At 70.8% G+C, this 57,047-nt stretch carries 54 protein-coding genes (2 of these 54 running past the window's edge); 4 read left to right on the forward strand and 50 right to left on the reverse strand.

Features of this window, described 5'->3' with window-relative positions; all coding sequences use genetic code 11:
* The 29 genes from gltB to efp form a co-directional block, all read right to left on the reverse strand.
* Positions 1-2,772, reverse strand: the 5' portion of a protein-coding gene (gene gltB / locus AC3B5L_RS08655) for a glutamate synthase large subunit (protein WP_490096400.1). It extends 1,752 nt beyond the left edge of the window; the window shows 2,772 of its 4,524 coding nt (coding positions 1-2,772); its start codon is at positions 2,770-2,772; its stop codon lies beyond the left edge, outside the window.
* Positions 2,773-2,914: 142 nt separating this feature from the next.
* Positions 2,915-3,940 carry a prolipoprotein diacylglyceryl transferase gene (gene lgt / locus AC3B5L_RS08660; RefSeq protein WP_259954846.1) on the reverse strand — a complete coding sequence of 342 codons (1,026 nt, stop codon included), beginning with the start codon at positions 3,938-3,940 and terminating at the stop codon, positions 2,915-2,917.
* 10 nt (positions 3,941-3,950) lie between these two features.
* Entirely contained in the window at positions 3,951-4,754 is an 804-nt protein-coding gene (gene trpA / locus AC3B5L_RS08665; RefSeq protein ID WP_083370860.1) for a tryptophan synthase subunit alpha, read from the reverse strand.
* Positions 4,751-6,019 carry a tryptophan synthase subunit beta gene (gene trpB / locus AC3B5L_RS08670; RefSeq protein ID WP_259954843.1) on the reverse strand — a complete coding sequence of 423 codons (1,269 nt, stop codon included), beginning with the start codon at positions 6,017-6,019 and terminating at the stop codon, positions 4,751-4,753. The genes trpA and trpB overlap by 4 nt, the downstream gene beginning before the upstream one ends.
* The gene (gene trpC, locus AC3B5L_RS08675) at positions 6,016-6,792 is read right to left on the reverse strand and encodes an indole-3-glycerol phosphate synthase TrpC (protein WP_259954841.1); all 777 of its coding nucleotides are present in this window, start codon (positions 6,790-6,792) and stop codon (positions 6,016-6,018) included. Before trpC ends, trpB begins: the two co-directional genes overlap by 4 nt.
* Positions 6,792-7,022: an HGxxPAAW family protein gene (locus tag AC3B5L_RS08680; protein ID WP_071328620.1), complete on the reverse strand. Its 231-nt coding sequence runs from the start codon at positions 7,020-7,022 to the stop codon at positions 6,792-6,794. The genes trpC and AC3B5L_RS08680 overlap by 1 nt, the downstream gene beginning before the upstream one ends.
* Before the next feature lie 47 nt (positions 7,023-7,069).
* Positions 7,070-7,660, reverse strand: coding sequence for a Trp biosynthesis-associated membrane protein (locus AC3B5L_RS08685; protein ID WP_490095642.1), 591 nt, complete (start codon positions 7,658-7,660; stop codon positions 7,070-7,072).
* On the reverse strand, positions 7,657-8,040 hold the full coding sequence (hisI, locus tag AC3B5L_RS08690; protein WP_259954836.1) for a phosphoribosyl-AMP cyclohydrolase: 384 nt from the start codon (positions 8,038-8,040) through the stop codon (positions 7,657-7,659). The genes AC3B5L_RS08685 and hisI overlap by 4 nt, the downstream gene beginning before the upstream one ends.
* On the reverse strand, positions 8,037-8,798 hold the full coding sequence (hisF, locus tag AC3B5L_RS08695) for an imidazole glycerol phosphate synthase subunit HisF (protein ID WP_259954835.1): 762 nt from the start codon (positions 8,796-8,798) through the stop codon (positions 8,037-8,039). The genes hisI and hisF overlap by 4 nt, the downstream gene beginning before the upstream one ends.
* Entirely contained in the window at positions 8,798-9,637 is an 840-nt protein-coding gene (hisG, locus tag AC3B5L_RS08700; protein WP_187661494.1) for an ATP phosphoribosyltransferase, read from the reverse strand. Before hisG ends, hisF begins: the two co-directional genes overlap by 1 nt.
* Positions 9,638-9,675: 38 nt before the next feature.
* Positions 9,676-9,939, reverse strand: a complete 264-nt coding sequence (locus AC3B5L_RS08705) for a phosphoribosyl-ATP diphosphatase (protein ID WP_025103484.1) — start codon at positions 9,937-9,939, stop codon at positions 9,676-9,678.
* A complete protein-coding gene (gene rpe, locus AC3B5L_RS08710) occupies positions 9,936-10,616 on the reverse strand; it encodes a ribulose-phosphate 3-epimerase (protein WP_259954830.1) in 681 nt (226 codons plus the stop codon). Before rpe ends, AC3B5L_RS08705 begins: the two co-directional genes overlap by 4 nt.
* Before the next feature lie 4 nt (positions 10,617-10,620).
* Positions 10,621-11,988 carry an RsmB/NOP family class I SAM-dependent RNA methyltransferase gene (locus AC3B5L_RS08715; protein WP_490096401.1) on the reverse strand — a complete coding sequence of 456 codons (1,368 nt, stop codon included), beginning with the start codon at positions 11,986-11,988 and terminating at the stop codon, positions 10,621-10,623.
* Positions 11,989-12,080: 92 nt separating this feature from the next.
* Positions 12,081-13,001, reverse strand: coding sequence for a methionyl-tRNA formyltransferase (gene fmt, locus AC3B5L_RS08720; RefSeq protein ID WP_490095643.1), 921 nt, complete (start codon positions 12,999-13,001; stop codon positions 12,081-12,083).
* A gap of 18 nt (positions 13,002-13,019) precedes the next feature.
* Positions 13,020-14,978: a primosomal protein N' family DNA-binding protein gene (locus tag AC3B5L_RS08725; protein ID WP_259954531.1), complete on the reverse strand. Its 1,959-nt coding sequence runs from the start codon at positions 14,976-14,978 to the stop codon at positions 13,020-13,022.
* 16 nt (positions 14,979-14,994) lie between these two features.
* On the reverse strand, positions 14,995-16,188 hold the full coding sequence (metK, locus tag AC3B5L_RS08730) for a methionine adenosyltransferase (RefSeq protein WP_071328627.1): 1,194 nt from the start codon (positions 16,186-16,188) through the stop codon (positions 14,995-14,997).
* An 88-nt stretch (positions 16,189-16,276) separates the two neighbouring features.
* Positions 16,277-16,531, reverse strand: a complete 255-nt coding sequence (rpoZ, locus tag AC3B5L_RS08735; RefSeq protein WP_025103490.1) for a DNA-directed RNA polymerase subunit omega — start codon at positions 16,529-16,531, stop codon at positions 16,277-16,279.
* Positions 16,532-16,640: 109 nt separating this feature from the next.
* Entirely contained in the window at positions 16,641-17,552 is a 912-nt protein-coding gene (gene gmk / locus AC3B5L_RS08740) for a guanylate kinase (protein WP_259954489.1), read from the reverse strand.
* Entirely contained in the window at positions 17,545-18,390 is an 846-nt protein-coding gene (pyrF, locus tag AC3B5L_RS08745; RefSeq protein WP_259954490.1) for an orotidine-5'-phosphate decarboxylase, read from the reverse strand. The genes gmk and pyrF overlap by 8 nt, the downstream gene beginning before the upstream one ends.
* A complete protein-coding gene (gene carB, locus AC3B5L_RS08750; RefSeq protein ID WP_259954491.1) occupies positions 18,387-21,674 on the reverse strand; it encodes a carbamoyl-phosphate synthase large subunit in 3,288 nt (1,095 codons plus the stop codon). The genes pyrF and carB overlap by 4 nt, the downstream gene beginning before the upstream one ends.
* Positions 21,674-22,876, reverse strand: coding sequence for a glutamine-hydrolyzing carbamoyl-phosphate synthase small subunit (carA, locus tag AC3B5L_RS08755; protein ID WP_187661501.1), 1,203 nt, complete (start codon positions 22,874-22,876; stop codon positions 21,674-21,676). Before carA ends, carB begins: the two co-directional genes overlap by 1 nt.
* Complete coding sequence (locus AC3B5L_RS08760; protein ID WP_187661502.1) at positions 22,873-23,385, reverse strand: PH-like domain-containing protein; 513 nt, start codon at positions 23,383-23,385, stop codon at positions 22,873-22,875. Before AC3B5L_RS08760 ends, carA begins: the two co-directional genes overlap by 4 nt.
* Complete coding sequence (locus tag AC3B5L_RS08765; protein WP_259954494.1) at positions 23,382-24,686, reverse strand: dihydroorotase; 1,305 nt, start codon at positions 24,684-24,686, stop codon at positions 23,382-23,384. The genes AC3B5L_RS08760 and AC3B5L_RS08765 overlap by 4 nt, the downstream gene beginning before the upstream one ends.
* On the reverse strand, positions 24,683-25,648 hold the full coding sequence (locus AC3B5L_RS08770) for an aspartate carbamoyltransferase catalytic subunit (protein WP_060922161.1): 966 nt from the start codon (positions 25,646-25,648) through the stop codon (positions 24,683-24,685). The genes AC3B5L_RS08765 and AC3B5L_RS08770 overlap by 4 nt, the downstream gene beginning before the upstream one ends.
* Positions 25,645-26,175 carry a bifunctional pyr operon transcriptional regulator/uracil phosphoribosyltransferase PyrR gene (pyrR, locus tag AC3B5L_RS08775; RefSeq protein ID WP_259954496.1) on the reverse strand — a complete coding sequence of 177 codons (531 nt, stop codon included), beginning with the start codon at positions 26,173-26,175 and terminating at the stop codon, positions 25,645-25,647. The genes AC3B5L_RS08770 and pyrR overlap by 4 nt, the downstream gene beginning before the upstream one ends.
* A gap of 84 nt (positions 26,176-26,259) precedes the next feature.
* On the reverse strand, positions 26,260-27,837 hold the full coding sequence (locus AC3B5L_RS08780; RefSeq protein ID WP_259954498.1) for a Rieske 2Fe-2S domain-containing protein: 1,578 nt from the start codon (positions 27,835-27,837) through the stop codon (positions 26,260-26,262).
* 80 nt (positions 27,838-27,917) lie between these two features.
* Positions 27,918-30,878 (reverse strand): DEAD/DEAH box helicase, encoded by a 2,961-nt coding sequence (locus AC3B5L_RS08785; protein ID WP_259954500.1) that lies wholly within the window; start codon positions 30,876-30,878, stop codon positions 27,918-27,920.
* 43 nt (positions 30,879-30,921) lie between these two features.
* The gene (nusB, locus tag AC3B5L_RS08790; protein WP_101845674.1) at positions 30,922-31,332 is read right to left on the reverse strand and encodes a transcription antitermination factor NusB; all 411 of its coding nucleotides are present in this window, start codon (positions 31,330-31,332) and stop codon (positions 30,922-30,924) included.
* Positions 31,333-31,335: 3 nt separating this feature from the next.
* Positions 31,336-31,896 (reverse strand): elongation factor P, encoded by a 561-nt coding sequence (gene efp / locus AC3B5L_RS08795; protein WP_025103502.1) that lies wholly within the window; start codon positions 31,894-31,896, stop codon positions 31,336-31,338.
* Between the two features lie 177 nt (positions 31,897-32,073).
* Between efp and AC3B5L_RS08800 the strand changes: the two genes are divergently transcribed.
* Positions 32,074-32,412 (forward strand): hypothetical protein, encoded by a 339-nt coding sequence (locus AC3B5L_RS08800; RefSeq protein ID WP_187661505.1) that lies wholly within the window; start codon positions 32,074-32,076, stop codon positions 32,410-32,412.
* Between the two features lie 10 nt (positions 32,413-32,422).
* On the opposite strand, the gene aroQ is transcribed toward AC3B5L_RS08800, so the two are convergent.
* The 12 genes from aroQ to AC3B5L_RS08860 all read right to left on the reverse strand — a co-directional run bounded on the left by aroQ (position 32,423) and on the right by AC3B5L_RS08860 (position 44,270).
* Positions 32,423-32,863, reverse strand: a complete 441-nt coding sequence (gene aroQ, locus AC3B5L_RS08805) for a type II 3-dehydroquinate dehydratase (RefSeq protein WP_259954502.1) — start codon at positions 32,861-32,863, stop codon at positions 32,423-32,425.
* Entirely contained in the window at positions 32,860-33,384 is a 525-nt protein-coding gene (locus AC3B5L_RS08810) for a GNAT family N-acetyltransferase (protein WP_187661507.1), read from the reverse strand. The genes aroQ and AC3B5L_RS08810 overlap by 4 nt, the downstream gene beginning before the upstream one ends.
* Positions 33,381-34,469 (reverse strand): 3-dehydroquinate synthase, encoded by a 1,089-nt coding sequence (aroB, locus tag AC3B5L_RS08815; protein ID WP_280570118.1) that lies wholly within the window; start codon positions 34,467-34,469, stop codon positions 33,381-33,383. Before aroB ends, AC3B5L_RS08810 begins: the two co-directional genes overlap by 4 nt.
* Positions 34,466-34,984, reverse strand: coding sequence for a shikimate kinase (locus tag AC3B5L_RS08820; RefSeq protein ID WP_259954503.1), 519 nt, complete (start codon positions 34,982-34,984; stop codon positions 34,466-34,468). Before AC3B5L_RS08820 ends, aroB begins: the two co-directional genes overlap by 4 nt.
* Positions 34,968-36,197 (reverse strand): chorismate synthase, encoded by a 1,230-nt coding sequence (aroC, locus tag AC3B5L_RS08825; protein WP_187661509.1) that lies wholly within the window; start codon positions 36,195-36,197, stop codon positions 34,968-34,970. Before aroC ends, AC3B5L_RS08820 begins: the two co-directional genes overlap by 17 nt.
* 57 nt (positions 36,198-36,254) lie before the next feature.
* Positions 36,255-37,067 (reverse strand): shikimate dehydrogenase family protein, encoded by an 813-nt coding sequence (locus AC3B5L_RS08830; protein WP_490095644.1) that lies wholly within the window; start codon positions 37,065-37,067, stop codon positions 36,255-36,257.
* Positions 37,068-37,071: 4 nt separating this feature from the next.
* Entirely contained in the window at positions 37,072-38,613 is a 1,542-nt protein-coding gene (mltG, locus tag AC3B5L_RS08835; RefSeq protein WP_313366732.1) for an endolytic transglycosylase MltG, read from the reverse strand.
* A 2-nt stretch (positions 38,614-38,615) separates the two neighbouring features.
* Complete coding sequence (ruvX, locus tag AC3B5L_RS08840) at positions 38,616-39,089, reverse strand: Holliday junction resolvase RuvX (RefSeq protein WP_490095645.1); 474 nt, start codon at positions 39,087-39,089, stop codon at positions 38,616-38,618.
* Positions 39,086-41,746: an alanine--tRNA ligase gene (gene alaS, locus AC3B5L_RS08845; protein ID WP_490095646.1), complete on the reverse strand. Its 2,661-nt coding sequence runs from the start codon at positions 41,744-41,746 to the stop codon at positions 39,086-39,088. The genes ruvX and alaS overlap by 4 nt, the downstream gene beginning before the upstream one ends.
* Positions 41,747-41,801: 55 nt before the next feature.
* The gene (locus AC3B5L_RS08850) at positions 41,802-41,990 is read right to left on the reverse strand and encodes a hypothetical protein (protein WP_490095647.1); all 189 of its coding nucleotides are present in this window, start codon (positions 41,988-41,990) and stop codon (positions 41,802-41,804) included.
* Between the two features lie 110 nt (positions 41,991-42,100).
* Positions 42,101-42,730, reverse strand: coding sequence for a 30S ribosomal protein S4 (gene rpsD / locus AC3B5L_RS08855; RefSeq protein WP_187661514.1), 630 nt, complete (start codon positions 42,728-42,730; stop codon positions 42,101-42,103).
* A gap of 181 nt (positions 42,731-42,911) precedes the next feature.
* Complete coding sequence (locus AC3B5L_RS08860) at positions 42,912-44,270, reverse strand: replication-associated recombination protein A (RefSeq protein WP_259954509.1); 1,359 nt, start codon at positions 44,268-44,270, stop codon at positions 42,912-42,914.
* A gap of 100 nt (positions 44,271-44,370) precedes the next feature.
* Between AC3B5L_RS08860 and AC3B5L_RS08865 the strand changes: the two genes are divergently transcribed.
* The gene (locus AC3B5L_RS08865; RefSeq protein ID WP_187661516.1) at positions 44,371-44,673 is read left to right on the forward strand and encodes a hypothetical protein; all 303 of its coding nucleotides are present in this window, start codon (positions 44,371-44,373) and stop codon (positions 44,671-44,673) included.
* Between the two features lie 15 nt (positions 44,674-44,688).
* Here AC3B5L_RS08865 and AC3B5L_RS08870 read toward each other — a convergent pair whose 3' ends face one another.
* Together AC3B5L_RS08870 and AC3B5L_RS08875 are read right to left on the reverse strand one after the other, a co-directional pair.
* Entirely contained in the window at positions 44,689-45,438 is a 750-nt protein-coding gene (locus AC3B5L_RS08870) for a winged helix-turn-helix domain-containing protein (RefSeq protein ID WP_259954510.1), read from the reverse strand.
* Positions 45,435-47,246: an NAD(P)/FAD-dependent oxidoreductase gene (locus AC3B5L_RS08875; protein ID WP_490095648.1), complete on the reverse strand. Its 1,812-nt coding sequence runs from the start codon at positions 47,244-47,246 to the stop codon at positions 45,435-45,437. Before AC3B5L_RS08875 ends, AC3B5L_RS08870 begins: the two co-directional genes overlap by 4 nt.
* A gap of 279 nt (positions 47,247-47,525) precedes the next feature.
* Between AC3B5L_RS08875 and AC3B5L_RS08880 the strand changes: the two genes are divergently transcribed.
* Positions 47,526-48,878 (forward strand): DUF349 domain-containing protein, encoded by a 1,353-nt coding sequence (locus AC3B5L_RS08880; protein WP_268776289.1) that lies wholly within the window; start codon positions 47,526-47,528, stop codon positions 48,876-48,878.
* 59 nt (positions 48,879-48,937) lie between these two features.
* On the forward strand, positions 48,938-49,486 hold the full coding sequence (locus AC3B5L_RS08885) for a type IV toxin-antitoxin system AbiEi family antitoxin (RefSeq protein ID WP_490095649.1): 549 nt from the start codon (positions 48,938-48,940) through the stop codon (positions 49,484-49,486).
* Here AC3B5L_RS08885 and AC3B5L_RS08890 read toward each other — a convergent pair.
* From AC3B5L_RS08890 to ruvC, 7 genes are all read right to left on the reverse strand, one after another.
* Positions 49,473-51,725 (reverse strand): RelA/SpoT family protein, encoded by a 2,253-nt coding sequence (locus AC3B5L_RS08890; RefSeq protein WP_187661521.1) that lies wholly within the window; start codon positions 51,723-51,725, stop codon positions 49,473-49,475. The two genes, AC3B5L_RS08885 and AC3B5L_RS08890, sit on opposite strands and share 14 nt — an antisense overlap.
* A 64-nt stretch (positions 51,726-51,789) precedes the next feature.
* Positions 51,790-52,779, reverse strand: coding sequence for a protein translocase subunit SecF (gene secF / locus AC3B5L_RS08895; protein ID WP_187661522.1), 990 nt, complete (start codon positions 52,777-52,779; stop codon positions 51,790-51,792).
* Positions 52,779-54,509 carry a protein translocase subunit SecD gene (secD, locus tag AC3B5L_RS08900; RefSeq protein ID WP_187661523.1) on the reverse strand — a complete coding sequence of 577 codons (1,731 nt, stop codon included), beginning with the start codon at positions 54,507-54,509 and terminating at the stop codon, positions 52,779-52,781. Before secD ends, secF begins: the two co-directional genes overlap by 1 nt.
* A gap of 55 nt (positions 54,510-54,564) precedes the next feature.
* Positions 54,565-54,966, reverse strand: a complete 402-nt coding sequence (locus tag AC3B5L_RS08905) for a preprotein translocase subunit YajC (RefSeq protein ID WP_327036709.1) — start codon at positions 54,964-54,966, stop codon at positions 54,565-54,567.
* A gap of 72 nt (positions 54,967-55,038) precedes the next feature.
* Complete coding sequence (gene ruvB / locus AC3B5L_RS08910) at positions 55,039-56,064, reverse strand: Holliday junction branch migration DNA helicase RuvB (protein WP_259954516.1); 1,026 nt, start codon at positions 56,062-56,064, stop codon at positions 55,039-55,041.
* A complete protein-coding gene (gene ruvA, locus AC3B5L_RS08915; RefSeq protein ID WP_259954517.1) occupies positions 56,057-56,677 on the reverse strand; it encodes a Holliday junction branch migration protein RuvA in 621 nt (206 codons plus the stop codon). The genes ruvB and ruvA overlap by 8 nt, the downstream gene beginning before the upstream one ends.
* A 9-nt stretch (positions 56,678-56,686) precedes the next feature.
* A protein-coding gene (ruvC, locus tag AC3B5L_RS08920; protein WP_187661526.1) for a crossover junction endodeoxyribonuclease RuvC crosses the window boundary here: on the reverse strand, positions 56,687-57,047 show its 3' portion. Its footprint extends 224 nt past the window's final position; only the last 361 of its 585 coding nucleotides appear in the window; the start codon falls outside the window, past its right edge — the gene reads right to left on this strand; it ends in the stop codon at positions 56,687-56,689.

The following is a 57,047-nucleotide window of genomic DNA, read 5'->3' on the forward strand; positions in this document are numbered from 1 at the left end:
CCGACCGGATGCCACCTGCTTGATGGCGCTGCGCCGTTCGGGATCGACGAGCCGGTCAGGGTCCTCCCCGCCCTCGCCCGTGTTCGACTTGCCGCCGATGCGGTTCATCGCGACGGCGAGGGTCTCGTGCGCCTCCTTGGAGATGGAGCCGTAGCTCATCGCGCCGGTGGAGAAGCGCTTGACGATGGCGGAGACGGGCTCGACCTCGTCCAGCGGCACGGGCTTGCGCGTCCCGGTCCGCAGCGAGAAGAGGCCGCGCAGGGTCTTCAGCTCGGCCGCCTGGTCGTCGACGAGCTTGGTGTACTCGCGGAAGATGTCGTAGCGGCGGGTCCGCGTGGAGTGCTGCAGCTTGAACACCGTCTCCGGGTTGAAGAGGTGCGGAGAGCCGTCGCGACGCCACTGGTACTCGCCTCCGGTCCACAGTCGCTCGTGGGCGCGTGCCGCGGCGTCCTCCGGGTAGGCGTAGTCGTGGCGGGCCTGGTTCTCGGCGAAGATCTCCTCGATCCCGATACCGCCCAGCTTCGACTCGGTGCGCGTGAAGTAGGCGTCGATGAACTCCGGGCTGAGGCCCACGGCCTCGAACACCTGCGCGCCCGCGTAGGACGACACCGTGGAGATGCCCATCTTCGACATGATCTTCAGCACGCCCTTGCCGAGCGCGTAGATGAGGTTCTTGACCGCCTTCTCCGGGGAGATGCCCGTGATGTAGCCGGTGCGCACGAGGTGCTCGACCGTCTCCATGGCGAGGTACGGGTTGATCGCGGAGGCACCGTAGCCGATGAGGGTCGCGACGTGGTGCACCTCGCGCACATCGCCGGCCTCGACGATCAGACCGACCTTCATCCGGTTCTCGCGCCGGATGAGGTGGTGATGGATCGCCGACACCATGAGCAGCGAGGGGATCGGGACGAGGTCCTTGTTCGAGTCCCGGTCGGACAGGATGATGAACTCCGCGCCGTCCTCGATGGCCTGATCCACCTCGGCGCACATCTCGGTGAGACGCTCCGCGAGGGTGTGGGGTCCGGCGTCGAAGTGGTAGAGGCCGCGGATGGTGGCACTCGAGCGCCCGGGCAGGGCCTTGTCGATGTGACGGATCTTCGCGAGCTCGTCGTTGTCGATGACCGGGAAGTCGAGCGACACCGTGCGGGTGTGCTCGGGCCCCCAGGTCAGGAGGTTGACCTCGGGACCGAGGCCGAGCTTGAGGCTCGTGACGACCTCTTCGCGGATCGAGTCCAGCGGCGGGTTGGTCACCTGCGCGAACTGCTGCGTGAAGTAGTCGAAGAGCAGGCGCGGGCGCTTGCTGAGGACGGCGATCGGCGTGTCCGACCCCATGGCACCCAGCGGCTCGACCCCCGTCTGGCCCATCGGGGTGAGGAGGATGCGGACCTCCTCCTCCGTGTATCCGAAGGTGCGCTGTCGCCGGGTGATGGAGGCCGGCGGGTGCACGATGTGCTCGCGTTCCGGAAGGTCGGCCAGGCGGACGGAACCGGCGTCGAGCCACTCCTGCCAGGGGTGCATCGTCGCGAGGTCGTGCTTGATCTCCTCGTCTTCGACGATCCGGCGCTGGGCGGTGTCGACGAGGAACATCTTGCCGGGCTGGAGCCGGCCGCGGCGCTTGATGCGCTCGGGTTCGAAGTGCAGGACACCGGTCTCGGATCCGATGACGACGAGGCCGTCGGTGGTCTCCGTCCAGCGTCCGGGGCGCAGGCCGTTGCGGTCCAGGGTCGCACCGACCAGGGTGCCGTCGGTGAAGATGAGGGCGGCCGGGCCGTCCCACGGCTCCATCTGGTTGGAGTGGTACTCGTAGAACGCGCGCAGCTCCGGCGAGATGTCGGCCTGCTTCTCGTACGCCTCCGGCACCATCATCATGATCGCGTGCGGCAGGCTGCGGCCGGTGAGGGTGAGCAGCTCCAGCACCTCGTCGAATGAGGCGGAGTCGCTGGCGCCGTCCGTGCAGATGGGCAGCAGGGGCGAGATGTCGCCGAGGAGCTCGGACTCGAGCTGCGACTGGCGGGCGCGCATCCAGTTGCGGTTGCCGCCGACGGTGTTGATCTCGCCGTTGTGGGCCAGCATCCGCAGCGGCTGCGCGAGCGGCCACGACGGGAACGTGTTCGTCGAGTACCGCGAATGCACGACGGCGAGCTCGGAGGCGAAGCGCTCGTCCTGCAGATCCGGGTAGAACGGCTCGAGCTGGAGCGTGGTGACCATGCCCTTGTAGCCGAGCGTGCGGCTGGACAGGGAGACGAAGTAGGCGCCGAGCTCGTGGCCCGCGCGCTTGCGCAGACGGTAGGCGACGCGGTCGAGCGCGATGCCGGTCAGCGGCGCATCGGCGAGGGTGGCGCCGCCTGCGCTCACGAAGAGCTGCTCGAAGGCGGGACGGGCCTCGTCGGCGAGCTTGCCGAGGTTCTCGTTGGCGGTGGGGACCTCGCGCCAGCCGAGGACGCGGAGCCCCTCCGCGCGGGCGATCTTCTCGATCCCGGCCTTCTGCTGGCGGCGCTCGCTCGAATCGCGAGGCAGGAAGGCCAGCCCGGCCGCGTACTCCCCCACGGGCGGCAGTTCGAAGCCGGTGACCGCGCGGAGGAAGGCGTCCGGCATCTGGGTGAGGATGCCGGCTCCGTCCCCGGTGCCCGCGTCGGACCCGATGGCCCCGCGGTGCTCCAGGTTGCGCAGGGCCTCGAGGGCCAGCGCGATGATGTCGTGCCCGGCTTCGCCGCGCAGCGTTGCGACCATGGCCAGGCCGCAGGCGTCCTTCTCGAACGCCGGGTTGTACATGCCCTGCTTCGGGGGGTATGCGCCGGAGGCGCCGTAAGGGGGCTGGAAGTACACCAGTTACCGTCCTCAGATCTTCAGTGAAACCCGGGGACGTCGTCGGCCCGCTCGTTCAGTGCAATGGTTCTCCCGCCGCGAGTCGGCGTTATCGGGAGCCGTCCCCGCTCGAGGGAGCAGCGCTTGTGGCAGTGGCTCCGGCGGCGACTTCTTCGGCCGGAGGCTCGCTCACGTCCACGAAATCAGAGGGATTGTCCTGCGATTGTACATCAGCGTCCACGTCCTTCCGTCCGCGGCCCGGCTGGTACGGCGAGGGCTCGAGACCGGGGTGACGGCGGGTCTGCACGACCAGGATGACGAGTCCGACGACGACGCCGATGATGGCGGCCCAGACGTTGCTGCGCAGGCCGAGGATGATCTCGCTCGGGTCGATCCGGATCGACTCCCACAGGATGCGTCCGGCGCTGTACCAGATCAGGTAGATCGCGAAGAGGCGACCCCACTGGAAGAACAGCTTGCGACCGAGCCACAGGAGCACGAGGACGCCGAGCCCGTTCCAGATGACCTCGTAGAGGAACGTCGGGTGGAACAGGGTGCCCTCGGGAAGCCCGGGAGGGAAGGCCGAGTTCGTCGACTCGATCTCCAGGCCCCACGGCAGCGAGGTGGGCAGGCCGAAGAGCTCGTGGTTGAACCAGTTGCCGAACCGGCCCATCGCCTGGGCGAGCAGCAGGCCGGGAGCCAGCGCGTCCGCGAACGTCCAGAAGCGGATGCCGGTCCACCGGCAGCCGAGGTACGCCCCGACGGCGCCGCCGATGAGCGCGCCGAAGATGGCGATGCCGCCCTCCCAGATCGCCCAGACGGAACCGGGCTCGAAGGGGTTCCAGGTGTTCTTGCCTTCGCCGAAGTAGAAATTCGGGTGGGTGAGCACGTGGAAGATGCGCGCGCCGATGATCGCGAGCGGCACCGCCAGGATCGCGATGTCGATGACCACCCACGGCTCCGCCCCGCGCTTGGTGAGGCGGTGGTTCGTCATCAGCACAGCGACGATGATGCCGGCGATGATGCAGAGCGCGTAGAAGTGGATCCGGAGCGGGCCGAGATCGAAGTACGACACGGGCGGGCTCGGGATGCTGGCGAGCACGCCGGCGGCGGTGCTGTGGAGCGCGGAGGACATGAGTGCGATCCTACTTCTCTGAGACGAAGCGCGCCGACGCGGTGCCGGCGGCCAGGGTTCGGGTGACTTCGGCGAGGGCGGGGACACCGCCGTCGCGGAGGGCGCGGACAAGGGCGGTGCCGACGATGGCGCCGTCGGCGTACTCGGAGACGCCGGCGATCTGCTCCGGGGTCGAGATGCCGATGCCCACGCAGGCGCGGCGGGCGCCGTGGTCGCGCAGTCGCGACACGAGGGTACGGGCTGCGCGGTCGAGCTCGGCCCGCTCCCCCGTGATGCCCATGGTGGAGACGGTGTAGACGAAGCCCGTCGAGGACCGCACGACGAGATCGAGCCGCTCGTCCGACGAGGTCGGAGCCGCGAGGAAGACCCGGTCGAGACCGAGGCGCTCGCTGGCCGCGATCCACTCGCCGGCCGCTTCCGGGGTGATGTCCGGAGTGATGAGGCCGGCGCCGCCCGCGGCGAGCAGGTCCTCGGCATAGCGGTCCACCCCGTACTGCAGCACCGGGTTCCAGTAGGTCATCACGAGGACCGGGACGTCGGTCGCGGCGGTGATCGCGCGGATGGCGGTGAAGAGGTCCTTCATCCGGAAGCCCGCGGCGAGGGCCTTGGTCGTCGCCTCCTGGATGATCGCGCCGTCCATGACGGGATCGCTGTAGGGAGGCCCGAGCTCGATGATGTCCACGCCGTTCTCGGCGAGGGCGATCGCCGCCTGGATGCTCGTCTCCAGGTCGGGGAAACCGACGGGCAGGTAGCCGACGAAGGCGCTGCGGCCGGCGTCGTGCGCGCGCTGGATGGCCTGTTCGACGCGGCTCACAGCTGCGGCTCTCCCTTCGAGGCCGCGTCCTCGGCGGCGCTCTCCTCGGACACGTCGTGCGCGAGGGCTTCCTCGTCGTAGAGCTCGAAGTACCGGGCGGCGGTGTCCATGTCCTTGTCGCCACGGCCCGAGAGGCAGATCGCGATCAGGCCGTCGGGGCCGAGCTCGCGGCCGATCCGCAGCGCACCGGCGAGGGCATGCGCCGACTCGATCGCGGGGATGATCCCCTCGGTCCGGCTCAGCAGCCGCAGAGCCTGCATCGCCTCGTCGTCCGTCGCCGGGATGTACTCGGCCCGACCGATGTCGGCCAGCCAGGAGTGCTCTGGACCCACGCCGGGGTAGTCGAGACCGGCGGAGATGGAGTGCGATTCGACGGTCTGGCCGTCCTCGTCCTGCAGCACGTACGTCTTCGCGCCGTGCAGCACGCCGGGGCGGCCGCGCTCGATCGACGCCGCGTGCTTGTCGGTGTCGACACCGTCGCCGGCAGCCTCCACGCCGTACAGCCGCACGCCCTCGTCGTCCAGGAACGCGTCGAACATGCCGATCGCGTTGGACCCGCCGCCGACGCAGGCGACGACGGCATCAGGGAGCCGGCCGACCTCGTCGAGGATCTGGGCACGGGCCTCTTCGCCGATGATCTTCTGGAAGTCGCGCACCATCGCCGGGAACGGATGCGGTCCCGCAGCCGTGCCGAAGATGTAGTTGGTCGTCTCGACCGAGGCGACCCAGTCGCGGTAGGCGTCGTTGATCGCGTCCTTCAACGTGCGCGACCCCGAGGTCACCGCGACGACCTCGGCGCCCAGCAGGCGCATCCGGGCGACGTTGAGCGCCTGACGCTCGGTGTCGACCTCGCCCATGTAGATGGTGCAGTCGAGCCCGAACAGGGCGGCGGCCGTCGCCGTCGCGACGCCGTGCTGCCCGGCCCCGGTCTCGGCGATGACCCGTGTCTTGCCGAGGCGCTTGGTGAGCAGGGCCTGGCCCAGCACGTTGTTGATCTTGTGCGAACCCGTGTGGTTGAGGTCCTCGCGCTTGAGGAAGACCCGCGCGCCGCCCGCGTGCTCGGCGAACCGCGGCACCTCGGTGAGCGCGGAGGGGCGCCCGGCGTAGGAGGACAGCAGATGGGCCAGCTCGGCTCGGAACTCCGGGTCGGCGATGGCCTCCTCGTAGGCGACCGTCAGCTCGTCGATCGCGGCGACCAGGGATTCCGGCATGTACCGCCCGCCGAAATCGCCGAAGAACGGACCGTGCTGGTCGCGCAGACTCACTTCGCCTCCAGGAAGCTCTTGAGAGTGGCCACCGGGTCTCCGGTCACCAGGGCCTCGCCGATCAGCACGACGTCGGCGCCGGCCGAACGGTAGTGCGCGACGTCGGCGGGCGTGAGCACCGCAGACTCCGCGATCTTGATCGCCGAATCCGGGATGCGGTCCACGAGCCGACCGAACAGATCGCGATCGAGTTCGAGGGTCTTCAGGTTGCGGGCGTTCACGCCGATCAGGTCGGCGCCGAGGTCGATCGCGGCCTCCAGCTCCTCCGCCGAGTGGGACTCGACGAGCGGAGTCATGCCGAGCTCGAGGATGAACCCGTACAGGTCGCGCAGGATGTCCGGCTCCAGGCCGGCGACGATGAGCAGGACGAGATCGGCGCCGGCGGCGCGGGCCTCCAGCACCTGGTAACGGGTGGCGATGAAGTCCTTGCGCAGCACGGGAAGCGAGACCCGGGCGGTGACCGCCTCCAGATCGGCGAGGCTGCCTCCGAAACGACGTTCCTCGGTGAGGACGCTGATCGCGGAGGCACCGCCGGTCTCGTAGAGCGCGGCCTGGTGCGCGGGATCCGGGATCTCGGCGAGGGGGCCGCGGGACGGGCTCGCCCGCTTCACCTCGGCGATGATCTTCACCCGGTCGGCGGGAGCGAGGAACGACAGTGCGTCCTTCGCCGCGGGGCGCGAAAGAGCGTCACGCTCGACGACCGCGAGCGGGCGGGACTCAGAACGACGCTCGGCGTCTGCGACAGCGCCGGCCGTCAGGTCGGCGAGGACCACTAGTGCGCCTTCGGAGCGTACTTGGGACCCTTCACGCCGTAGCCCGCCTTCGCGAGCACCCAGCCGACGATCGCCCCGATCGGGATCAGCGCGGCGGAGATCCACACCAGGGTCGGCTGCTCGAAGCAGAACGCGACGGTCGCGGCGGCGAAGCCGACGAGCATGATCACGACGGCGGTCCAGGCCGCAGGCGAGTGTCCGTGGCCGGGGTCAGCGATCGGGTTGGTCATGTTCTCCTCCGGGGACGACGTGGGGATCTGGGTTCAGTCTATCGGGGTCAGCGCGTCGGGTCGGACCCCCGGGACAGCTCGTCCCAGGAATCGACCGCGTCGACGGGGCCGTCGTGCGGCGCATCGGTCGGCGCGTCGGTGCGGTAGCGACGGCCGCCGACCTTCCAGCGCCGCCAGGTGGTCAGCACGAGGACGGCGGCGGCGAGCAGGATCGCCCAGCCGCCGAGGGCGAGGTACGGCCAGACGGACGGGATGATGCTCGCCGCGACCTCGTGGACCGCTCCGCTTCCGGCGAGTCCCGTCGTCTCGGTGACGGTCGCGGCCACCGCGCCGTACGCGTCGCCGAGGAGGACCTGCAGCGTGGACCAGCCCAGGAACACGGCGGCCGCGGCGGCGAGCACCCCGAAGACGAGACGCACGGCCCGGCCGGCGATCGCGAGAGCCGCACCCAGCGCGAGCACGGCGAGGCTCAGCGGCGCGAGCAGCACGAGAGCGGAGGCGCCGGGGACGAGGATGTCCTCCCCCGCGTCCGCCCGCTGCACGGTGAACCAGGTCTGCGTGGAGGAGATGATCCCGATGGCGCCGGCCAGCAGGAAGCCCGTCACGGAGAGGGACCGGCCGCGCTGCGCGATGCTCACGAGGCCGCCGCCCCGTCGACGGCGTCCAGGTCGGTGGAGTCGAAGCACGTCCGCGTTCCGGTGTGGCACGCGGGGCCGGTCTGGTCGACGAGGAGCAGGAGCGCGTCACCGTCGCAGTCGAGGCGGGCCTCCCGCACGACCTGGATATGCCCGGAGGTGTCACCCTTGCGCCAGTACTCCTGGCGGGAGCGGGACCAGTAGGTCGCGCGGCCCGAGGTGAGCGTGCGGCGCAGGGCCTCGGCGTCCACCCAGGCGAGCATGAGCACCTCGCGCGAATCCCACTGCTGCACGATGATCGGGGCGAGCCCGTCCGCGTTGAACGCGACCTGGGCGATGCGGTCGTCGATGGAGACCTCGTCCTGCTTCGGCGTGTCGGTCATCGGACGAGCACTCCTTCCGCGCGCAGCGCATCCTTCACGTCACCGACGGTCAGGGCTCCGGTGTGGAACACGCTGGCCGCGAGCACAGCGTCCGCCCCCGCCTTGATGGCCGGCGCGAAGTCGGTCGCCCGCCCCGCACCGCCGGAGGCGATCACCGGGATCGGCGCGACTTCACGCATGAGGCGGACGAGCTCGAGATCGAAGCCGTCGCGGGTCCCGTCTGCGTCGATCGAGTTCACGAGCAGCTCCCCCGCGCCGCGCTCGGACGCCTCGCGCGCCCAGTCGAGCGCGTCCAGCGTGGTCTGCGTACGGCCGCCGTGCGTGGTGACGACGAAGCCGGATCGCGTCGTGTCGGCGCGCTTGACGTCGAGCGAGAGCACGAGCACCTGGGCGCCGAAGCGATCCGCGATCTCGCCGATGAGCTCGGGACGGGCGATCGCCGCGGAGTTCACGCCGACCTTGTCCGCACCGACCGAGAGGAGCCGCGCGACGTCGTCGACGCTGCGCACGCCGCCGCCCACCGTCAGCGGAACGAAGACCTGCTCTGCGGTGCGCTGCACGACGTCGTAGGTCGTCGCCCGCGCATCCACCGTCGCGGTGACGTCGAGGAACGTGATCTCGTCGGCGCCCTGGGCCGCGTAGTGACGGGCGAGCTCCACCGGATCACCCATGTCGCGGAGGTTCTCGAAGTTGACGCCCTTGACGACGCGGCCGTCGGCGACGTCCAGGCACGGGATGACGCGACTCGCGAGGGTCATCAGAGCCTCGCCGCGTGGATCGCCGTGACGAGGATGGCCCGGGCACCGAGGGCGTAGAGATCGTCCATCACCTGATTGACGCGGCGCCGCGGGATCATCACGCGGACGGCCACCCAGGACGGGTCGCGGAGCGGCGAGATGGTCGCGGACTCCCGACCGGGTGCGATGGCCACGGCCTGATCGACCAGCTCGGTGGGGAGGTCGTAGTCGAGGAGCACGTAACGGCGCGCGACCATAACGCCGCGGAGCCGGCGTAGCAGCGTGTCCACGCCGTCGGCCTCGCCGGGACGGCTGATCAGCACGGCCTCGGACTCCAGGATCACGGGGCCGAAGATCTCCAGCCCCGCCTGCCGCAGGGTGGTGCCGGTGGACACGACGTCGGCGACCGCATCGGCGACGCCGAGGCGCACCGCGGACTCGACCGCGCCGTCGAGCTGCACGAGCTCGGCGTTCACACCCTGGTCGCGGAGGAAGGAGCCCACCAGACCCGGGTAGGCGGAGGCGACGCGGACGCCGTCGAGGTCCTGGACCGAGGTGAAGCGTCCGGGAGGACCGGCGAAGCGGAACGTGGACGCCCCGAATCCGAGCTGCTCGATCTCGCGCGCCGGCTGCTGCACATCCAGGAGGAGGTCGCGACCGGTGATGCCGACATCGAGGGCACCGGAGGCCACGTACGTGGCGATGTCACGGGGGCGGAGGAAGAAGAACTCGACGTCGTTCTCGGCGTCGATGACATGCAGGGTCTTGGGGTCGCGGCGGCCGGCGTAGCCCGCCTCCGCGAGCATCTCGGCGGCGGTCTCGGAGAGCGAGCCCTTGTTGGGAACGGCGATGCGCAGCATGAACGGCTTTCAGTTCGAAGGAGTGGGACCGGAGCGCATCACAGATGTCGATAGACGTCCTGCAGCGTGAGGCCCTTCGCGAGCATCATCACCTGCAGGTGGTAGAGGAGCTGCGAGATCTCCTCGGCTGCGGCGGCGTCCGACTCGTACTCCGCCGCCATCCAGACCTCGGCGGCCTCTTCGACGATCTTCTTGCCGATCGCATGCACGCCGCCGTCGAGCTCCGCGACGGTGCCCGATCCCTCGGGGCGGGTCTCGGCCTTGACGCTGAGCTCGGCGAACAGCTCGTCGAAAGTCTTCACCCCTCCAGGCTACCGGCTCGCGCGAGGTCCCTGAGCCGGGTGACAGCCGCCTCCACGTCGTCCGCACCGTAGACCGCGGAGCCGGCGACGAAGGTGTCCGCCCCCGCTTCGGCAGCCTGGGCGATCGTCGCGTCGGAGATCCCGCCGTCGACCTGGAGCCAGACGGACGAACCGCGCCGCCGGGCCTCCGCGGACAGCGCCTGCAGCTTCGGAATGGTCTCCGGCATGAATCCCTGGCCTCCGAAGCCGGGCTCCACGGTCATCACGAGGATCTGGTCGAACTCGTCCAGCAGCTCGAAGAGTCCCTCGACGGGCGTCGCGGGCTTGACCGCCACCCCCGCACGGGCGCCGATGTCACGCAGCCGACGCGCGAGCGCCACCGGCTCCCCCGCCGCCTCCAGGTGGAAGGTCACGCTCGCGGCACCGAGTTCGGCGTAGCCGGGGGCCCAGCGATCCGGATCCGTGATCATGAGATGCACGTCCAGCGGGACCGGGCTGGTCTCCTGGATGCGCTGGACCATCTGCGGACCGAACGTGAGGTTCGGGACGAAGTGGTTGTCCATGACATCGACGTGCGCGAAGTCGGCCGTCGCGATGCGCGCGAGTTCCGCCTGCATGTTGACGAAGTCCGCGGCGAGGATGCTGGGGTTGATGCGCGGGGCGCGGGGCAGGTCCATGGTCTCAACCTTCCTTCGGGGCTTCTGTCGCATCGCCGGGGCGCTGCAGGAGTGCGAGGAACATCGCGTCGGTGCCGTGGCGATGCGGCCAGAGCTGTGCGCTGCCGGTCTGCGAGCGGCCGTCGTCGGCGAGGTCGATCGGCGACTGGGCCACGCCGCGCAGCACGGCGCGGGCGTCGAGTTCGACGAGCTCAGGACGCAGGCGCCGCACCTCCTCGACCACCGCCGTCGTCTCCGCGAGGTGGGGCGAGCAGGTGACGTACGCGACGATGCCTCCGGGAGCCAGAGCCTCCACGGCCGCCGTCAGCAGACCGACCTGCAGCGGCACGAGCTCGGCGACGTCCGCCGGGGACTTGCGCCACCGGGCCTCCGGGCGCCGACGGAGGGCGCCGAGGCCGGTGCAGGGGGCGTCGACCAGGATCCGGTCGAACGCGCCGGGTCGCTCGGCGGCCAGCTCCCGGCCGTCGCGCTCGTGGACGGTGACGTCGCCCGGGACGGCTCGCAGGGCGTTGCGCACGAGTCGGGCCCTGGTGGGCACGACCTCGTTGGCCTCCAGTACCGCGTCGTTCTCCCGGGCGACGGCGGCGAGCAGAGCGGTCTTCCCGCCGGGGCCCGCGCACAGGTCGAGCCACCGTTCCCCCTGACGGACCGGGGTCGCCGCGGTCAGCGCGAGCGCGACGAGCTGCGACCCTTCGTCCTGCACGCGGACCGCGCCCTCGGAGGCGGTCAGCGCGAGACGCGGATCGCCCCCCGGAGACGCGAATGCCGTGGCGGCGTAGGGCCGACGAGGCTCCTGCGGCTCCGCGAGCCCGGGGAGGGCGACGAGCGTCACCTCGGGCGAGACGTTGTCGGCCTCCAGCAGGGCGTCCAGTTCCTCGACACGCCCTTCGGCGGCGAGGGCGCGACTCAGCGCCCGGATGATCCACACCGGGTGCGCAGCACGGAGCGCCAGCCGTTCGTCGTCCGACCGTGCCGCCGCCTCGATGCGCGCGAGCCACTCCTGGGGCGACTCCCGGGCGATCCGCCGGAGCACCGCGTTCGCGAAGCTGGACGCCCCGCGACCGGCGTCGAGCGCGACGAGGTTCACCGACTCGTTCACGGCCGCGTGCGGGGCCACCCGCGTCGCGAGGAGCTGGTGCACGGCGAGCCGGAGCGCGTCGAGCACCGCGGGGTCGATCGCGTCGGCCGGGCGATCCGCGGCCGCGGCGATGATCGCGTCGTACGTGCCGCGGCGACGGAGTGTGCCGTAGGTCAGTTCCGTCGCCAAGGCCGCGTCCTGCGGGTCCAGCCCGGCCTCGGCGATCGCGGTCGGCAGCAGCAGGTTCGCGTAGGCGTCGGAGTCCGACACCGCCCTGATCACGTCGTACGCCACGCGGCGTGCCGGCTGGACCGTCCGGTCGGGGCCGCGGCCGTTCCGCGTCCGGTCCTCGCGCTGCGGGCCGCTGCCGGGGCGTCGCCGGTCGTTCACGAGCCGGCCACCGGGGTCGTGCCCTGCAGGCCCCGCCACCAGTCGGCGGCGTTCATGGGTCCCTTACCCGCGGGTTGCAGCCGGGTGACGGCGAGCGGTGAGGTGGCCGTCCCGATCAGGACCTGCGCTCGCGTTCCGACCATGGCGCCCGGTGGCAGGTCCTCCGCCCCGGCATCGGCGGGCCGGGCCTCGAGGATCTTGAGCCGCTGGCCGTCGATCGTCGTGTGCGCCCCCGGCTCCGGAGTGACCCCGCGGAACCGGGCGTACACGACGTCGAACGGCTCGCGGAAGTCGAGGAGACCGTCCTCGAGCGTCAGCTTGGCGGCGAACGTCGGCTCGCCCTCCTGCGGCACCGCGTGGGCAGTCCCGTCCGCGATCGCCGCGACCACGTCCGCGGTGAGAGCCGCGCCGTCGAGGGCCAGGGCCTCCAGTGCCTCCCCCGCCGTCGATGTGCCCGGCAGTTCGACGGCGCGCGTCGCGAACACGTCGCCGGCATCGAGCTCCGGGACGAGCTGGAAGACGCTCGCGCCGAGGACCGGATCTCCGGCGATCAGGGCGCGCTGCACCGGCGCGGCGCCGCGCCAGGCCGGCAGGAGCGAGAAGTGCAGGTTGATCCACCCGGCCTCCGGCGTGGACAGCAGAGGCTCGCGGACGAGCCCGCCGTACGCGACGATCACGCCGAGCTCGGGGCGCAGGGCAGCGATCTCCTCCGTCACCGCCTCGTCGAGGCGCGCGGCGTGGATGACGGGCAGGCCGAGTTCGGCCGCGGCCTGGGCGACGGGCGAGGGAGTGAGCACACGCTTGCGCCCGAGGGGAGCGTCGGGGCGCGTCACGACGGCGGCGATGTCGTGCTCGGCGGCGAGGCGACGCAGAGTGGGGACCGCGGCGGCGGGAGTGCCGGCGAAGACGAGGCGCATGAAGGTTCTCCGGAAGGGTCAGAGTTCTGGATCGAGGATATCGAGGCGGACCGAGAGCGTGCTGCGGGCGGCCTTGGTCCGACCGCGGCGACCGCTCACCGCCTCGGCCACGACGGCCGCACGGAGGGTGGTCGCGACGCGGCTTCCCGCGCCGTAGTCGAAGCGTACGAGAGCCCGGACCCGCGGGGGGACGTCGTCCGATTCGACGGGGACGGGACCGAGGACCGCGTCCCCGGGCAGCGAGAGCTCGGAGAGCGCCTCCAGAGCACGGGCGACCGCGGCGGCGGATCCCTCCACGAGCGCGACGCGGGCGGTCGGCGGCATGTGCAGCGGCGCTCGCTGCTCCAGCTCGGTGCGCGCGTAGGCAGCGTGGTTCCAGGTCGCCAGGGCCTTGGCGACGGCGCCGTCCACACCGACGAGGTGGACGGGAGCGCCGGGAGCGGCCAGAGCGGCCGCGTTCGACCACCACCGCAGGCAGGCTTCGCCGATGCGCAGATCCGGCGCCTGCAGCATGCGCGGCCCGTCGAGCAGGACGACGGCACGGTAGCCGCCCTCCGCGAGCGGCTCGGCGCCGCGGGTGGCCACCACCAGCGCCGGACGCGCGTCGACGCGCTCGACGGGGTGGCTGCCGTCCGCGACGATGACGCGGACGCCGGGGAACGCGCGGCCCAGCTCATCGGCGGTCCGTTCGCTTCCCGACGAGGCGAGCCGGAGACGGGTCGAGGAACACGCCGGGCACGTCCATGCCCTGGCACCGCGCCCGCACCACCCGCATACCGGGACCGCGCCGCGATGGCGGGCGCCGAGGGGGCCGCCGCAGTGCGGGCATCGGGCGGGGGCTCGGCAGTCGGCGCAGACGAGGGACGGCGCGAAGCCGGGCCGCGAGACCTGGATGAGCACGGGTCCCTCCGCGGCCGCGTTCCGGGCGGCGAGGAAGGCCGACGACGGCATGCGCTGCGGCGTCGGCTGCTCCATCTCCTGGGGCGTGCTGAGCACCACACGCGGCAGCACGCGCCGGGCCGCGCGGATGTCCTGCAGCCAGCCGCGCGCCACGAGCCGCTCCACCTCGGTCGTCCGCGTATGACCGGCGAAGAGCAGTGCCGATCCCTCCGCCTCCTGCCGCAGCAGCGCCGCATCCCGGGCGTGGACGTAGGGAGCGAGCGGCTCGCCCAGCAGGCTGTCGCCGTCGTCCCACACCGCCACGAGACCGGCGACGACGGGGGCGTACACCGCGGACCTGTTCCCGACGACGATGCAGGGCGCGTCCTCGAGCGTGCGGAGGAAGGAGCGGTAGCGGTCCGGGTTGGTCTGTCGGGAGTCGTGCCGCGCGATCGCCTCCGGGGGGACGAACCCGTCGAGGGCCGCCAGGAGCCGATCGAGGTCGCGGTGGTCCGGGACGACGAGGATGCTCGACTTCCCGGCCGCGAGCGTCGTCGCAGCGGCGGCGGCGAGCATCCGTGCCCAGCCCGGTGCGTCATCGGTGAGCTGCGGGATGGCCTCGACCGCCGCACGACCGCTCTCGTCGAGCACCGCCTGCACTCCGTCGTACAGTCCGACCACGGACGCGGCCGCGTCGCGCGCCTCGGGTCCGAGGAGCGGCGTCGGAGAATCGGCGGTCCAGGCCTTCTCGACGCGCACCTGCCGCTTCGGGATGACCAGCCGCAGCACGTCGGACGCCGACCCCGCCGCGCGATCGGCGACCCGCCGAGCCAGTCGGTACAGACGATCCGGCAGCACGGGGACGCTCGACACGATGCTCTCGACCTCGGAGAGCGGCCGATCGGCGTCGCCCTCCACGTCCAGTTCCACCACGAACCCGTCGACCACGCGGCCGGCGGTCCGCAGGGGGACACGCACCCGGACCCCGGGCTCGACGTCACCGAGCTCGGGAGGAAGGGCGTAGTCGAACAGGCGGTCGAGCTGCGGCAGCGGGGATTCCAGGAGCACCCGGGCGATGCGCCGGCTCTCCGGAGAGATCAGCACCGCGGCCTCGTCAGAGCCCGGCAGCGCGCCGCAGCTCCTCGGCCCGGTCCGTCCGCTCCCAGGTGAAGTCCGGCAGCTCCCGACCGAAGTGCCCGTAGGCCGCCGTCTGGGCGTAGATCGGCCGCAGCAGGTCGAGCTGCTCGATGATGGCCTGCGGCCGCAGATCGAACACCTCGTCGATGGCCCGCGTGATGACCTCGTCGGACACGCGCCCCGTGCCGAAGGTCTCCACGTACAGACCGACGGGGCGCGCGACACCGATCGCGTAGGCGACCTGCACCTCGAGGCGGTCGGCCAGACCAGCGGCGACCGCGTTCTTGGCGACCCAGCGGGTCGCGTACGCGCCCGACCGGTCGACCTTCGACGGGTCCTTGCCGCTGAAGGCGCCGCCGCCGTGCCGTGCGGCTCCCCCGTAGGTGTCGATGATGATCTTGCGTCCGGTGAGCCCGGCATCCCCCTTCGGGCCGCCCGTGACGAAGGGCCCCGCGGGGTTGATGTAGTAGGTGACGTCGTCGAGGTCGAGGCCGGTCGTGGCGAGGACCGGATCGATGACGTGCTCGCGGATCTGCGCCTTCAGGTCGTCCTGGGCGATGTCCGGGTTGTGCTGCGTGGACAGCACGACGGCGTCGACGGTCTTCGGGGTGAAGCCGTCATAGCCGAGGGTGACCTGCGTCTTGCCGTCGGGGCGCAGGAAGGGCAGCAGCCCGCTGCGGCGCACCTCCGTCAGCCGTTCGGCGATGCGGTGCGCGGTCCATGCGGCCATCGGCATGAGCTGCGGGGTCTCGTTGGTGGCGAACCCGAACATGATGCCCTGGTCGCCAGCGCCGAGACCGTCGAGCGGATCCACGGACGAGCCGTCGCGGTGCTCCTGGGCGTTGTCGACACCGTGGGCGATGTCGGTGGACTGCTCCCCCACCGAGACGCTGACGCCGCACGAGTCACCGTCGAAGCCGGTGTCGGAGGACGTGTAGCCGATGCCGTTTACGACCTGGCGGACGATCGTCGGGATGTCGACGTAGGCGTCCGTGCGGATCTCCCCCGCCACGTGGACGAGGCCGGTCGTGACGAGCGTCTCGACCGCGACCCGGGAGCCCGGGTCCTTCGCGAGCAGTCCATCGAGGATGCTGTCCGAGATCTGGTCGCAGATCTTGTCCGGATGCCCTTCGGTGACGGACTCGGACGTGAACAGACGCAGCGCGCTCATCGATGCTCCAGAACGGGGACGGACGGTGGGAGGGTGTGGCACCCATTCTGGACCGCGCCACCGACGTCGCGGCGGCGCGGTCGTCGAGTCACTCCGCGTGACGCAGGCGGAGCTTGTCCTCGTTGATCTCGTGCAGGGCGATGGTGAGCGGCTTGTCCTCGACCGAGGAGTCGACGAGCGGGCCCACGTTGTCGAAGAGGTTGCCCTCGTGCAGGTCGGAGTAGTAGTCGTTGATCTGACGGGCGCGCTTGGCGGCGTAGATGACGAGCTCGTACTTGGAGTCGACGCGCTCCAGCAGGTTGTCGATGGGGGGATCGATGATGCCGTTGTTGCGTCCGGCCATGGGTGGACCTCCTGATCAGGCGACGGGATTCGCCGCGAAGACGATGCTGCGGGCGCGCGACCCTTCGACGAGCTCAGGGACCGGCGTGGTGCTCGACCCTGGAATCAGGTCAGCGCGCAGAGCTTGTAGACAAGTCTACGACCTCGCGGGCGGCGGTGGCGACGTCCTCGTTCACGATGAGGTGGTCGAACTCGTTCTGCGCCGCCAACTCGACCTTCGCGGTGCGCAGCCGCCGGGCGCGTTCCTCGGCGTCCTCGGTGCCGCGGCCGACCAGCCTGTGGACCAGCTCGTCCCAGCTCGGCGGCAGGAGGAAGATCAGCGTCGCGGACGGCTCCGCATCGCGCACCTGGCGCGCGCCCTGCAGGTCGATCTCCAGCAGGACGGTCTTCCCCTCCGCCAGTGCGGCGTCGATCGGGGCGCGCGGGGTGCCGTAGCGCGAGCGGTTGTGGACCACCGCATACTCCAGCAGCTCGCCGTCGGCGACCAGGCGGTCGAACTCGGCGTCGTCCACGAAGTAGTAGTGCACACCGTCGATCTCGCCCGGGCGCGGCGGCCGGGTGGTGGCCGAGACGGACAGGTGGATCTCCGGGTTGTTCTCGCGGATGTGCGCGGCGACGGTCCCCTTACCCACCGCCGTCGGGCCGGCGAGGACGAGGAGCCGGCTGCGCGCCCCACGGGGGGTCGGAACGGGGAAGCGCTCGTCGAGCCACTCCTCCAGCACTCGGCGTTGACGCGCGCCGAGTCCGCCGAGGCGCTTGACCGGCGAGATGTGGAGCTGCTCCAGCACCCGGTCGCGCTTGCCCGCACCGATCGCGGGGAGGGCCAGGAGGAAGTCGGTGATGCGCATGGACCCCTCGACCGAGTCGGGGTCCTCCGTCGCGCGATGCAGCACGGCCTGCGGGGTGACGACGCGCATGGTGAGGTCGCGCTTGAGCGAGGCCCTGGCGCGTCGCCGCTCGACCGCTCGACGTGCGGCGGCGGCCCTGTCGACCTCGGGGACGGTCCGGCGTTCCTCAGCCACGGCTGACCTCTCGATACTGGGCGGCACGGTCGGCGATCGTCTCGGCGAGGGCCGCCGGGCCCGCGGAGAGGAGGCTGCGGCTCTCGCTCGCGATCACCGAGGCGGCCTGGGGGCCGAAGCGGCGGACGAGATCCGCGGGAGTGGCGCCCTGTGCGCCGAAGCCGGGGGCGAGGATCGGGGCGACGGGCGCGAACGGAGTCAGCCCCGCTTCCACCGCGTCCACTGTGGCACCGATGACGAAGCCGAAGCTCCCCCACTCCCCCTCGGGCGTCCCGGTGGCGTTCCGGCGCGATACCTCGGCGATCACGGCCGCGGACACGGTCTCGCCGTCCGCGGTCGTCGCGCGCTGCAGCACGGTCGCCTCGGGGTTGCTGGTCGCGGCGAGGACGAAGAGCCCCTTGCCGTGCTCCTCCGCGAGGGCGAACGCACCCTCCAGCGCACCGACGCCGAGGTACGGGTTCACCGTCAGGGCATCCGCCTCCAGCGGCGCGCCCGCGGGGAGCCAGGCCTGAGCGTAATCCGCCATCGTCGACCCGATGTCGCCGCGCTTGGCGTCGGCGATCACCAGCAGTCCGGCCGCGCGCGCGGCCGCCAGCACCTCCTCGAGGGCGGCGAACCCGGCCGCGCCGTACCGCTCGAAGAACGACACCTGCGGCTTCACGAGACCGGCGCGACCGGCGGCCGCCTCGACGGTACGGAGCCCGAACTCCCGGACTCCGGCAGCATCGGCGGTCAGCCCCCACGCCGCCAGCAGAGCGGCGTGGGGGTCGATGCCGACACAGAGCGGACCGTGCGCCTCCAGGGCGGCGCGGGCCCGCTCGCCGAAGCGTTCCGTCATACCGCGGCCATCCGGTCCTGCGCGTACTCCTGCAGGCTCTTGACCTGGAAGCCCTCGTGCGCCGCGTCCATCCCGCTCACCGCCGCACCGAGCACGGCGATGGTCGTGAAGAGCGCCTTGTCCGCAGCCACCGCGGCGGCGCGGATCTCGTAGCCGTCCGCGCGAGCGGCACCACCCGACGGGGTGTTCACGACGATGTCGATCTCCCCGTCGTTGATGAGGTCGACGATGTTCCGGGCTCCGGACTCCTGCGTCTCGCTGTACTTCTCGACCACCGTGACGGCGATGCCGTTGCGCGACAGGATCTCCGCCGTGCCCTCGGTCGCCACGATCGTGAAGCCGAGCTGCTGGAGGCGGTGCGCCGGGAGGATCACCGCACGCTTGTCGGAGTCGGCGACCGAGATGAACACGGTTCCCGACGTCGGCATGCCGCCGTAGGCCGCGGCCTGGGACTTCGCGAACGCGGTCGGGAAGTCCCGGTCGATGCCCATGACCTCGCCGGTCGAGCGCATCTCCGGGCCGAGGACCGAGTCGACGGTCTTGCCGTCGGCGGTGCGGAACCGCTTGAAGGGCAGCACGGCCTCCTTGACCGAGACCGGGGCGTCCAGCGGGACGCGCGAGCCGTCCTGCTCGGGCAGCATCCCCTCGGCGCGGAGCTCGGCGATCGTCGAGCCGGCCATGATGCGGCTCGCGGCCTTCGCCATCGGGATGCCCAGCGCCTTGGAGACGAACGGCACCGTGCGGCTGGCGCGGGGGTTGGCCTCGATGACGTAGAGCACGCCGGCGCTGATCGCGAACTGCACGTTCAGCAGGCCGCGCACGCCGACGCCCTGCGCGATGGCGAGGGTGGCCTCGCGGACGCGGTCCACGTCGCTGCGACCGAGCGAGACCGGCGGCAGCGTGCAGCTCGAGTCGCCGGAGTGGATGCCGGCTTCCTCCAGGTGTTCCATGACGCCGCCGATGAAGAGGTCGGTGCCGTCGTACAGGGCGTCCACATCGAGCTCGATCGCGTCGTCGAGGAACCGGTCGACCAGGAGCGGCTTGCCCTCCTCGATCACGACCTCGCCGGCCGTCCGCACGAAGTAGTCGCGCAGCGCATCGGTGCCGTAGACGATCTCCATGCCGCGACCGCCGAGCACGAAGCTCGGGCGCACGAGCACGGGGTAGCCGATCTCCTCGGCGATGCGCACCGCGCCCTCCACGTCGATCGCCGTGCCGTTGCGCGGCGCCAGCAGCCCGGCCTCGTCGAGCAGTCGCGAGAACAGCTCGCGCTCCTCGGCCAGGTCGATGGCCTCCGGGCTCGTCCCCAGGACCGTGTAGCCGGCCGCCTCGATGCCCTTCGCGAGCCCGAGCGGGGTCTGGCCGCCGAGCTGGCAGACGACGCCGAGGATGGTGCCGCTCGCCGCCTCCGCGTCCAGGACCTCCAGGACGTCTTCGAGCGTCAGCGGCTCGAAGTACAGCCGGTCGGACGTGTCGTAGTCGGTCGACACGGTCTCCGGGTTGCAGTTGATCATCACGGTCTCGAAGCCCGCGTCCGACAGCGCGAACGAGGCGTGCACGCAGGAGTAGTCGAACTCGACGCCCTGACCGATGCGGTTCGGGCCGGAGCCGATGATGACGACCTTGGTGCGCTCGGACGGCGCGACCTCGGTCTCGGCGTCGTAGCTCGAGTAGTGGTACGGCGTCAGCGCGGGGAACTCCCCCGCGCAGGTGTCGACCGTCTTGTAGACGGGGCGGATTCCCAGGCCGTGGCGCACGCCGCGGATCTCGGCCTCGCTCTCGCCGCGGAGCTGGGCGATCTGCGCGTCGGAGAAGCCGTGCTCCTTGGCGTAGCGCAGCGTCGCGTCGTCCAGCTCGCCGGCGGTGCGCACGACCTCGGCGACCTCGTTGATGAGGACGATCTGGTCGAGGAACCAGGGGTCGATGGCCGTGGCCTCGAACGCCTGCTCGATGGTCGCGCCCTTGCGCAGCGCCTGCTGCAGGGTGACGATCCGGCCGTCGGTCGGCGTCTTCGCGATCTCGAGCAGTTCCTCGACGCTGCGCGACTCCTCGCCCCAGTGGAAGCTGGAGCCCCGCTTCTCGAGCGACCGCAGCGCCTTCTGCAGTGCGGTGGCGTAGTTGCGGCCGATCGCCATCGCCTCGCCGACCGACTTCATGGTCGTGGTGAGCGTGGCGTCGGCGGCCGGGAACTTCTCGAACGCGAACCGCGGGACCTTGACGACGACGTAGTCGAGCGTCGGCTCGAAGCTCGCCGGGGTCACGCCGGTGATGTCGTTCGGGATCTCGTCGAGGCGGTACCCGAGGGCGAGCTTGGCCGCGAGCTTGGCGATCGGGAAGCCGGTGGCCTTCGACGCCAGGGCGCTCGACCGGGACACGCGCGGGTTCATCTCGATGACGATGATGCGCCCGTTCTCCGGGTTGACCGCGAACTGGATGTTGCAGCCACCCGTGTCCACGCCCACCGCACGGATGATGTCGATGCCGATGTCGCGGAGCTTCTGGTACTCGCGGTCGGTGAGGGTCAGCGCCGGGGCCACGGTGATCGAGTCGCCCGTGTGCACGCCGACCGGGTCGACGTTCTCGATGGAGCAGACGACGACCGTGTTGTCGGCGGTGTCGCGCATGAGCTCGAGCTCGTACTCCTTCCAGCCGAGGATCGACTCCTCCAGGAGCACCTCGGTCGTCGGCGAGTCGCGCAGGCCGGCACCGCCGATACGGCGCAGGTCCTCCTCGTCGTAGGCGAAGCCGGAGCCCAGCCCGCCCATCGTGAAGGAGGGGCGCACCACGAGCGGGTAGCCGAGCTGCTCGGCACCGGCGAGGAGGTCGTCCATGGTGTGCGCGATGACGCTCTTGGCGACGTCCGCGCCCGCTTCGAGGACGAGCTCCTTGAAGACCTGACGGTCCTCGCCCTTCTTGATGGCGTCCACCTTCGCGCCGATGAGCTCGACGTCGTACTTCTCGAGGATGCCCTGCTCGTGCAGCGCCATCGCGGCGTTCAGCGCCGTCTGACCGCCGAGCGTCGGCAGGATCGCGTCGGGCTTCTCCTTCGCGATGATCGTCTCGATCACCGCGGGGGTGATCGGCTCGATGTACGTCGCGTCGGCGAAGTCGGGGTCGGTCATGATCGTCGCCGGGTTCGAGTTGACGAGGATGACCCGGACGCCCTCCTCGCGGAGGACGCGGCACGCCTGGGTGCCGGAGTAGTCGAACTCGCAGGCCTGGCCGATGACGATCGGGCCGGAGCCGATGACGAGGACGGAGTGGATGTCGTCGCGCTTGGGCATTACTTTGCATCTCCCTGGGTGGGTCCCTGAGCGGGTCGAAGGGTCGCGATGACCATGTCGCGGAAGCGGTCGAAGAGGTAGTTGGCGTCGTGCGGTCCCGCCGCGGCCTCGGGGTGGTACTGCACCGAGAAGGCGGGGATGTCGAGGGCGCGCAGGCCCTCCACGACGTTGTCGTTGAGGCCGACGTGGCTGACCTCGACCTTGCCGTAGCCGTGCGGGCTGTCGAACGAGCCCTCCAGGGGCGCCTCGACGGCGAAGCCGTGGTTGTGCGCGGTGATCTCCACCTTGCCCGTCTGCTTGTCCAGCACCGGCTGGTTGATGCCGCGGTGGCCGAACGGCAGCTTGTACGTGCCGAGACCCAGGGCGCGGCCGAGGAGCTGGTTGCCGAAGCAGATACCGAAGAAGGGCAGCCCGTCGTCGAGGACCGCGCGCAGCAGTTCGACGTGGTCGCCCGACGCCGCGGGGTCCCCGGGGCCGTTCGAGTAGAAGACGGCGACAGGCTCGATCGCCCGGATCTCGTCGATGCTCACGTCCTGCGGGAGGACGTGCACGTCGAAGCCGCGGGCGGCGAGGTTGTCGATCGTGGCCTGCTTCACACCCAGGTCGAGCACGGCGAGGTTGCCGATGCGCTCCCCCACCGCCGGGGTCACGGTCGCGTTCTCGACGGACACCTGGGCAGAGAGGTTGAGGCCGGTCATCTCCGGAGCCTCGCGGACGATGCGCAGCTGCTCCTCCGGGTCGAGCTCCGCGTCCGCACCCGAGAAGATGCCGCCGCGCATGGAGCCGGCGGAGCGGATGTGACGGGTGACCGCACGCGTGTCGATGCCACTGATGCCGACGATGCCGTCCTCGACGAGGACCTCGTCGAGGGACGCGGTCGCACGCCAGTTCGAGACGACGCGCGAGGGGTCGCGCACGATGTAGCCGGCGACCCAGATGCGGCGGGATTCGGTGTCCTCGTCGTTCATGCCGGTGTTGCCGATGTGCGGGGCCGTCTGCAGGACGATCTGTCCGGCGTAGGACGGGTCGGTGATGGTCTCCTGGTATCCCGACATGCCGGTGGCGAACACGACCTCGCCGAGGGTGCGTCCGCGCGCGCCGTAGGCGCGTCCGCGGTGTCGGGTGCCGTCCTCGAGCACGAGGACGGCGGGATCGGGGAGGCGGGCCGCGGAGGCCTGCGGGGAGGAAGTCGAGAGGGTCATGACGTGGCTCCTGTGTCAGGGGCGGCGGGGATGAGCCGCTGCAGGTCGGAGATGAGGGTCGGGAGGTCGCCGCCGGTGAGGCGCACATAGCTGTCGACGACGGTCGCGTCGTCGACGTGCCACGCGATGCGCACGAGCCCGCCGGGCTCCACGACGCGATCGATGGTGACGGTCGCGCGGTCGACGGAGACCAGGCGGTCGGCGGCGAGGAAGACGGTGGGGGCACCGTCCAGGGCCAGCGCGATGCCGCGGTCGGTCACGGCCAGCTCGCCGCGTGCACGGAACGCCAGCGGGGTGATCGCGAGCCGTTCGAGGGGCTGCTCGTGCCGAGTGGTGGACACGTAGAGCACCTCGTCGCGGCGCGTCACCTCCGCGTGCTCCGGCACCCCGAGCGGGGCCGTGTACGCGGCATCGCGCCGCACTCGTCGTCGCCAGGCGAACAGCATCGACAGCAGGATGAGCAGCGCGACGGCGATGATGATCGCGACCGCGAGGTCCCGTGCGCTCATGCGCCGAGCTCCTCGACGACGGTGCCGCCGTCGACCGTGAGGACGCCGCCGTGCACCGTGTACTCCACGCGCCCGGGCAGTGCGCGGCCCAGGTAGGGCGAGTTCACGCTGCGCCCGTGCAGGTCCGCGGCGGTGAACACACCGTCGACCGCGGGGTCGTACAGCGTGATGTGCGCGGGCTGCCCGGCTGCGAGCGGCGTGCCGTGGCCGGAGAGCCGGCCGATGCGGGCGGGCGTCGAGCTCATGACGCGGGCGACGTCGGCCCAGCCGAGCAGACCGGTCTGCACCATCGACTGGTGCACGACGCGCAGGGCGCTCTCCAGACCGACCATGCCGTTCGCGGCGGCCTGCCACTCGCACGCCTTGTGCTCGCTGGGGTGCGGTGCGTGGTCGGTCGCGACGATGTCGATCGTGCCGTCGGCGAGACCCTCCCGAACCGCGAGGACGTCCTCCTCGCGGCGCAGCGGCGGGTTGACCTTGAACCGCGCGTCGTAGCCGCGGACGAGTTCGTCGGTGAGCAGCAGGTGGTGCGGCGTGACCTCCGCCGTGACGTCGACGCCTCGCTTCTTGGCCCAGCGGATGATGTCGACCGAGCCGGCCGTCGAGAGATGACACACGTGCAGCCGCGAGCCGACGTGCTCGGCGAGGAGCACGTCACGGGCGATGATCGATTCCTCGGCGACCGCCGGCCACCCGGCCAGCCCGAGCTCGGCCGAGACGGTGCCCTCGTTCATCTGGGCGCCCTCGGTGAGCCGCGGGTCCTGCGCATGCTGGGCGATGACGCCGTCGAAGGACTTCACGTACTCCAGAGCCCGGCGCATGATCAGCGGGTCCCAGACGCAGAAGCCGTCGTCGCTGAAGACCCGCACCTGGGCACGCGAGGTGGCCATGGCGCCGAGTTCCGCGAGGCGCTCGCCCTTCTGGCCCACGGTGACGGCGCCGATCGGCTGCACGGTCGCGTAACCGGCCGCCTCGCCGAGGGCGAGCTCCTGCTCGACCACGCCCGCCGTGTCGGCGACCGGGGAGGTGTTCGGCATCGCGAACACGGCGGTGAACCCGCCGGCGGCGGCCGCTCTGGTGCCGGTGAGGATCGTCTCGGAGGCTTCGAACCCGGGTTCGCGCAGATGGGTGTGCAGATCGACGAGACCCGGCAGCGCGACCAGGCCCGCGGCGTCGATCACGCGCGCGCCGGTGCGGGTGAGCCCCGTCCCGACCTCGGCGATCACGCCGTCCTCGATGATGATGTCGGCGCTCGTCGCGCCGAGCAGCTGTGCACCGGTGATGACGAGGGTCTCGCTCACAGGTCTCCCCCTCGTTCGTCGTCTCGTTCCCCTGCCAGCAGCAGGTACAGCACCGCCATGCGCACGGAGACCCCGTTCGACACCTGTTCCAGCACCGTCGAACGGGGGGAATCGGCAGCTTCGGAGGAGATCTCCAGTCCCCGGTTCATGGGTCCGGGGTGCAGGACAATGCTACCGCCCGGCAGAGCCGCCACGCGCCGTGCGTCCAGGCCCCACCGGCGCGAATACTCCCGCTCAGTCGGGAAATACGCCGCGTTCATCCGCTCGAGCTGGATGCGCAGCATCATCACGGCGTCGGGCCCCTCCGCGAGGGCTTCGTCCAGGTCGTAGACCACGCGGACCGGCCACAAGGACACGTTCTGCGGAACCAGGGTCGGCGGCGAGACGAGCGTGACCTCGGCGCCGAGCGTCGTGAGCAGCCAGACGTTGGAGCGCGCCACCCGCGAGTGCAGCACGTCGCCGACGATCGTCACTCGGAGACCGGACAGATCGCGTCCGCGGCTGTCCACTCCGAACCGGCGCTTGCGGATGGTGAAGGCGTCGAGGAGTGCCTGGGTGGGATGCTCGTGCGTACCGTCGCCGGCGTTCACGACCCCGGCGGAGATCCAGCCGCTCGTGGCCAGGGTCTGCGGGGCGCCGGAGCCGGGGTGCCGCACGACGACCGCGTCGGCGCCGATGGCCTCGAGCGTCTGCGCGGTGTCCTTCAGGCTCTCGCCCTTGGAGACGCTGGAGCCCTTCGCGGCGAAGTTGATGACGTCGGCGGACAGGCGCTTCGCCGCGGCCTCGAAGGAGATGCGGGTGCGCGTGGAGTCCTCGAAGAAGAGGTTCACGACCGTCTTGCCACGGAGCGTGGGGAGCTTCTTGACTTCGCGGGACTGCGTGTCAGCCATGTCCTCGGCGACGTCGAGGATGCGCAGGGCGGTGGCTCTGTCGAGCGTGCGGGTGTCGAGGAGGTGCCTCATTCGCCGATCGTCACCTCCTCGGCGCCGTCGTTCTCGAACAGGCGCACGTTGACGCGCTCGGTGCGCGCGGAGGGGATGTTCTTGCCCACGAAGTCCGGGCGGATGGGAAGCTCCCGGTGTCCGCGGTCGATGAGGATCGCGAGCCGCACGACGGCGGGACGGCCGATCGACTGCAGGGCGTCGAGCGCGGCGCGGATGCTCCGGCCGGAGAACAGGACGTCGTCGACGAGGACGACCGTCTTCCCGTCGATGCCGCCCGGGGGGATCTCCGTCGGCTGCGGCGACCGCGTCGGGTGCTTGGCGAGGTCGTCGCGGAAGAGCGTCACGTCGAGGGAGCCGACCGGGACGGAGACCTGGGCGATCTCGCTGATCAGGGCGGCGAGCCGGTGACCCAGCGTGACACCGCGGGTCGGGATGCCCAGCAGGACGAGGCCGTCGGCCCCGCGATTGGACTCGAGGATCTCGTGCGCGATCCGGGTCAGCGCTCGTGAGATGTCGGCTTGGTGCAGCACAGTGCGCACACTCATCAGCCGCTCCCTTCTCCGCCTCACAGGACGGTGTTAAAGGTTGCTAGTGCCCCCAGTCTATCGGACCCGCGATGGTCCCCCCGGTCAGCTCGCCTCGCGGAGCACGGGATCCGTCACGTCGTCGATTTTCGAGGAACGGATCGGGTGGCCGCTCGTGGAGAGGCAGCGCCCGGTCTTCAGGTCCCACTTCCAGTCGTGCATGCTGCACGTCAGGATGCCGTCCTCGTCGACCTTCCCCGTCTTGGTGAGGTCGGCACGAAGGTGCGGGCAGCGGCGCTGGACGACCCAGTCGCCGATCTCCGCATCCTCGGTCTGGTCGGTCTGCTCCTGGTACCAGTTCTCGACGTACTCGATCCGGTCGACCGAGAGGCACTTGAGGAAGGTGGTGAGGAACTCGTTGAACTTGCCGCTGCGCCCGACCGAGAACTGCATCGACAGGAAGATCGAGTTCGACCAGTCGATCTCGTGGTCGCGGATGTTCGTCGACACGAGGTCGGCCGGGATCGTGTACCAGTACACGCACTCCTCGCCCGCGTACTCGCGGACCTTGGCGCGCGGGAAGTCGACCACCATGTCCAGCTCCCCGATCCGGAAGCGGACGTGCCCGCCGACACCGAGGCGGATGGTGCGCGACTTCTTCAGCAGCGGCTCCCACCACTCCTTGATCGCCGCCAACATCTCGTCGGGCGGGATGGTCTCGGCGCGAGACGCCTCCTCGTCGCGGATCTCCTGCTGGCGGGTCGCGCGCTGCTCCTCCAGGTACTCCCACTTCTCGTCGAAGATGTGGGCGAGCTCGGCCTCGGTGTAGAGCGTCTGCTCGGTGGTCACCGCACCGCCGTCGATCGTGACGAGCGTGCCGGGGACGAAGAGCTGCCCGTCGTACTTCGGCGCCAGCTCCTTCATGTGCGCGATGAACTGCTTCTGGTCCGTGAAGATGGACTCGCCGTTGCGGCCCATCCCGTTGAAGTCGAAGAGGTCGTCGCGGAGGAACATGGGCGGCCCTGCCATCGGGAAGACGTGCGGCGCGTCGACCTTCTCGATGTAGTACATCGCCCGCTTGTTCTGCGCCTCGCGCTTGAGACGGGCGAAGTTCTGCTTGGCGTCCAGAGGCAGGTCGTAGACCATGGGCCACCAGATCGCTCCGGAGACCTGGGTGAAGTAGGCGTCGGGCTTCCCGAAGTGCAGCAGCTTGTCGAGATCGAGCGGGTGCGAGTCGTTCTGGTTCAGCATCGACCCCGTGCCGTCGTCCACGCTGAGCGACGAATCGCCGATCGGGCCGTCGCTCGGAGCGCGCAGCGGGGTGATCATCATCTTGAGCGCCCCGCGCTCGATGATCTCGCCGGCGGGCGCGTAGGTGATGTTCGTGTAGCCGAGCGCCCGGATGTCCTGCTCCAGGTCGTCGATCGGGTACTCCGGGAGGAGCACCTCGATGTCCTTGCGGATGTACCGCTCCAGCAGCGCCGGGTCGAAGTGGTCGCGGTGCCGGTGCGAGATGTAGAGGAAGTCGGCTTCCCGTCCGTACCGCTCCCAGTCGAGCGCGCGGTTGTCCGGGAACGGGAACCAGGACCCGAAGAAGGACGGGCCGAGCACCGGGTCGCAGATGATGTTGCCGCCCACCGTCTCGATGAACATGCCGGCGTGGCCGAGTCCCGTGATCCGCATTGCATTCCTCTCGAAGATGAACCGTTCGATTGTACCGACGGCTCCCTGAGCAGCCGGCGGGACGGGCCGGGGAAAACGGTCTAGTCGTCGAAGAGACCGCGGATGTCGTCGGCGGTGAGCGCCTGGGCGAAGAGCGCGTCGTCGTCGAGCACGGCCGTGAACAGCCGCGCCTTGCGGCGTTGCAGCGCGAGGACCTTCTCCTCGATCGTGCCGGTCGCGATCATGCGGTACACGAACACCTGGCTGCGCTGGCCGATGCGGTGCGTGCGGTCGACGGCCTGCGCCTCGGCGGCGGGGTTCCACCACGGGTCGAGGAGGAAGACGTAGTCGGCCTCGGTCAGGGTGAGTCCGAATCCGCCGGCCTTCAGGCTGATGAGGAAGACGGGCTGCTCCCCCTCCGCGAAGTCCGTGACCACCCGCTCGCGATGCCGCGTCGAGCCGTCGAGGTGCGCGTACGGGATGCCGGCGGCGTCCAGACGCGCGGCCGCCATGTCGAGGAAGGACGTGAACTGGCTGAACACGAGCGCGCGGTGCCCCTCCGCCTGCAGCTCGACGATCCGTTCCAGGAGCTCGTCGAGCTTGCGGGAGCCGAGGCGCGCATCGGCCGGGTCGATCAGCGCCGGAGCGAGGCTCAGCATGCGCAGCAGAGTCAGCGACCGGAACACGATGAAGCGGTTCCGATCGAGATCCTCCAGCAGGCCGAGCACCTTCTGCCGCTCGCGTTGCAGCACCGTCTCGTAGAGCTCGCGATGCCCCGCGCTCAGCTCGACCTCCAGCACCTGCTCCTGCTTCGGCGGAAGATCGGGGGCGACGAGCTCCTTGGTGCGGCGGAGCACGAGGGGACGGATGCGCCGTCGAAGCTGCGCGAGGCGGCGCTGCCGGTAGGGTCCGCCCTCCGCGTTCTCCGGGACCTTCCCCTGCTCGATCGGCTGGATGTAGTGCTCGCGGAACTTCCGCGCCGAGGCGAACAGGCCGGGCGCCGTGAGCTTCAGCAGCGCCCAGAGCTCCTCCAGGCTGTTCTCCAGCGGCGTGCCCGTGACCGCGATGGTGACGTCGGCTGGGAAGCGGGCGACGGCACGGTGCAGCTTCGTCGCCGGATTCTTCACGAACTGGGCCTCGTCGAGGAACAATCCGGCCCAGGTGACGCCTGCGAACCCCTCTTCATCGAGCCGGGCGACGGCGTAGGTCGTCAGCACGACGTCGGCCTCGCGAGCCGCGACACTCGCCGACGGTCCGGCCGTGGAGTCCCGGGTGACCACGCGGAGGCCGGGAGCGAATCGCGCGGCTTCGGTGCGCCACGTGGCCAGCACGGACGTCGGGACCACGACGAGGAAGGGGCGCTCCTCCCCCGCCGCCCTGGCATGCAGGATGAGCGCGAGCAACTGGACGGTCTTCCCGAGCCCCATGTCATCGGCGAGGATGCCGCCGAGGCGGTGCGTCCAGAGGAACGCGAGCCAGTCGAGGCCCTCCTTCTGGTACGGCCGAAGGTGTGCGGTGAGCCCCGGCGGGATCGGCACCGACGGCACCGCAGTGGCGCTGCGCAGTCCCTCGGCCGTGGCGCGCCAGCTCACCGCGGGAAGGGCTTCGTCCGCCAGATCCTCGAACTCCTCCCACAGATCCGTCTGATGACGACTGATCCGTGGGCCCGTCTCCCACTCGTCGAGGTCTCCGGCCTCGTCGAGCAGGTCACGCAGACGGTCGAGCGCCGGGTGGTTCAGGGAGAAGTAGCTGCCGTCGACGAGCAGGAGCTTCCGTCTCCCCGCGCTCAGGGCGGTGAAGAGCGGCTCGAACGGGATGTTCCGACCGTCGATGCGGACGATGACGCCGAGGTCGAACCAGTCCGGGTCGGTGCTCTCCACGGTCGAGACCGTGATCTCCGGCTCCCCGGCGAGCTCGCGATACGTCTTGCGGCGGCCCGACACCTCCACCTCGACGCCCTCCGCCTCCACGGCGGGGACGACGCGGGTCATGAACTCCGCGGCTTCCACGTCGTGGAACGCGCCCGCGGGGGCGAACGCGACACCGTGCTCCTGCCAGACGTTCCGGATCCGCTCCGTCACCCCGGCCTCGGCCTCCGGATCGCGCACGGCCTCCGGACCCGGCGTGAACGGCACCCGCCCGAAGCCGCGATAGTCCCACTCGACGGCGTACTCCACGGTGTCGCCGCGACGGAACGCCACCCGCAGCACGGCACGGGGCGGCGGGAGGTCCGGCAGCGAGACGCGGCCGACCGCGCGGACGGAGAGGCGACGCGCGAGGAGCGGATAGGCGTCCTGGAGGAAGGCCGCCTCCTCCGCTGCGGGGACGACGAGCATCCCGGCCCGGAGCAGCGACGGCGCGGGCCCCGCGAGCGGAAGCTCCGCGAGCGTCACCTGCAGGCGCGACCCGCTCTGCGCGACCTCGTACACGCCGGAGCGCCCGAGGGCGCGGATGCTGCCCGGCAGCGTCTCGCGCCCGTCCAGGGTCACGACCGGACGGACGACGAGGCCGCCGTCGTCGTCACGGGACACGGTCGCCGCCAGTTCTGCGCTGTCAGCGAGGACGAGCGTCGTCGACCGCTGGGCCGCCACGAGCGGGATGCCAAGGTCGGTCGCCGACCGCAGATGCCCCCAGAGGAGCCGCGACTCGATCAGGTCGGCGACGAGCCAGTCCCCCGCCGTGCCGGAGAGCAGCGCGTCGCGCGCGATGCTCAGCAGATCGGCGAACCACCGCGACTGCTCCCGACCGTACTGGTCCGGCGCGCGGCGGACCGCGTCCCAGGTGGCGGAGCCGAGCACCCAGGACCCCGTCGCCGCGCTCCGCTCCAGCGGACGGATGCCGAGGAGGATCTCTCCGGTCGCCTTCGCGACATCACGCGGAGTCGCGGTGCGCTGCGGCCGGGACGCCCACGGATTCGCTCCTCGGGCGTCGCGGACGCGCAGCTCGAACCCGAGGGCCAGCGGGGTCGTCGCCGCCGGAGCGGCGCCGCCCTCGAACAGCGCGCGCCAGTCCCGCGCCCCGTCTCCCGGGGCACCCGAGGCGGAGACGGGCGGGCGGATCATGGGATGATCCTGCCCGCCATCGCCGACACCGCCGCTGCGGCGCTCAGGCCGAGCGGGCGACGCGGGCGAGCACGCCGTGCACGAACGCGCCCGACTCATCGGTGGAGAACTCCTTCGCGAGCTCCACCGCCTCGTCGATCGCGACCGCGGTCGGCACCTCGTCGTTGTAGAGGATCTCCCACGCGCCGATGCGCAGCAGGGCGCGGTCGACGGCGGGCATCCGCTCGAGCTTCCAGTCACGGCTGTGCGTCGTGATCTGCTCATCGATCTCGTCGCGCTGGTCGATGATGCCGTCGACGATCTCGCGGGCGTACAGCCACGACGCCTCGCGCGCGGGCTCGTTCGCGGCACGCTTCGCCTCGGCGGCGAGGGCCACCGCGACGTCGTCGCCGCGGACGTCGGCGGAGAACAGGATGTCGAGCGCGCGCTTGCGCGCCTTCGTGCGGGCGCTCACGCCTTACTTCTCGCGGCCGAGGTACTCGCCCGTGCGGGTGTCGACCTTGACCTTGGTGCCGGTCTCCAGGAACAGCGGGACCTGGATCTCGTAGCCGGTCTCGAGCGTCGCGGGCTTGGTGCCGGCGGACGAGCGGTCGCCCTGCAGGCCGGGCTCGGTGTAGGTCACCTCGAGGATGACCGACGCCGGGAGGTCGATGTAGAGGGGGTTGCCGTTGTTGAGGGCGATGGTGACCTGCTGGTTCTCGAGCAGGAAGTTCTTCGCGTCGCCGACCGTGGCGGCCGGCAGCGTGATCTGGTCGAAGTCGGTCTGGTCCATGAACACGAACCCGTCACCGTCGGTGTAGAGGTAGGTGTAGTCGCGACGGTCGACGTTCTCGATGTCGATCTTCGCACCGGCGTTGTACGTGCGGTCCACGGTCTTGCCCGAGACGACGTTCTTCAGCTTCGTGCGGACGAACGCGCCGCCCTTGCCGGGCTTGACGTGCTGGAACTCGATGACGCTCCAGAGCTGCCCGTCGATGCTGAGGACGACGCCGTTCTTGATGTCTGCGGTGGATGCCATGTGCGAGGAGTTCCGTTCCTGAGTCCGTGGGGGCCGGGGTCGGCCGACAGTCGATTCTACGGGATGCCCGGCGCCAGCCGCCGCGTGGGCACGATAGACGCTCCTGGGTGCGAGGGGAAGCCCCGTGACGACGATGACCGCCCCCGGGCAGCCTGGAGCGGGACAGGAGGAATCGACATGAGTGAGAACGACCGCGACCGCGACCCGACCAGGATGGCGAATCAGCCGGCACTGCGGACGTCGTCCGGGGCGGTGTGGCTCATCGTCGCCGCGATCTTCACCGCGGTCAGCCTCGTGCCCCTGATCGGGATCGTCCGCAGCGGCGGGGCGGCGGGAACGGTTGGCCTCATCACGGCGATCGTCCTGGTGCTGGGCCTGGTGGCGATGGTGGTCATCCGCCTCACCGTGGCGCCTGTGCGTCCTCGGCTCCGTGCGCTCGCCGGCTGCTTCCTCGCCATGGCTCTGCTGACGCTCGTGGGCATCACCGTCTGCGTCCTGCTCGTCGGCCTGCCCTGATCCCGCCTGGTCAGAGGTGCGCGACGAGCTCCCGCACGGCCTCCGGGTAGCCGTCGACGCCGTGTCCGACGACACGGACCGCGGCGACGTCGTGCAGGTACGAGTGGTGACGGAACTCCTCGCGGGCGTACACGTCGGAGATGTGCACCTCGGCGAAGGGCAACGCGACGCCGGTGAGCGCGTCGCGCAGGGCCACCGACGTATGGGTGAGGCCGCCCGGATTGATGACGATGCCCGCGCAGTCCGACCGCGCGTCGTGGATCGCGTCGATGAGCACGCCCTCGTGGTTGCTCTGCAGCGCCCGTACCTCGAACCCGAACGCCGCGGCGGCCTGGGCGGTGATCCGCTCGACGTCGGCGAGGGTCGCCGTGCCGTACACCTCGGGTTCGCGGGTGCCGAGGAGGTTCAGGTTGGGGCCGTTGACGAGCAGCAGCCGACGCGGAGCGGTCATGCGGGCACGCTCCCCGTGTCGGCCAGTTCGCGGCGCATGACCCACTCCCGACCGAAACCCGAGGTCTCGATCTCGCCGGTAGGGACGAAGCCGGCTCGACGGTAGACGGCCTGCGCCCGGGAGTTGTCCACGTGCACCTCGAGCACGAGCGCACGCAGCCCACGATCACGTGCCCAGGCGGCCGCGGCGTCGAGGAGCGCATCGATGACGCCCGCACCGCGGTGCGCATCCGCCACGTAGACCCCCACGACCAGGCCGGCGTCATGCTGCTCGCGATGCGGGAGCAGCGTGATCGTCCCGGTCCAGGTGCCGTCGTCGGCGATCGCGACGAACTGCGCCGCGGCCGCGTCACCCGAGGCGTTCGCCGCGCGCTCCTGCCAGAAGCGGTCGGGCTGTGCGGCGGCGTGCTCGACGGTGTCGAGGAAGGCCATCGGCGCGGCGGGGTCGGCGAGGGCCTGCAGCCGCAGCGCCTTCACCTCCCGCCAGTCCTCCGGCGTGATGCGCCGGACGGCGATGCTCATGCGCCGATCTCCTGATACGCGGCGAAGAGCAGCGACTCGTCCGGCGCCTGGAGCACGGTGGGCTTGGCGATGTCGTCCAGCAGGATGAAGCGGAGCATGCCGCCGCGGCTCTTCTTGTCGCGCTGCATCGTGGCGAGCAGCTGCGGCCAGGCTCCGGCACGGTACGAGGTGGGCAGGCCCAGCGACTCGAGGATCGTGCGGTGGCGCTCCGCCGCGGCGTCCGAGAGGCGCCCCGCCAGCCGGGACAGCTCCGCGGCATACAGCATGCCGATCGAGATGGCCGCCCCGTGCCGCCAGCGATACCGCTCGGCATGCTCGATCGCGTGGCCGAGGGTGTGGCCGTAGTTCAGGATCTCGCGCTGTCCGGCCTCGCGGAAGTCGTCCGAGACGACCTGCGCCTTCATGTCGATCGCGAGTTCGACGGACCGCCGGAACTCCTCCGTCGTGGTGTCAACCGCGCGCGCGGGATCGGCCTCGATGATGTCGAGGATCTCCGGTGCCCAGATGAAGCCGGCCTTGACGACCTCCGCGAACCCCGCAGTGGCCTCGTTGGGGCTCAGGCTGCCCAGCTCGTCGAGGTCGCCGATCACCGCGCGCGGTGCCCAGAAGGCGCCGACGAGGTTCTTGCCCTCCGCGGTGTTGACCCCGGTCTTTCCGCCCACGGCGGCGTCCACGAGGCCGAGCACGGTGGTGGGCACCTGAACGATCTGGATGCCGCGCAGCCAGGTCGCCGCGACGAAGCCGGCGAGGTCGGTCACCGCTCCCCCGCCGTAGCCGACGACGGCGTCCGTGCGCGTGAAGTCCGCCTGACCCATGACCTGCCAGCAGAACGCGGCCACCTCGATGCGCTTGCCCTGCTCGGCATCCGGGATCTCGGCGAGCAGCACCTCACGCGGGCCATCGGCGGTGTCGGCGAGGAGTCGGTCGCGGAGTTCGGCGGCGCGGGCCGCGAGGGTCGGCGGGTGCACGACGAGGATCTTGCGGACGCCCGGCGCGAGAGCCGCGGACACCTGGTCGAGGATCCCCCGTCCGATCGTGATGTCGTAGGCGTCGCTCCCGGTGACGCTGATGGTCGTCGTGCTCATCGCTGTTCTCTCCTCCATGCCACGATCTCGTCCGCGATGCGCTGCATCGGACGCCGTGAGGTGTCGAACGTGGTCGACGCCACCTCGTCATACCATCCTCGCCGTTCCGCGAAGATGCGCTTCCACTTCTCGACCGGGTCCTCGCCCGCCAGCAGCGGGCGCGTCCCGCCGCGCAGTCGGTCGGCCACCGCTGCCTCGCTCACGGAGAGGAAGACCACGGGGTGCGCACGCAGCAGCGCGCGCGTCTCCGGGTCCGTGACCGCGCCGCCGCCGAGGGAGATCACGCCGCCCTCGGCGATAGCCTCACGGACCGCCGCGCGCTCGAGCTCCCGGAAGTGCGCCTCGCCGTGCGTGGCGAAGATCTCCGGGATCGGGCCGTGCGCGGCGACGATGCGCTTGTCGGTGTCGATGAAGGCGACCCCCAGACGCCGCGCGACCCGTCGCCCGACACTGGTCTTGCCTGCCGCCATCGGTCCGACGAGGACCAGCGTCAGCGGCTCAGCCTCGTTCGTCATGCGCGATGAGCGCCGCCTCGGACGCGGGGGCCGTGCGCAGCTCCGCGGGGATGCCGTCGAGGTATCCCTCCAGGTTGCGGCGCGTCTCACGGATGCTGTCGCCGCCGAACTTCTCCAGCACGGCGCGGGCCAGCTCGATGGCGACCATGGCCTCCGCAACGACGCCCGCCGCGGGCACGGCGCAGACGTCGGAACGCTGGTGGTGCGCGGTCGCCTGGTCGCCGGTCGCGATGTCGATCGTGCGCAGCGCGTGCGGCACGGTCGCGATCGGCTTCATGCCCGCCCGCACGCGCAGGACGGTCCCCGTGGACATGCCACCCTCGGTGCCGCCGGCGCGGTCCGTGCCGCGGGCGATGCCGTCGGCGGTGGCGAAGAGCTCGTCGTGGGCGGCGGAGCCGCGGCGGCGCGTGGTCTCGAAGCCGTCGCCGACCTCCACGCCCTTGATCGCCTGGATGCTCATGAGTGCCTGGGCCAGCCGGGCGTCCAGACGACGATCCCAGTGCACGTGGGAGCCGAGCCCCGGGGGCAGGCCGTACGCGAGGACCTCGACGATGCCGCCGAGCGTGTCGCCGTCCTTCTTGGCGTCGTCCACCTCCGCGACCATGAGTGCCGACGTCGCGGGGTCGAAGCACCGCAGCGGGTCGGCGTCCAGCGCGTCGACGTCGTCCGGGGTCGGCAGCGCCGCGCCATCCGGCACGCGCACCGGGCCGATGGAGAGCGTGTGGCTGACGAGCCGGATGCCGAGCTCGCCGAGGAAGGAGCGGGCGACGGCGCCGAGCGCCACGCGGGCGGCGGTCTCCCGGGCGCTCGCACGCTCGAGGATCGGACGGGCCTCGTCGAAGTCGTACTTCTGCATGCCCACGAGGTCGGCGTGGCCCGGACGCGGCCGGGTCAGCGGCGCGCCACGACCGCGCGAGCGGTCGGTGAGCTCCACGGGCTCCGGGTTCATGACCTCGATCCACTTCGGCCACTCGGTGTTGCCGATGCGCAGGGCGATGGGGCTGCCCAGCGTCTTCCCGTGCCGGACACCGCCGGAGATGGTGAGCTCGTCCTGTTCGAACTTCATCCGGGAGCCGCGTCCATAGCCGAGCTTGCGGCGGGCGAGGTCGGCCTGGATGGCCTCGGACGACACCGGGACGCCGGAGGGCAGACCCTCCATGACGGCGATGAGTTCTGGGCCGTGCGATTCGCCGGCCGTGAGCACGCGGAGCATGTGCTCTAGTCTCCCATGCGTTTCCCCCGCGCCGTGCCGCGTTTCGTCGGGCGGCGCTCAGAGGGTGGCGCGCATCGCGGCGAGGACCGCGTCCTCGTCCGGCAGCGGCGAAACCGGGTCGCCGTGCAGGAAGATCCGGATCTGCCGGACCGCCTGATGCAGCAGCATTCCGAGTCCGGAGACCGCCGGCGCTGCGCCCCATGCCGCCGCCAGGGTGGACGGCCAGGGCGCGTAGGCGGCGTCGAACAGCGTGCCGCCGGTCTCGGCCAGGCGGGCGGCACTCTCCGGCGGCAACGTTGTACCGGAGGGCAGCGTCGCCACCGTGAGGTCGACGGCGCCGTCCGCCTCGTCGAGCGATCGTGGGGTGACCACGACGCCGCGTCGCTCCCCGATCCGGACGAGCCCCGCGGCGCGTTCCGGCCGACGGGCGGCGACCTCGACCCGTGTCGCCCCGAGGTCGGCGAGAGCGACGAGGGCCGAGGCCGCCGTGGCTCCGGCGCCCAGGATCCGCGCCGTCCCGATCTCGCGGATGCCGGCGTCCCCGAGCGCATCGACGATCCCGCCGACGTCGGTGTTGAATCCTGCCGGGGTCTCCGAGAACAGGAGCGTGTTGACCGCGCCGGTCAGCTCCGCGTGGGCATCCCGGCTGGCGGCGTATCGGTAGGCCTCTTCCTTGAGCGGCATCGTCAGGGACAGGCCGCGCCAGGTGTCGTCGAGCGCCTCGACCGCGTCCGCGAAGCCCTCCGCGCCGACCTGGCGGCGCCCGTACTCCCAGTCCAGCCCGAGCACCGCGTAGGCTGCGGCGTGCAGCTCCGGCGACCGTGAGTGCCCGATCGGGTCGCCCCAGACCGCCAGCCGTCTCCGGTTCACCGCGTCAGCAACCGGCGTCGGGGTTCGCGCGGCACCAGTCCCGCCACTTCTCCACGCCCTGCTCGTGCTCCGCGAGAGTCTCCGAGAACTGCGTCTCGCCGGTCTCGAGGTTGACGGTGACGAAGTAGATCCACGGCCCGTCCGCGGGGTGCATCGCGGCATCGATCGCGGCATCGTTCGGGCTCGCGATCGGCGTGGCCGGAAGCCCCTTGTTCACGTAGGTGTTCCACTCGTTGGGGTCTTCCAGAGCCTCGGCCGAGCTCGAGACCACGCCCTCGTGCAGGGAGCCATACCCGTACTGCGCCGTCGAGTCCATCTGGAGCAGCATGTCGTCGTCGAGGCGGTTCTGGATCACGCGGGACACCTTGGCGAAGTCGTCCGTGCGGCCTTCGCGCTGGATGATCGAGGCGATCGTGAGGATCCGCTGCGCGTCCTCGTCCGGGACGCCGGCGGCGGCGAGCGATTCGCGCGTCCGGTCGACCATGCGCTGGATGACCTGCGTCGCGGTGACCTCGGGGTCGAACGTGTACACCGCGGGGAACAGCCACCCCTCCAGGCTCTGCGCCTCCACCCCGTACGCGGACGGATCGGCGACGGCTGCCTCGAGGTCGGCCAGCGGCATCCCGAGAGTCTCGGCCATGGACGGCAGGGCCGATTCGATCGTCCCGCCCTCCGGCATGGAGACGGTGTTCTCGAGCTTGTTCTCCTCGTTGCGGAGCGCGGCGAGGGCATCCTCCGCCGTCATCTTCTTCTGCAGGCGGTAGACGCCGGGATAGAAGGTCACCGCGATGTTCTCGTCGATGAGGTAGTCGTAGAAGACGTCCTCGGTCTTCGTGACGCCGGCTTCGTACAGCGCCGTCGACACGGGGCCGCCCGTGTCGCCCTGCTTGATCGTGACGTACACCTCACCGGTCGCCTGACCGGGCTCCCAGTCCTTCGGCTCCCCCCACCCCATGGCGTCGGCGATGCGGTCGCCGAAGGTGTTGGCGACCCAGACTCCGCCGGCGGCGATGCCGCCGAGGATCACCAGGACGATGATCAGGGCGACGAGGCAGCCCTTGCGGCGCTTCTTCTTGGTCGGCGCACCGTGATCGCGGCCGTCGTCCTGGGCGGCGAAGATCTCGTCGAGCCCGCCGCCCAGCGCGGGTGCGGGGTCTTCGGTGCCGGTCGACCGGCGCGGCCCCGGAGCGGGGGTCTCATCCGCGCTCGTCGCGGCGACGGGCATCGCGCGTGTCGCGACCGGTTCGGGATCCGCGCCGGGCACCGCCGGCCGGTGGTCGTTCCCCGGTGTCTCCGCAGTGGTCGCCGCCGACGCCGAGACCGGGCGGGCGGGCACATCGGCAGCGGGTGCGACACCGGGGTCCGGAGCGGGCGGGGCCTCCTGCTCGCGGGCCGCGGCCTCCCTCGCCGCGCGGCGGGATCCGGGTGCCGGCGTGTCATCCGCGGCGGTCGGGACCTGCGGGGACGGAGCGGGGAGGTTCTCGAACAGATCCCCCAACCGGGTGCTCTGCTCGTGCTCGGGCGCACGGCTCTCGCGTTCGGACATGTTCAGGCGGGCTCCTCGTCAACGGGGACCGGGGCACCGGCCGGGTTTCCGGTGCTCTTCTCCGTGTCGATCGCCTGCTGCAGCAGCACCACGGCGGCGACCTGATCCACAATGCTACGAGAGTTCTTCTGTGATCGCCCAGAACTCCGCAACGCCGCATGCGCGGAGACGGTGCTCAGACGCTCGTCCACGAGGCGGACCGGCACGCCGCTGCGCCCCTGGAGTGCGGCCGCGAACACCCGCGCATCGACCGTCGACGGCGTGTCCGCGCCCTGCATGTTCACCGGAAGTCCGACCACGATCTCCAGCGGCTCGTACTCCGCAGCCAGCTCCGCGATGCGCGTCAGCGAGTGCTCGTCGCGCGGCACGGTCTCGACGGGGACGGCCAGCATGCCGTCCGGATCGGACCGGGCCACGCCCACGCGGGCCCGGCCGACATCGATGCCGAGCCGGACCCCGCGGCGATAACCGCTCACGCGCCCCGCAGCTCCTGGGAGACGGCCTCGAGCGCGGCGGGCAGCGCCGCTGCGTCGGTACCGCCGCCCTGGGCGACGTCGTCGCGCCCACCGCCGCCTCCGCCGAGCACACCGGCGGCGCGCTTCGCGAGCGCACCCGCCTTCGCACCGGCACCGCGCGCGGCCTCGTTCGTGGCGACGACGACGACAGGGCGACCGTTGACGACCGCCCCGAGCGCGACGACCGCGGGGTCGGAGCCGAGCCGGTCGCGCACGCCGTTGACGAGCTCGCGGACATCGTCCGCCGAGGCCACGTCACCCAGCGTCTGTGCCGCCAGGCGGAAGTCCCCGACGCGCGTCGCGGCCTCGGCGATGGCGGGGATGCGTCCCGCTCGCTCCTTCGCCTCGAACTGCGCGATGCGCTTCTCCGCGGCCTTGAGGCTCGCGGCGAGATCGGCGATCCGCTCCGGGAGCTGCTCGCGCGGGGTCTTCAGGGAGGCGGTGAGCTGCGAGACGAGAGCGCGCTCTGCCGCGAGCTCCCGGAACGCATCCGCGCCGACGAGAGCCTCGATCCGGCGGTTGGAGGCGCCGACCGACGACTCCCCCACCACGCTGACCAGACCGATCTCCGCACTGGTCGACACGTGCGTGCCGGCGCAGAGCTCGCGCGACCACGGGCCGCCGATGTCGACCATCCGCACGACGTCGCCGTACTTCTCGCCGAAGAGCGCCATGGCGCCCGCTTCCTTGGCCTCGTCGAGCGTCACGATGCGGGTGGTCACCTCGAGGGCGTCCTGCACGGCGCGGTTCGTGATCTCCTCGATCTCCGTGCGGGTGTCCGTCGACAGTGCCTGCGACCAGGCGAAGTCGAACCGCATGTAGCCGGCGCGGTTGAGCGAGCCCGACTGCGTGGCGGTCGGGCCGAGCGTGTCCCGGAGGGCGGCATGCACGAGGTGGGTGGCGGAGTGCGCCTGACGGGCGGCGCGCCGATTGGCGGCGTCGACGATCGTCGTCGCGATGTCATCGACCGCGACCGTGCCGCGGGAGACCTCCACCGTGTGGCTGATCAGCCCGGGGACCGGACGCTGCACGTCGAGCACCTCGAGCTCGTAGCCGGGGCCCACGATGGTGCCCTTGTCCGCGACCTGGCCGCCGGACTCGGCGTACAGCGTCGTCTCGGCGAGCACGACCTCGGCGATCTGGCCCTCGGCGGCGCTGCGCACCGGCGCACCGTCGACGAGCAGGCCGAGCACGCGGGACTCCACCTCGAGGGCCGTGTAGCCGTCGAAGCCCGTCTCGCCCAGCGCGCGCAGGTCGCGGTACACCGAGACATCCGCGAGCTGGCGCTTGCGGTTGCGGGCGTCGTCCTTCGCGCGCTGACGCTGCTCCTGCATGAGGGAGTCGAACGCGGCACGGTCCACGTCCAGCCCGGCCTCTTCGGCGACCTCCAGGGTGAGGTCGATCGGGAAGCCGTAGGTGTCGTGCAGCAGGAACGCCTCGGAACCGCTGAGGGTCTTCCCGCCGCCCTTCTTCGTCTCGTCGAGCGCGAGGTCGAGGATGGTCGATCCCTGCGCCAGGGTGCGCCGGAAGGTCTCCTCTTCGGCGAAGGCCGCCGAGGAGAGCACGGACCAGTCGCGCTCCAGCTCCGGGTACGCCGACTTCATCGCGTCGCGTGAGGCGGCGAACAGCTCGGGGAACGCGGGGTCGTCGACACCGAGGAGGCGCATGGCCCGCACGGTGCGGCGCATGAGGCGTCGCAGGATGTAGCCGCGGCCCTCGTTCGACGGACGGACGCCGTCGGAGAGCAGCATGAGCGAGGAGCGCACGTGGTCCGCGATCACGCGGAAACGGACGTCGTCCTCGTGCACGGCGCCGTAGCGACGGCCCGAGAGCTCGACGGCGCGGTCGAGCACCGGCCGCACCTGGTCGGTCTCGTACATGTTCTCGACGCCCTGCTTGAGGAAGGCGACGCGCTCCAGCCCCATGCCGGTGTCGATGTTCTTCATCGGCAGCTCGCCGACGATGTCGAACTCGGTCTTGCCGCGGATGTTCTCGATGAAGTCCTGCATGAACACGAGGTTCCAGATCTCCAGGAACCGCGAGTCGTCGGCAGCGGGGCCGCCGTCCTTGCCGTAGGCCGGGCCACGGTCGAAGAAGATCTCGGAGTCAGGGCCGCCGGGACCGGGCTGGCCGGTGTTCCAGTAGTTGTCCGCGCGGCCGAGGCGCTGGATGCGCTCCGGCTTGAGTCCGATGATGTCGCGCCAGATCGCCTCGGCCTCGTCGTCGGTCTCGTACACGGTGACCCAGAGATCCTTCTCGTCGAAGCCGAGGCCGCCGTCGGCCTCCGAGCTCGTGAGCAGCTCCCAGGCGTAGCGGATCGCGCCTTCCTTGAAGTAGTCGCCGAACGACCAGTTGCCGAGCATCTGGAAGAACGTGCCGTGACGCGCGGTGCGCCCGACCTCCTCGATGTCGTTGGTCCGGATGCACTTCTGCAGGTCGGCGATGCGCGGATGCGGCGCCGGGACCACGCCCGTGAGGTACGGGATCATCGGGACCATGCCGGCGACCGTGAACAGCAGCGAGGGGTCGTCGCTGACCAGGGATGCCGAGGGGACGATGAGGTGGTCGTTCTTCTCGAAGTAGGAGAGGTAGCGCTGCGCGATTTCCGCAGTTTTCATAGGAGTGCCGGATGTCCTTGCGTGAGGGGGCGCGCCGAGGCGCAGATGCGGGGGGTCAGTTCTCGCCCGGCTCGGTCAACCGAGCCTCCTGCGCGCGATACGCGTCGCTGAGGATCGCGGCGAGGCCGTTGAGGCGGGCGTCGACGTCGACCAGGATGTCGTGGCCCCGCCGGTCCTTGTTCATGAAGTGAGCCGCGACGAAGCCGCCGATCACGCCGATCAGGAACCACAGCACATTCTTCATGTCGTCATCCTTGCCCTAGAGCCGCGAAGGCGCGGTCTCTCCATCGTAGGCGGAAACGACAGGAGGCGTCGGGAACCCCGACGCCTCCTGCCTGATGCTCTTCCGCTGGATCAGCGAGCCGCGTAGTACTCGACGACGAGCTGCACTTCACAGGTCACGGGGACCTCGGCGCGCTTCGGACGACGGACCAGGCGGGCCTGGAGCTTGTCGAGCTCGACCTCGAGGTAACCCGGAACGGCGGGCAGGACCTCGGCGTGACCGCCGGCGGCTGCCACCTGGAAGGGCTCGAGGCCCTCGCTCTTGGGCTTGACGTGGATGAGCTGACCCGGCTTCACGCGGAACGACGGGCGGTCGACGAGCTGGCCGTCGACGAGGATGTGACGGTGCACGACGAGCTGGCGAGCCTGCGCCGTGGTGCGGGCGAAGCCCGAACGGACCACGAGCGCGTCGAGACGCATCTCGAGGAGCTCGACGAGGTTCTCACCGGTCAGACCGTCCTGGCGACGGGCCTCGTTGAACGCGATACGCAGCTGCTTCTCGCGGATGCCGTACTGCTCGCGCAGACGCTGCTTCTCACGCAGACGGACGGCGTAGTCGCTGTCGGCCTTGCGCTTGGTGCGGCCGTGCTCGCCCGGAGCGTAGGGACGCTTCTCGAGGTAGCGGGCGGCCTTGGGGGTGAGTGCCACGCCGAGGGCGCGGCTGAGACGCACCTTGCGGCGGTCCTGGGACTTCGTGACCACGAAGTTATCCTTCCGATGACGTGGACGTGGATTTCACGTCCGACGGACGTATCACCGCGTTCTTCCTCGGGGCGCACGCCGGGGTGCCGTCGAGGTGGGGTGTGAACGAGGAGATGCCCGAAAACACGGTTTCGAGCCGCTCAAGTCTAACAGACGACGGCAGACACCCGAGGCCCGCGGATCACCGGTCGCCGAGGATCCGGCGGATGCGCTCCAGCCGTGCACTGATGTCGCGCTCCGCGCCCAGGTTCTTCGGCTCGTAGTAGTGGCGTCCGTCGAGCTCGTCCGGCAGGTACTGCTGCGGCACGATCCCGAACTCGCTGTCGTGCGCGTAGCGATAGCCGCGGCCGTGGCCCAGGCGCTTGGCGCCCGGGTAGTGGGCGTCGCGGAGGTGCAGCGGCACGCGCCCGAACCCTCCGGCCCGGATGTCGGCGATGGCCGCGTCGATGCCGACATACGCCGCGTTCGACTTCGCGGTCGTGGCCAGGTACACGGTGGCCTCCGCGAGCGGGATGCGTCCCTCCGGCATCCCGATGAAGGCCACGGCGTCGGCGGCGGCCACGGCGATGCCGAGCGCCTGGGGGTCGGCGAGCCCGACGTCCTCGGACGCGGAGATGACGAGCCGCCGGGCGATGAACCGCGGGTCCTCCCCCGCCTCGATCATGCGGGCGAGGTAGTGCAGCGCGGCGTCCGGGTCGGAGCCTCGGATCGACTTGATGAAGGCGCTGATGACGTCATAGTGCTCGTCGCCCTGCCGGTCGTAGCGGAGCAGAGCCTTGTCGACGGCCTGCGCCACATCGTCGGCGGTGACCTCGGGGACGGTCGACTCCTGGTCCTCGCTGTCGTCGTCGGCCGTCGCCGCGTGCGAGAGCGCCACCGCGGCGGCGGCCTCCAGCCCCGTGAGGGCGCGACGGGCGTCCCCCGACGCGAGGCGGATGAGGGCCGACCGCGCCTCGTCGGTGAGCGCGACCGCGCCTCCGAGTCCGCGGGCGTCCGACACCGCCCGATCCACGAGCACGCCGATGTCGTCATCGGTGAGCGGCTGCAGGGTGAGCAGCAGCGACCGGGACAGCAGAGGCGAGATCACCGAGAACGAGGGGTTCTCCGTGGTGGCGGCGATGAGGATGACCCAGCCGTTCTCCACGCCGGGCAGCAGGGCGTCCTGCTGGGCCTTGGTGAAGCGGTGGATCTCGTCGAGGAAGAGGATCGTCGTCTGCCCGTAGAGGTCGCGCTGCGTGATCGCCTCCTGCATGACCTCCCGCACGTCCTTCACGCCGGCGGTGATGGCCGAGAGCTCGACGAACCGGCGGCCGGAGGACCGGGCGATGGCCTGGGCGAGCGTGGTCTTCCCGGTGCCGGGCGGGCCCCAGAGGATGATAGACACCGCACCGGGCGAGCTGGCCTCCGGATCGGCGAGGGCGACGATGGGCGACCCGGCCCGCAGCAGGTGGCGCTGTCCCGCGACCTCGTCCAGCGACACCGGACGCATGCGCACGGCGAGCGGTGTCTGCCCGGAGAGCAGGGCGGAGGGAGAGGACATTCCTCCAGGCTAACGGCGGCCGGGGACACGAGGCGAGGCCGGCGCCCCGGTAGGCTCTCAGGCGACGTCGTGGACCGGCGTCGGACGGGAGAAGCAGGGCATGGCCGCACGCGGTTCCAAGAAGGCGCAGACACGCACCGAGGCGGAGCGCGCTCGGCTGCACACCGCTCGCACCCGCTGGCACCAGGACCAGATCCGCCGACGGACCCGGGACAACGCCATCGCGATCACCGTCGGCGCCCTCATCGTCGTGGGCGCGATCGTCAGCCAGGTCGTGCATGCGCAGGTGACCGCTCCGGAACCGACGCCGTCGCCCTCGCCCACCTCCTCGATCGAACCGTCCCCGGCGCCGACCGATACCCCGACGGAGGCTCCGACCGCGCCCGCCACTCCCTCGGAGTGAACCGATCCGGCACGATCAGTCGTCGAGCACCGCGAGTCGATAGCCGCGCTTGACCACGGTCTGCACGAGGTCGACGTCGCCGAGGGCCTCGCGGAGCCGCGCCACAGCGACCTCGACGGCTCGAGGACTCCGCCGCCCGCCCGGGAGCACCTGCCCGATCTCCGTCCGGCTGAGCACCCGCCCGTCGGCCACGAACAGCGCTTCCATGACGCTCACGGCTCCGCGGGAGAGCGGGACGAACACGCCGTCGATGAGAATGCCCCCGCTGCGTACCGCCACGTCGCCGACGTCCGTCCGCCGTTCGCGCCCCGCGCGGGCGAAGTGATCGATGACCGTGCGGGCGAGGTCTTCCGCCGTCGGCCCGCACGCTGTGGACGCGGCCAGTCCGAGCTCCGCCAGCTGAGCCGTCGCTGTGGGGTCGGCGGTCGCCAGGAGCAACCGCGAAGCCCGCGCGCGAGCACGCACCACATCGAGCATGCCGAGGCGCTCGAAGATCGCCAGGAGGCCTGGCACGCCTTCGGCGGCGGGGAACAGCACAGCGTCGACCTGGCCGGTCGCGATGCGGTGCGCCGTTCGCTTCGTGCCGGCGGGGATCGCCTGATCGTCCCGCAGTGACACGATCCGCACGACCTCCGACCCGCTGCCGGTGAGGGCGTGCAGGAGCGCGTCGGCGTCGACGGGCTCGGGCCGCACCGGCCGTGCCACCTCGGCGACCGCGATGCGGGAACCCACGAGTGCCGGGGCCACGCGGGTCGGCGCGCTCATCTCGCCCCCTCTGCGGACCGCACTCCCGCCGCCGTCCCTGTGCCGCTGCGGTCCAGGTCTCGACGCCGGCGGGTTCCCCCGTCCGCGGGTCCGACCAGCGGCGTCATCGGGTGGCGCCCGCCGGCTTCCGGCTCCGAGGTCCGGATCACCGCGCCTGCGGCCCGGAGGCCCGCCAGCACTCGCGGGAGGTCGCCGCGCCGGATCCCCCCGACGGTGATCGTCGCCTCGCCGAGACCGATCGTGGCGTCGTGACGCTGGGCCAGGCGGCCGATCACGAGGAGGAGCGCAGCGTCGATCTCCCTCCCGACCTCGACCTCGACGTCGACGACGGAAGCGGCGGCCGAACCACGGAGGCGGACGCCCGGTCGGCGGTCGGGGGTGTCGGCAGGGGCGGGGTCACGCTGCAGCAGCGCAACCGCCAGACGGCGGAGGCAGGGCCCGCAGTCACGGCTCTCCCCCGCTGCGGCCAGGGCATCGGCGAACGTCCGGATCCCCCGGCGATCCAGCTCGACAGTCAGCGCGTCCAGCGGGAGCGTCAGGAGACCGTGGCCGCATTCGTCCGCGCGGTCGTCGGACGCTGCCGAAGCCAGAAGCACGCGAACCTCCGCGCGCCGATCGGTGTCATCGCGCGAGAACCGCGCCAGCCATGCCTGACCCTGTTCGCCGATCGTCGTCGCTCCGTACACCTGACGCGCATCTGCGGAGAGCAGGATCTCTCCGAAACGGCGTCCGTCGAGGGCGGACAGCGGGACGGCGAAGGCCGACCCACGGACGTCGTCGATCCGCAGGACGGCGAGGTCGATGCCACCGGGCCGTCCGTACCAGCGCCGCGGTCCTCGGTCCGTGAGCGGAGCGCCGCACAGGGCGGCGACCGCACGGTCCGCGGAGGAGCATGCGGCTTCGACGCCCCGCTCGAGCTGGCCGACTCCCACCGCGACGTCCCCGATGGCGAGGATCCGCTCGTCCTCTGTCTGTCCGGCGGCATCCACGATCACGCCTCCGCCCTGGCGCACCGGGAGACCGGCGTTGCGCGCGAGTTCGTCTCTGGCCCGTGCACCGGTCGTCACGACGAGGTCCGCCCGGACGAACGTCCCGTCCTGGAACTCGACCGCGGTGACGGCACCGGCCTCGTCGGGATCGACGCGCGTCAGCCGCGTCCGGGTCCGCACGGTGATCCCGCGTGCCTCCACGACCCGCCGCAGCGCCGCCGCGGCGGGCGCCGACAGCACGGAGGGAAGCAGCCGATCCGCGGTGGCGACGAGGGTCGTCTGCACTCCGGCCTCGTCCAGAGCGAGCGCAACGTCGACCCCGGACTCGTCTCCGCCGAGCACCACCGCTCGGAGGGCACGTGGCAGCTCCGTCCTGCGGATGGCCAGGAACGCGCGCAGGGTCTGTGCGTCTTCCATCGCGCGGAAGGTGAAGGCCCCACGAGCGCGGATGCCTGGCACCTCGAGCGGGCGCGCGTGGGTCCCGGTCGCCAGGACGAGCGCGTCGTAGTCGTACCAGCGGCGCGAACGGGTCCGCACGCGGCGTCCCGCCCTGTCGATACGCAGCACCCGGTCGTCGTCGATCAACCGCACCCGATCGTCGCGGAACGGCGCCCGGTCGAGATCGATGCCCGATGCCGCGTCGCCCGCGACCACCCGCGCCAGCCCGGAGCGGTCATAAGGCAGCCGCCCCTCGTCTCCGAACACCGTGATCCGCACGTCCCGCTCCGGATCCTCCAGCATCCGCGCGACGAAGCGGTGCGCCGCAACGCCCGCCCCCACGACGACGATCTCCGCTGTGCGCGCTGCGTTGTCGTCCATGGAACTCCTGTCGACCTGGGGACTGTCGTGGTCGCGACGATAGGAGCGCCGTGTTACCCGGAGATGACGCGGAGTGTTTCCTGCGTCGAACGTTCTGCTCACGAAACGGTAACGTCCCACTTTGTCGAGACCCCGGGTCGCCGTCGAGACCCCGCCTCGTTCGCGCACGAAGCACGGGGTCTCGGCGGGAAGACGGGGTCTCGCGGATCGAAGAGGGCGTACTAGGCTGAGCCTCGTCCTTTCCGCCTCCCGCGGCGTGACCGCGCAAGGAGAATCACCGTGTCTGCCAACGAGCCCGCGAAGCCGACCCCGCCCGTTCCCACCCCGCCCGCCGTGCCGCTGCCGCGAAAGGCGCCGACACCGGCCGCCGTCGCGCCGGCCGCGGCGAAGCCGACCCCGGTCTCCTCCGCCGGCGAATGGGGCCGGGTCTCCGAAGACGGCACTGTCGAGGTGCGCGAGGGCGAGTCCTGGCGCGTCGTCGGTCAGTACCCGGACGGCACTCCCGACGAGGCCCTGGCCTACTTCGTCCGCAAGTACGACGACATCGCCTTCAAGGTCGTCGCCCTCGAGCAGCGTCACCAGGCCGGCGGCGCCTCGGCGAGCGACCTGTCCAAGCAGGCCGCCCACCTCATCGACGAAGCTACGGATGCCGCGGCCGTCGGCGACCTCGCCGGCCTCCGCGACCGCCTCACCGCACTGACCGCGTCGCTGTCCGAGGCCACCGCTCAGGAGGCGCAGCAGGCGAAGGAGCTCGTCGAGCAGGCCGTCGCCGAGCGCACCGCCCTCGTCGAGCGTGCCGAAGCCATCGCCGCCCGCGACCTGAGCAAGGTCCAGTGGAAGCAGGTGACCGCCGAGCTCAACGAGCTGTTCGAGTCCTGGCAGGCGCAGCAGCAGAACGGTCCGCGCCTGTCGAAGGGCGTCTCGCAGCAGCTCTGGAAGCGGTTCCGCGATGCCAGGGCCGTCGTCGACAAGCACCGCCGGGCGTTCTACTCCGAGCTCGACGATGCGCACAAGGCGGCGCGCGACGCGAAGTCCCGACTGGTCGAGCGCGCCGAGGCCCTGGCCCCGCGCGGGGTCGACGGCATCCCCGCCTACCGCTCCCTCCTGGACGAGTGGAAGACGGCCGGTCGCGCCGGACGCAAGGCCGACGACGCCCTGTGGGCGCGGTTCAAGGCCGCCGGAGACGCTCTCTACGCCGCCCGTGCCGAGCAGGCCGCTGCGGAGGAGGCCGACTCGGCTCCGAAGATCGAGGCCCGGCAGGCGCTGCTCGAGCAGGCGAAGGCGGTCGCCGACGAGCCGAACATCAAGCGCGCCCGCGCCCTGCTCACGCGTATCCAGCGCGAGTGGGACGAGGTCGGACGCATCTTCCCGCGCGACAAGGAGCGCGCACTCGACGACAAGCTCCGCGTCATCGAGCAGGCACTCAAGGCGCGCGAGGACGTCGACTGGAAGAAGAACAACCCCGAGACCAAGGCGCGGGCGAACGACATGAGCTCGCAGCTCCACGAGGCCATCGAGAAGCTCGAGTCCGAACTGGCCGCCGCCGAGAAGGCTGGGGACAGCAAGGCCGCCAAGGAGGCAGCGGACGCCCTCGAGGCCCGTCGCGCCTGGCTCAACGCCCTCGGCGGCTGAGCTCTCCACAGGTTCACTGATCTCCGCATGAGCGGGGTGCATCACGCCACACTGGCGGCATGCACCCCGCTCTGCTGTATCTGCCCGGCGCGCGCCTGAGCGTGGGCGAGCTCAGTGCCGCCCGGATCGACGGCCATGTCGTCGAGGTCGGTGACGCCTACATCCCGGCTGATCTGCCGGAGTCCCCCGATGTGCGGGCGCAGAGCATCGCCGCGCTCGTCCAGGAGGGCGCAGCGGCCTGCGGGCCCAGTGCCGCCTGGATCCACGGCGCCCGCGATGCCCCGCCGTCGATCCACCACGTGCGACGCTGCGTGGAGCGCCGGGTGCGCCCGCGGGTGCAGACCAGAGTGTCGTTCCACGACACCTTGGTCCCCGCGGCGGACCTGGCCCGCCTCGGCGGGATCTTCGTGACGTCGCCGGTGCGCACGATGGGCGACCTCGCCACGGCGCTGCACCGCGATCCCCGTGTGCTCCCGTGGATGCAGGCCCTCGCCCAGGTCGACCCGACCGCGCTCGACGGCGCCATCGCCGACCTCCGGGCCCGGCACCGAGTGCCCGGCAGCGTCAGTGGTGTCGCGGCGTTGGAGCGGCTCGTCAGGAGGACGTGACGCGGTACACGTCGTAGACGGCGTCGATCCGGCGCACCGCGTTCAGGACGCGGTCCAGGTGCACGGCGTCACCCATCTCGAACACGAACCGACTGAGTGCCAGGCGCTCATCCGTCGTCGACACGGTCGCCGACAGGATGTTCACGTGATGCTCGCTGAGCACCCGCGTGACGTCCGAGAGGAGGCCGGAGCGGTCCAGGGCCTCCACCTGGATCTGCACACGGAACACGCTCTTCTTCGTCGGCGCCCAGGAGACCTCGACGAAGCGGTCCTGCTCGCCGCTGAGAGCCTTCACGTTCACGCAGTCCGCCCGGTGCACGGAGACACCGCTCCCCCGGGTGACGAAGCCGACGATGGGATCACCGGGCACCGGAGTGCAGCACTTCGCGAGCTTGACGAGGATGTCGTTCGCGCCGCGCACCAGCACACCGGAGTCGCCGCCCCGCGACTCTCGCGTCTGGACGCTTCCCGGAAGGTCGATCGCCCCGGTGGTCGGCTCGTCGGTGGCGACGAGCGCGGTGACCTTCTCCAGCACCGACTGGGTAGAGACGTGGCCCTCGCCGACAGCGGCATAGAGACCCGAGACGTCCTCGTAGTGCATCTGGTGAGCGACCTCGGTGAACGAGTCCTGGCTCATCAGACGCTGCAGCGGGAGGTTCTGCCGGCGCATCGCGCGGGCGATCGCCTCCTTGCCCTGCTCGATGGCCTCTTCGCGGCGCTCCTTCGTGAACCAGCCGCGGATCTTGTTCCTGGCACGGGTGCTCTTGACGAACCCGAGCCAGTCCTGGCTCGGCCCCGCGTCCGGATTCTTGGAGGTGAAGACCTCCACGACGTCGCCGCTCTTCAGCTCCGACTCCAGCGGCACCAGGCGTCCGTTGACCTTGGCGCCCATGGTGCGGTGCCCGATCTCGGTGTGCACGGCGTAGGCGAAGTCCACCGGGGTGGCGCCGGCTGGGAGACCGATCACGCGCCCCTTCGGAGTGAAGACGTAGACCTCCTTGGCGCCGATCTCGAACCGCAGGGAGTCGAGGAACTCCCCGGGGTCTGCGGTCTCGGCCTGCCAGTCGGAGATGTGCGCGAGCCACGCCATGTCGGTGTCGGAGGCGCGGACCTCGGCCTTGCCTCCGCCGTTCATCCGCTCCTTGTACATCCAGTGCGCGGCGACGCCGTACTCCGCCTGGTGGTGCATCTCGTGCGTGCGGATCTGGATCTCGACCGTGCGACCGGCCGGGCCGATCACGGTCGTGTGCAGCGATTGGTAGAGGTTGAACTTCGGGGTGGCGATGTAGTCCTTGAACCGGCCGGGCAGCGGCGTCCAGCGGGCGTGGATGGCCCCGAGCACGGCGTAGCAGTCGCGCACGGACGAGACGAGGACACGGATCCCGATCAGGTCGTAGATGTCGTCGAACTCGCGACCGCGGATGACCATCTTCTGATACACCGAGTACAGCTGCTTGGGCCGGCCGACGACCTTGCCGCGGATGCGCAGGTCGCGGAGGTCTTCGTCGATCTCCTCGATGACCTGGCTCAGGTACTTCTCGCGCTGCGGGGTGCGCTGGGCGATGAGGCTGTGGATCTCGTTGTAGATCTTCGGGTGGAGGACCGCGAAGGACAGGTCTTCGAGCTCCGACTTGATCGCCTGGATGCCGAGGCGATTGGCCAGCGGCGCGTAGATCTCCAGCGTCTCCTTGGCCTTCTTCGCCGCCTTCTCCGGCGGGACGAAGCCCCAGGTGCGGGCGTTGTGAAGCCGGTCGGCGAGCTTGATGAGCAGGACCCGGATGTCCTTCGACATCGCGACGATCATCTTGCGGACGGTCTCGGCCTGCGCGCTCTCGCCGTACTTGACCTTGTCGAGCTTGGTGACGCCGTCGACGAGCATCGCGACCTCGTCGCCGAACTCGGCGGTCAGATCGGTGAGCGCGTAACCGGTGTCCTCGACGGTGTCGTGCAGCAGGGCGGCGGCGATCGCGCGCGGTCCGAGACCGAGCTCCGCGAGGATCTGCGCGACGGCGAGCGGGTGCGTGATGTACGGCTCGCCGCTCTGCCGCTTCTGTCCCTCGTGCTTCTCCTTCGCCACGGCATAGGCGCGGGAGATGACGGCGAAGTCGCCCTTCGGGTGGTTGGCCCTGACGGTGCGGATCAGATTGTCGAGATCGTTGATCCGGGACGCGCGCGAGAAGATGCGGGGCACCAGCCGTCGCAGACTCGAACCCTGCGATGCCGTCTGCGGCTCCGCCATCCACTCACCTCCGAATCAGACAATCCTACGCGCGCTGAGCGGGGGTCGGCCCCGCGGCGGGGCGTCAGGCGTCGACAGCCGCTTTGGTCCGTGCGGCACGGATACGGGCGTCGCGCTCCTTGATCTGCGGCTCGTTCTCACGGAACAGCGAGTACAGCGGCGCGGCCACGAAGAGCGTCGAGTACGTCGCCACGAGGATGCCCACGAAGATCGACAGCGAGATGTCGGTCAGCGTCTCGGCACCGAGCCAGAAGGCGCCGATGAAGAGGATCGCACCGACCGGCAGCGCCGCCACCACGGAGGTGTTGATCGACCGGATGAGGGTCTGGTTCACCGCGAGGTTGACCGACTCCCCGAACAGCCGCGACGTCTTCTCCCCGTCCTCCGTGGTGTTCTCCCTGATCTTGTCGAACACGACAGTGGTGTCGTACAGGGAGTACGCGAGGATCGTCAGGAAGCCGATGACGGCCGCCGGCGAGATCTCGAACCCGGCGAGGGCGTACACGCCGACCGTGATCACGAGCACGTCGAGCAGACCGATGATCGCCGCCGCCGACATCTTCCAGGTGCGGAAGTAGATGGCGAGGATGAGGAAGGTCAGCGCGAGGAAGATCGCCAGGCCCCACAGCGACTGCCGGGTGACGCTCTCGCCCCAGGCCGGGCCGATGAACGAGGAGGCGACCGCATCGGGCTCGACGCCGTAGGCGTCGGCGAGGGCGCCCGCCACCTGCTGTGTCTCCGCCTCCGTCATCTGATCGGTCTGCACCCGGACGTCCTGGTCGTTGACGATGACGACCTTGGTGGCGGCGCCGGGAACCACCGACTGCACCGCTTCGGTCGCGGTGTCCTGATCCGTGGTGTCGGGCGCGGCGACCGTGAACTGCGAGCCGCCGGTGAACTCGATCGAGAACTGGATCGGGCGGAACAGCGGCACGAGGGCCGAGCCGACGACCAGAGCGATCGCGATGATGAACCAGAGGCGGCGGCGGCCGACGAACGGGAAGGAGGTCTTGCCCGTGTAGAGGTTGTTGCCGAACTCATTCATGGAAGGCATCAGTTGTCTCCCTCTCTTCCGGCCGTGGTCTGTCTCTCGGCGGCGAGGGCCTCCGCCCGCTTGCGCTCGGCGATGGTCTGCCGGCGGTCCGCCTCTCCGCGCGAGCGCGCGTTCTTCGCCCCGCGCCCCGCGGACGCCGTGGCGACCTCGCGGTACTGCGAGCGGCTCCGGTACACGGCACCCAGGGCCTCGGGGTCGAGGCCGGAGAGCTTGTGCCCGCCGCCGAAGAACCGCGTACGAGCGAGCAGCTGCATGACCGGGTGGGTGAAGATGACGAAGATCAGCACGTCGATGACCGTCGTGAGGCCGAGGGTGAACGCGAAGCCCTTGACCGTCGAGTCGGCGAGGATGTACAGCACCACGGCGGCCAGGACGTTGATGGACTTGGAGATGTAGATCGTCCGCTTCGCCCGACCCCAGCCGTCCTCGACGGCACCGGTGATGGACTTGCCGTCGCGCAGTTCGTCTCGGATGCGCTCGAAGTAGACGATGAAGGAGTCCGCGGTGAAGCCGATCGACACGATCAGGCCGGCGACGCCGGCGAGCGACAGCCGGAAGCCGATCCGCCACGCCAGGATGCAGATGACGATGTACGTGAGCACCGCCATCACCGCGATCGACGCGATGATCACCGTCCCGAGTGCGCGGTAGGACAGCAGCGAGTACACCGCCACGAGCGCGAGACCGATGAGGCCCGCGATCAAACCGATCTGGAGCTGCTGGGTGCCGAGGGTCGCGGAGATCGTGTCCGAGCTCTGCACCTCGAAGCTGAGCGGAAGGGCTCCGAACTTGAGCTGGTCGGCCAGGGTCGTCGCGCTCTCCTGCGTGAAGCTGCCCGAGATGCTGGGACGGCCGTCGAGGATGACGCCGTTCATGCGCGGTGCGCTGATGACCTCGCCGTCGAGCACGAATGCGAACTGGTCGCGCGGCGACAGTCCGTCGATGCGGTTCTGGTTGAGGCGGGTGCTGACCTGGCCGAAGGCGTCCGCGCCCTCGCCGTTCATGGTGAGCTGCACGATCCAGGCACCGGAGCGCGGGTCGCGTCCCGCGGTGGCGTCGGTGATCGCGCGGCCGTCCAGCTCAGCCGGGCCCAGGATGAACTTGGCCGTGTCATCGGGCGAGCAGGCGATCACCGGCTCGTCCTTCGGGGCCTTCGACGGGTCGTTGGCGGGGTTGGCGCAGTCGTACGCCTGGAACTCCGCCGCGAGCTTGTCGGTGACCCACGAGAGGTCGCTGGCGTCCGTGGGCTCCGCCGTGGGCTCCGCGTTCAGCGACGGGTCCGGGCTCGGGTACGGCGTGGAGTTGCCGTCCTCGCCGACGAACTCGGTGCTCGCCGCCGTGGTGTAGAGCACGGGACGGAACTCGAGCTGAGCGCTGGACTGGATGCGCTGCCGCGTCTGCTCGTCAGCCTCACCGGGGATCTGGACGACGATGTTGCGCCCGCCCTCGGTGGTGATGTCGGCCTCGGCGACGCCGGAGGCGTCGACACGCTGACGGATGATCGCCGCGGCCTGATCGAGCTGCTCCTGCGTCGGCGCGGCTCCGTCCTCGGTCTCGGCGCTCAGGACGATCTGGGTGCCGCCCTGCAGATCGAGCGCGAGCTCGGGTGTCCACGAGCTCTGCTTGAAGACGTACACACCCAGCGCGTTGATGCCGAAGAGCACGCCCGTCACGAGGAGCAGGCCGAGGAGGACCCGCCAGGCGTGGCGGACGGGAGAGGATGAAGCCACGTGTGTTCAGCTTTCTGGAAGGACGGTGATCCGGGAGGCCGTGACGGCCCGCGTGCTACTTGTCGTCGGCGTCCCGCTCGAGGCGGGCGCGGGTCTCCTCCGGCGTCTCCAGCGCGGGAGCGGCGGTCTCGTCGACGATGTGGTCGTCCGCGCCGGCGAGAGGCGCGTCGACGATGGCGTCCTTGGGCTCCACGACACGGAGGATGGCCTGGCTGTGCACCTCGATGACGGTGCCGGGCGCGATCTCCACGAGGGCCGGGGAATCGAGGTCTTCGGCGTCGTACGCGACGATGGTGCCGTAGATGCCGCCCTGCAGCAGGACCTTGGCGCCGGGCACCGTCTTGGTCGCCTTCTCCTCCTGCTCGGCCTTCATCTGCCGGGTGCGCTTGCGCGTGTTGAAGATCATGAAGATCAGCAGGACGGCGAGGAGTCCGAAGAGGACAAATTCCATGGGCATGGGGATGGCGCCTTTCTCAGGTGCACGCACCAGCCTTTGGGCGCACAGCGGTATCGGGGAAGTCTTCAGCGATTATAGGTCATCCAACTTCAGCATCCCGTCCGGGTGCGCCACACCGAGGTGGTCGTAGGCCTCCGGCGTCGCGACCCGCCCTCGGGGCGTCCTGCCCAGGAAGCCGATCCGGACGAGATAGGGCTCGACCACGCTCTCGACGGTCTCCGGCTCCTCTCCCACCGCCACCGCGAGCGTGCTCAGGCCGACCGGTCCGCCGCGGAACCGACGCACCAGGGCCTCCAGCACCGCGCGGTCCAGACGGTCCAGTCCGATCGCGTCCACGTCGTAGAGGTCGAGGGCCGCCCGCACGCCGCTGAGCGTCGCCTCGCCGCCACCGTGCACGAGCGCATAGTCGCGCACGCGGCGCAGCAGCCGGTTCGCGATGCGCGGGGTCCCGCGGGAGCGTCGCGCGATCTCGGAGAGCGAGTCCGTCGGGAGGTCGACGCCGAGCACCGCAGCGGAACGGCCGATCACCCGCTCCAGCTCCCCCTCATCGTAGAACTCGAGGTGCCCGGTGAAACCGAACCGGTCCCGCAGCGGATTGGGCAGCAGCCCGGAACGCGTGGTGGCACCGACCAGGGTGAACGGAGACAGCTCCAGCGGGATGCTGGTCGCCCCCGCGCCCTTCCCGACCATGATGTCGATCCGGTAGTCCTCCATGGCGAGGTACAGCATCTCCTCCGCCGACCGGGCCATGCGATGGATCTCGTCGATGAAGAGGACCTCGCCGGGCACGAGGCTCGACAGCAGCGCCGCCAGATCCCCGGCGTGCTGGATCGCAGGCCCGCTGGACATGCGCAGCGGACGCTCGCTCTCGTGCGCCACGATCATCGCCAGCGTCGTCTTGCCGAGTCCGGGAGGGCCGGCGAGCAGGATGTGGTCCGCAGGGCGCGATTGGATGCGGGCCGCCTCCAGGAGGAGCTGCAGCTGTCCCCGCACCTTCTGCTGCCCCACGAACTCGTCGAGGCTCGAGGGGCGGAGGGCGCCCTCGATGGCGAGTTCGGACTCGTCCGTCGGCTCGGTCGGATCGAGGGCGTCAGCCACGGCCCTGGCCTGCCTGCGCGGGTCCGAGCAGCGCGAGCGTACGCCGCAGGAGGAGGGCGACCGACGCGCGCTCGGTGTCCGTCGCATCCGTCGCCGTCTGGGTCGCCGCCTCGGCTGCGACCTTCTCCGACCAGCCGAGCCCGACGAGCGCCACCGTCACCTGGGTGACGATGTCCCCGCCTCCGGCCGCCGCAGGAGCCGACGGCGCAGCCACGGGCTGCACCTTGCCGGCGAGCTGCACGACGATGAGCTTGGCCGTCTTCGGGCCGATGCCGGAGACCCGACGGAACGGAGCGTCGTCCTCCGCGGTCACCGCCTCGGCGATCTGGTCGGCGGTGAGGTGCGACAGCACGCCGAGCGCCGACTTCGGACCGACCCCGGTGACGCTGAGCAGCAGGCTGAAGATCTCCAGCTCTCCGCGGTCGGCGAACCCGAACAGGGACAGCGAGTCCTCCCGCACGATGAGGCTCGTGTGCAGCAGGAGCTTCTCCCCCACCGTCGCGGTGTGGGCGACATCGGCCGGGACCGCGACCGCGAAGCCCACGCCGCCGACGTCGATGATGACCTGGTCCGGCGTCGTGTGCAGCACGGTGCCGTGCAGAGAGGAGATCATCCTCTCAGTCTAGGAGCCGGCTCGTAGATATGTTCGAGCGACACGCTCCGCGTCGGCCCATGCGCGCTGCGCGGGGGTCAGGCCGCCGCCCGCGCGGCTCGACACCGGGGCGCCGCGGCGCCAGGCGTGACAGAGGGCGATCGCCAGGGCATCGGCGGCGTCGGCCGGCTGCGGAGGGGCATCCAACCGCAGGATCCGCGCGATCATCGCCTGGACCTGACGCTTGTCGGCGGAGCCGTACCCGGTGACGGCGGCCTTGACCTCGCTCGGCGTGTGGGTCGCCGCCGGCAGGCCCGCCTCTGCGGCGATCAGGAGCGCGACACCGCTCGCCTGCGCGGTGCCCATGACCGTATGCGTGTTCTGCTGCGCG

Source organism: Microbacterium sp. C-MGS6 (assembly GCF_058140415.1).

Bases quoted from the DNA above. Each gene is read 5' to 3' on its own strand.
- AC3B5L_RS08785 (WP_259954500.1), bottom strand. From the start codon at position 30,878: ATGATCCGCCCGCCCGTCTCCGCCTCGGGTGCCCCGGGAGACGGGGCG.
- rpe (WP_259954830.1), bottom strand. From the start codon at position 10,616: ATGGACCTGCCCCGCGCCCCGCGCATCAACCCCAGCATCCTCGCCGCG.
- AC3B5L_RS08800 (WP_187661505.1), top strand. From the start codon at position 32,074: ATGAGTGAGAACGACCGCGACCGCGACCCGACCAGGATGGCGAATCAG.
- aroB (WP_280570118.1), bottom strand. From the start codon at position 34,469: ATGAGCACGACGACCATCAGCGTCACCGGGAGCGACGCCTACGACATC.
- rpoZ (WP_025103490.1), bottom strand. From the start codon at position 16,531: ATGGCCGGACGCAACAACGGCATCATCGATCCCCCCATCGACAACCTG.
- alaS (WP_490095646.1), bottom strand. From the start codon at position 41,746: ATGAAAACTGCGGAAATCGCGCAGCGCTACCTCTCCTACTTCGAGAAG.
- ruvA (WP_259954517.1), bottom strand. From the start codon at position 56,677: ATGATCTCCTCTCTGCACGGCACCGTGCTGCACACGACGCCGGACCAG.
- AC3B5L_RS08905 (WP_327036709.1), bottom strand. From the start codon at position 54,966: ATGCCCATGGAATTTGTCCTCTTCGGACTCCTCGCCGTCCTGCTGATC.
- hisG (WP_187661494.1), bottom strand. From the start codon at position 9,637: ATGCTGCGCATCGCCGTTCCCAACAAGGGCTCGCTCTCCGAGACCGCC.
- AC3B5L_RS08850 (WP_490095647.1), bottom strand. From the start codon at position 41,990: ATGAAGAATGTGCTGTGGTTCCTGATCGGCGTGATCGGCGGCTTCGTC.
- metK (WP_071328627.1), bottom strand. From the start codon at position 16,188: ATGAGCGCGCTGCGTCTGTTCACGTCCGAGTCCGTCACCGAAGGGCAT.
- AC3B5L_RS08870 (WP_259954510.1), bottom strand. From the start codon at position 45,438: ATGAGCGCGCCGACCCGCGTGGCCCCGGCACTCGTGGGTTCCCGCATC.
- fmt (WP_490095643.1), bottom strand. From the start codon at position 13,001: ATGCGCCTCGTCTTCGCCGGCACTCCCGCCGCCGCGGTCCCCACTCTG.
- aroC (WP_187661509.1), bottom strand. From the start codon at position 36,197: ATGCTCCGCGTGCTCACGGCCGGCGAATCGCACGGCCCAGAACTCATC.
- AC3B5L_RS08890 (WP_187661521.1), bottom strand. From the start codon at position 51,725: ATGGCGGAGCCGCAGACGGCATCGCAGGGTTCGAGTCTGCGACGGCTG.
- aroQ (WP_259954502.1), bottom strand. From the start codon at position 32,863: ATGACCGCTCCGCGTCGGCTGCTGCTCGTCAACGGCCCCAACCTGAAC.
- lgt (WP_259954846.1), bottom strand. From the start codon at position 3,940: ATGTCCTCCGCGCTCCACAGCACCGCCGCCGGCGTGCTCGCCAGCATC.
- pyrF (WP_259954490.1), bottom strand. From the start codon at position 18,390: ATGACGGAACGCTTCGGCGAGCGGGCCCGCGCCGCCCTGGAGGCGCAC.
- AC3B5L_RS08760 (WP_187661502.1), bottom strand. From the start codon at position 23,385: ATGAGCGCACGGGACCTCGCGGTCGCGATCATCATCGCCGTCGCGCTG.
- carB (WP_259954491.1), bottom strand. From the start codon at position 21,674: ATGCCCAAGCGCGACGACATCCACTCCGTCCTCGTCATCGGCTCCGGC.
- AC3B5L_RS08875 (WP_490095648.1), bottom strand. From the start codon at position 47,246: ATGGACGACAACGCAGCGCGCACAGCGGAGATCGTCGTCGTGGGGGCG.
- AC3B5L_RS08810 (WP_187661507.1), bottom strand. From the start codon at position 33,384: ATGAGCATCGCCGTCCGGCGCATCACGCCGGAGGACTGGCGGGAGGTG.
- AC3B5L_RS08680 (WP_071328620.1), bottom strand. From the start codon at position 7,022: ATGACCAACCCGATCGCTGACCCCGGCCACGGACACTCGCCTGCGGCC.
- efp (WP_025103502.1), bottom strand. From the start codon at position 31,896: ATGGCATCCACCGCAGACATCAAGAACGGCGTCGTCCTCAGCATCGAC.
- AC3B5L_RS08865 (WP_187661516.1), top strand. From the start codon at position 44,371: ATGGCCGCACGCGGTTCCAAGAAGGCGCAGACACGCACCGAGGCGGAG.
- AC3B5L_RS08820 (WP_259954503.1), bottom strand. From the start codon at position 34,984: ATGACGAACGAGGCTGAGCCGCTGACGCTGGTCCTCGTCGGACCGATG.
- pyrR (WP_259954496.1), bottom strand. From the start codon at position 26,175: ATGAGTGTGCGCACTGTGCTGCACCAAGCCGACATCTCACGAGCGCTG.
- mltG (WP_313366732.1), bottom strand. From the start codon at position 38,613: ATGTCCGAACGCGAGAGCCGTGCGCCCGAGCACGAGCAGAGCACCCGG.
- hisI (WP_259954836.1), bottom strand. From the start codon at position 8,040: ATGACCGACACGCCGAAGCAGGACGAGGTCTCCATCGACGACCGCATC.
- AC3B5L_RS08860 (WP_259954509.1), bottom strand. From the start codon at position 44,270: ATGTCCTCTCCCTCCGCCCTGCTCTCCGGGCAGACACCGCTCGCCGTG.
- AC3B5L_RS08885 (WP_490095649.1), top strand. From the start codon at position 48,938: ATGCACCCCGCTCTGCTGTATCTGCCCGGCGCGCGCCTGAGCGTGGGC.
- secF (WP_187661522.1), bottom strand. From the start codon at position 52,779: ATGCCTTCCATGAATGAGTTCGGCAACAACCTCTACACGGGCAAGACC.
- hisF (WP_259954835.1), bottom strand. From the start codon at position 8,798: ATGACCCTCGCGAGTCGCGTCATCCCGTGCCTGGACGTCGCCGACGGC.
- AC3B5L_RS08780 (WP_259954498.1), bottom strand. From the start codon at position 27,837: ATGCGGATCACGGGACTCGGCCACGCCGGCATGTTCATCGAGACGGTG.
- AC3B5L_RS08770 (WP_060922161.1), bottom strand. From the start codon at position 25,648: ATGAGGCACCTCCTCGACACCCGCACGCTCGACAGAGCCACCGCCCTG.
- carA (WP_187661501.1), bottom strand. From the start codon at position 22,876: ATGACCCTCTCGACTTCCTCCCCGCAGGCCTCCGCGGCCCGCCTCCCC.